Genomic DNA, 56288 nt, shown 5'->3' with positions numbered 1-56288 from the left:
CATCCCCGGTGACGGGGATGCGGCCCTTCTGTATGGCTGATCAGCTACGCGATCAGAACAGCATGCTGTAGATGTTCCAGCCGGAAGCGCCGATCTTGACGCGGCCCGAGAACGGGGCAGCGGCGTTGCCGGTCCCGTTGTAGCGCCACAGGGCGCCGGCGCCGTCGCGGGCGATCAGGTCGGTGCGGCCGTCCGCGTTCAGGTCACCCGTGGACACCAGGTAGTTGAAGGTGTTCCAGCCGGAGCCGACCTTGGTGCGGGCGGTGAACGGGGCGGCGGCGTTGCCGGTGCCCTTGTACAGCCACAGCACACCGGAGCCGTCGCGGGCGACGATGTCGGCCTTGCCGTCGCCGGACAGGTCGCCCTGGCCCACGATCTGGTTGTAGATGTTCCAGCCGGAGCCGACCTTCACCCGGGACTGCAGGGTGCCGTTGGCGTTGCCAGGGGGACAAACAGGCCCGCATCCGGAGGATCCGAATGCGGGCCTGCGTGGTGATGTGACGAACTCGTAACGTCAGGAGAGCAGCTCGACCTCCGCGAGTGTCGCCGAACCCGTCGCCACCAGCCGGTACTTCGCGTACGTGCCCGGCGCGCCCACCGTGAAGACGCGGGTCTGTCTGTCCCAGGCGAACGACTGGCCGGACCGCTTGTCGAGGTCCTTCCAGACCGTCCCGTCCTGCGAACCCTGCAGCACCCATCCCGCAGGGGCCTTTGCCCGTGCCGACGAGGTGAGGGTGTACTGCACGGCCCGGGTCTTCGACGCCACCGGCAGCTCCGCCGTCTCGAACACGGCCTCCGTGGCGGAGGCGTTGTCGAAGAGCGGACCGCTCGCCGTGATCACATCGTGGCGTGGCGAGGGCACCTTGTCGTCCTGGGTGATGGAGACCGGGGCGGCGTTCTTGCCCGTACCCCACGAGGACGGCTTCGGGCCCATCGAGAACTCCAGCGTGCCGCCCCGCGCGATCAGCTGATGCGGCAGAGCAGTGGAGTTCCAGGTATTGCCGTTCACCTTCAGACCCTGGACGTAGACGTTCTTCGCGCTGTTCTTCGGGGCCTTGACCACCAGGTCGCGCCCGTTCTCCAGATGCACGGTCGCCTTGGTGAAGAGCGGCGAACCGATCGCGTACTCGCCACTGCCCATCACCAGCGGGTAGAAGCCGAGCGCGGAGAAGAGATACCAGGCCGACTGCTCGCCGTTGTCCTCGTCGCCGTGGTAGCCCTGTCCGATCTCGCTGCCGGTGTAGAGGCGGGAGAGCACCTCGCGCACCTTCTCCTGGGTCTTCCAGGGCTGTGAGGCGGCGTTGTACATGTACGTGACGTGGTGGGCGACCTGGTTGGAGTGGCCGTACATGCCCATCCGGACATCACGGGCCTCCGTCATCTCATGGATGACGCTGCCGTACGAGCCGACGAACTCGGGCGAGGCCGTCTCCGGGGTGGAGAAGTAGCTGTCGAGCTTCTCGCCGAGCGCGGAGCGTCCGCCGTAGAGATTGGCGAGGCCGCGGCTGTCCTGGGGGGCCGTGAAGGCATAGCCCCAGCCGTTGGTCTCGGTGTAGTCGTAGCCCCACACCCGCGGATCGTACTTCTCGCTCTCGACCCGCCAGTCGCCCTTGAGATCGCGGCCCTGGAAGAAGCCGGCCTTGGAGTCGAAGAGCGTGATGTAGTTGCGGGCCCGGTTGAGGAAGTACTGGGACTCCTCCTGATAGCGGGCCTTCTTGGTCTTCTTGAAGAGGGCCTGGCCCATCTTGGCGAGGCCGTAGTCGTTGAGGTAGCCCTCCAGCGACCAGGACAGCCCCTCATGGGTCTCGGTGGAGGCGTAGCCGAGGAACGGCGAGGTCTCCATGCCCTTGCGGCCGACGCCCGAACTCGGCGGGACCACCGTCGCGTTCTTCAGCGCCGCCTCGTACGCCGCCTCGGCGTCGAAGTCCACGCCCTTGACGTACGCGTCTGCGAAGGCCACGTCCGAACTGGTGCCTGTCATCAGGTCGGCATAGCCGGGCGAGGACCAGCGGGAGATCCAGCCGCCGTCCTTGTACTGCTGGACGAAGCCGTCCACCAGCTCGCCCGCCTTCTCCGGGGTGAGGAAGGAGTACGCCGGCCAGGTCGTCCGGTAGGTGTCCCAGAAGCCGTTGTTGACGTACACCTTGCCGTCGACGATCTTCGCGCCGGTGTGGGTCGGGGTGTCCGGTCCGGGCATCGGCGAGAACGGGCTCGCGTACTGGTGCTTGGGACGGGACGTGGTGCCGGTGTTCTCGAAACCGGAGTTGGGATAGAGGTACAGCCGGTACAGGCTGGAGTAGAGCGTGGTGAGCTGGTCGTGGTTCGCGCCCTCGACCTCCACCTTGCCGAGCAGCTCGTCCCAGGCGTCCTGCGCCCGGTCCTTGACCCGCTCGAAGCCCGTGCCGGCCGGGATCTCGTCGGCGAGGTTCTTCTTCGCCTGGTCGACGCTGATCAGCGAGGTGGCCAGCCGGAGAGAGACGGTGCGGTCCTTGCCCGCGTCGAAACGGAGGTGGCCGCTCACTCCGTCGGCGCCCGATGCGGTGACCGGCGCGTCGAAGACGCCGTACACGAAGAGCCGGGTGGCGCCGGTGGACAGTCCGCTCTTGACGTCGGAGAAACCGGTGAAGGAGTGGGTGGCCGGATCGAGGGTCAGCCCACCCTCCTTGGTGACGTTGTCGAAGATGATGCTCGCGTCGTCACCGGGATAGGTGAACCGCATCATCGCCGCGTGGTCGGCCGGGGTGATCTCGGCCTTGAGACCGTTCTCGAAGGTGACCCCGTAGTAGTGCGGGCGGGCGGTCTCCTTCTCGTGCCGGAAGGGCAGAGCGCGCTTGGCGCGGTCGGTGTCCGGTGTGCCTGCCGCCGCGGACGGCATCAGCTGGAAGGTCTGCCGGTCGCCCATCCAGGGGCTCGGCTCATGGCTGGCGCTGAAGGCCTGCACGGTCGGCAGATTGTCCGCGTTGTTGCCGCGCGCGTACTCGTACAGCCAGCTCCTGGACGCGGCGTTGGTCACCGGTGTCCAGAAGTTGAAGCCGTGCGGGACGGCGGTCGCGGGGAAGTTGTTGCCGCGCGAGAAGGAGCCGCTGGAATTGGTGCCGCGGGTGGTCGACGCATAGTCCGAGAGATGGGCGAGCCGCTTCTCGGAAGCCTTGGGGGCCAGCGAGATGTCGTCGATCCAGCCCTGGAACTTCGCCGGGCCCTTGGGGGAGTCGTACGCCACCAGGATCCGGTCGACCGTCTTGCCGGCCGCGACCGAGCCGATCCTGGACGCGACATGGTTCCACTGGTTGACGTAGAGCCGCTTGGCCGCGCCTTGGCCCTGCGGGGTCAGCAGCCCGCCGTGCGAGTCGAGCGCCCGAAGATCACTCAGATGGGTGCCGTCGGTGAAGGCGAGGTCCACCGACACATTCGTGGCCGGATAGTTGAGATCCGTCTCCGGCAGGGACGGGAAGACCCGGTACGACAGCTGGGTGTCGCGGCCCACGGCCGTATTGACGTCGAAGACCTTGTTGTACGAGTAGGCCCGGCCGTCCGGCTTGTGGGTGCCGGCGTACTTCAGCGCCCGCTTGCCGGTGAATCCGACGTTGGACTTGGCGGTGGGGGAGCCGCCGGGACCGCGGTCGACCTGGCTGCGCATGTCGTCGGGGGTGGGCGTGCTGGTGTCGCCGTTGGAGAACTGCACATCGGCGAGCTGGGTGGCGTCGCCGGCGCCGTTGTTCTTGGTGATCTCCAGCCGGTAGTGGGCGTACGCCGTCGCATTCGTGCCGTCGCCGACGTTGTACGTCTTCGTCTCGAAGCGCTTCTCGAAGGTCTGGCCCTCGCGGGAATCCAGGACCTTCCACTCCTTGCCGTCGGCCGAGCCCTTGAGGGTCCAGTCCTTCGGGTCGCGCTCGGCGTGGTCGTTCGCCGAAGTGAGCGCATACGTGACGACCTTGACCGGCGCGTCCGTGTCGAACTCGATCCAAGCGGTGGGCTCGAAACCCAGCCATTTGGTGCCCGGCTGCAAATCGACCAGGTTCTCCTTGGTCTCACCGGCGCCGGTGTTCTCGTCGCTGGCGCGCAGCTCTATCACCTTATCGGTGATATTGCCCGGTATTCCGCTAGAAAATCCGCCATCGATACCGGATGACCGCTTCTGTCCATCGGCTCCGACGTCAACGGTATTGCGCCAGTCCGGCTGGGGCTCGTCCGCCTCGAAGGACGAGGTGAATTCCCGGTCCGCCGAGGGGGATTGGGCGGACGGCGCGGGCAGCGCGACGGCGGCGGACTGGGCCGTCATCACGAGCATGGAAGCGGCAGCCACCAAGGCCGCCGCGTGGATTTGTCTCTGCCGAGGTCTGGGGGTGGGCTGCATCCCGGGGCCTTTCCTCCAGTGGAAGCGCGTTGGACAACGTTGTCAGGCGCGATGCGCAGGCTCCAGTAGGGAGGTAAGTGCCATACGGTGTCAAGGGTGTTGACGGGGTGAGGCGGCCGGATTCAGTCGTTCGGCGAAGAGCGCTGTGATCGTATGGGCGCGCACGGGACTTGGGCGCGCACGGGATTCAGGTGTCCGCGAGGTCTCAACTCGGGAAAGACTGCTGCCCAACCTTGCTCTCGATCTTGCTCACCCGATGTGAAGTGGACTATACCTGTCGGCACCCGCATAGCTGTTCCACATATGGCAGCGGGCCAGGGGGGACGGGGGACAGCGGACCGGCATCTGCGACAGCGACTGCCGTCCGCGGAAGATCCGTTCCCGCTGCCGACCGTGCACGACCCAAGCTTCACTGAGTTTCCCCCCGGGAAGACACAGCAACTGACTGCGGTGGCGGGGCCCTTCGCCTCAGGCGAGAAGGACGGGCGACCGGTACACCGCCTGAGTCCTGGAGAAGGCGAGGACTTGAGCATGGGATCCACCTCCGCCCACAATAATGAGGGCCTTGGCCGTCGCGATCTGATCAAGCGTTCCGCAGCAATCGGCTTGATCACCGTTCCGACGATGAGCTTCCTGTCCGCGTGTGCGAGCAGCGACGGCGGCAGCGAGAACAAGGTCGAAAAGGGCAAGAAGACCGCCAAGAACCCGCTCGGCGTCAATGAGACGGCGCAGCTCGAGGTCGTCATCTTCGACGGTGGTTTCGGCCAGCAGTACGCGCTGGACGCCGAGAAGAAGTACCAGGAGGCCTTCCCGAAGGCTCCGAAGGTCAAGCACCGCGCGACGCAGAAGATCCAGTCGGAGCTTCAGCCGCGCTTCAACGGCGGCACCCCGCCGGACCTGATCGACAACTCGGGTGCCCAGCAGATGGACATGGGCGTCCTGGTCGGCAAGAAGCAGCTCGCCGACCTCACCCCGCTGCTGGACGCGCCGTCCATCGACGACCCGAACAAGAAGGTGCGCGACACGCTGCGCCCGGGCATCGTCGAGATGGGCCAGTTCGACGGTGACCCGGTCTGGATCCTCTACTACGCGTACACCGTGTACGGCGTGTGGTACTCCCAGACCGCCCTGGAGAAGCTCGACTCCGCGTACCCGGAGACCTGGGACGAGATGCTCGCCCTGTGCGAGAAGGCGAAGAAGAAGGGCATCGCCGGCTGGACGTACGCGGGCAAGCACCCGTACTACCTGCCGTTCTCGCTGTACCCCTTCATCGCCAAGATCGGCGGCCGTGAGGTCCTCGACGCCATCGACAACCTCGAGCCCAAGGCCTGGGAGCACCCGGCCGTCAAGGCTGCCTTCGAGGCGTACTACGAGCTCTTCAAGAAGGGCTACATCCTCAAGGGCACGCCCGGCATCGACCACATCCAGTCCCAGACGGCCTGGACCGAGGGCAAGGCGCTCTTCATCCCCAACGGATCCTGGGTGGAGAACGAGGCGGCGAAGACCACGCCCAAGGACTTCAAGATGATGGTGGCCGCGCCCACCGGCCTCGACAAGTCCGACAAGCTGCCGTTCGGCACCATCTGGGCATCCGGCGGTGAGCCCTTCGTCGTCCCGGCCAAGGCGAAGAACGCCGAGGGCGGCATGGAGCAACTGCGCATCATGCTCAGCGAGGCCTCGTCGAAGAGCTTCACCCAGCAGGTGAAGTCGCTGACGGCGTTCAACGGCGGTACCGACGGTCTGACCCTGTCGACGGCGATGCAGTCCGGTGTCGACGCGCTGAAGAAGGCCGGCGAGAACGTCGTCAACCCGCGCCTGCAGGACTGGTACGTGAAGCTGCAGAAGGAGCAGATCGGCGTCGCCGGTCTGGGCGAGATGATGGCGGGCCGAGCGACCCCGGCCGAGACCATCAAGAAGATCCAGGGCTTCGCGGACGCGGCGGCCAAGGACCAGTCCATCAAGCACTACAAGCACCAGTGAGCTCGCGTCACCAGCGGCGGCATTCGCCGGAAGATCGGGGTCGGTAACCATGCAACACGGCAAGTACCGGTTCATCGTGGGGTTCTTGGCGGCCCCACTGGCGTTGTACGCAGTCTTCGTCATATGGCCGTTCATCCAGTCCATTTACTACTCCTTCACGGACTGGACCGGCCTGAGCCCGGACTTCAAGATGGTCGGCTTCGACAACTACAGCCGAATGCTGGACGACGACATCTTCTGGAAGTCGCTCCAGCACAGCCTGTGGTTCGCGCTGCTGCTGCCGCTGGTGACGCTCGGCCTCGCGCTGTTCTTCGCCTTCATGCTCAATGTGGGCGGGCGGCGCCGTAAGGGCGCCGCCATCGCCGGAGTGCGCGGTTCGTCCTTCTACAAGATCGCTTACTTCTTCCCGCAGGTGCTGTCGATCGCGATCGTGGCCCTGCTGTTCCAGTTCGCGTACAACCCCAACGAGGGCGCGATCAACGGAGCGTTGCGGGCCGTGGGCCTCGACAGCATCCAGCCGGGCTGGCTCGGCGATCCCGATCTCGCCCTGTGGTGCGTCATGGCGGTCCTGGTCTGGAGCACGGTCGGCTTCTTCGTCGTGCTGTTCTCCGCGGGAATGGCGTCCATCCCCAGGGACTTCTACGAGGCGGCGCTGCTGGACGGCGCGAACCGGTTCACCACCTTCTTCCGGATCACCCTGCCCTTGCTGTGGGACACCGTGCAGTCGGGCTGGGTCTACATGGGAATCCTGGCCCTGGGCGCGGAGTCCTTCGCGGTCGTACAGATCATGACCGTGGGCCCCGGCGGACCCGACTACTCGACGACGGTGCTCACGCTGTACGTCTACCAAACGGCGTTCCGCGACGGCCAGGCGGCATACGCGACAACGATCGGTGTCGCCCTGCTCGTCGTCACGCTGGCCTTCGCGGCCGTCGTGATGCGGGTCGGCCGGCGCGAGCGGCTGGAGTTCTGACATGAAGACGACTGACACCCCGCCCGCCGGCATCTCCGAGGACCGCCCGCCGGTGGTCAAGACGACAGCACCGCCCACCAGGACGAAGAGGACCGAGGGCGGCGTCCTCAACGTCTTCTCGCACGGTGTGCTCGTCATCTGGGCGATCATGGTCGTCCTGCCGCTGCTCTGGGCGGTGATGACCTCGTTCAAGACCGACAAGGCCATCTTCACCTCGCCGTGGTCACTGCCCGACTCGCTGCACTTCGAGAACTGGTCGCGCGCCTGGAGCCAGGCGCACATGAGCGACTATTTCCTCAACACCGTTCTGGTGGTGGGCGGTTCGCTGGTCGGCACGCTGCTGTTCGGCTCGATGGCCGCGTACGTCCTCGCGCGTTTCGACTTCCCAGGGAACCGCTTCATCTACTTCCTCTTCATCGGAGGAATGAGCTTCCCCGTCATGCTGGCGCTGGTGCCGCTGTTCTTCGTGCTGAACAACGTCGCCCTGCTGAACACGCTGCACGGCCTGATCCTGGTCTACATCGCCTACTCCCTGCCGTTCACCGTCTTCTTCCTCACCGCCTTCTTCCGTACGCTGCCGACCTCGGTGGCCGAGGCGGCGCTGATCGACGGGGCCTCCCACACCCGGACGTTCTTCCAGGTGATGCTGCCGATGGCGAAGCCGGGCCTGATCAGCGTCGCCATCTTCAACTTCCTCGGGCAGTGGAACCAGTACATGCTGCCGACCGTGCTCAACACCGAGCCGGAGAAGAAGGTGCTCTCCCAGGGCCTGGTCGAACTTGCCGTCAGCCAGGGCTACAAGGGTGACTGGTCCGGTCTCTTCGCCGGTCTGGTGATGGCGATGCTGCCGGTGCTCGCGGCGTACATCATCTTCCAGCGGCAGGTGGTCGCCGGTCTGACCGCGGGTGCGCTGAAGTAGGAGCACCACTCCGGAACCCCGGCCCGTCGCGGGGGCCGGGTTCCGGCCTCATAACAGTAGCCATGTACATAGTAGCCATGTACTGTATTTGCCATGAGTGCAGCATCCGAAGGCCCCACGCCCGGCTTCCTGGTCTGGCGACTGTCGATGAAGTGGCGGGTCGCCGTCGACCGGGCCGTCGCGCCCCTGGGTCTTACCCATGCGCAGTACTCACTGGTCGCCTCGCTGCTCGGTATGGAGCGCTCCGGGCTCCGGCCCAGTCAGCGGCAGCTCGCCGACCGCACCGGCCTCGAACCTCTTTATGTGTCGAAGCTGGCCCGCGCCCTGGAGGCAGCCGGTCTCGTCGAGCGCGCCCCGGACCCCGCCGACACGCGCGCCGTCCAGCTGTCGCTCACGACTCATGGGCGTGCGGTCACCCGGCGGGCGATCACCGTCGTCCGGCGGCTCCTCGATCAGCTTCTGGAGCCGCTGGGGGGACTGCACGGTTCACGTGCCGAAGTCTTCTCCCGCGAACTGGCGCTCCTGCTCGACACACCACTCGACTTCCCGACCGAGGAGTAACGATGTCCACAGCCCCGACCCTCAACGGCCAGGTCATAGGCCAGGCCCACTATGCGACGCGGGCCCTTCTGAAGACAGCCCTGGCTCCCACCGGTACCACGTTCAATCAGTCGGTGGCGCTGAACGCCGTCGCGGACGGCGGTGAGGCCGTCGAGCACGGCGCCCTCGTCGCCCGGATGACCGGCGCCCTGAAGATCGACGAGTCGGCGGTCCTGGTGACCATCGGCGAGCTCGCCGAGTCGAAGCTGCTGGAGACCGTGCCCGGTGACACGTCCCGCCTTCGCCTCACGGAAGCGGGCCGGACGCTGAACGGGCGGATCCGGGCGGCCGTCGCCGAGATCACTGAGCGGCTCTACGGCGACCTCCCCGCCGACGATCTGGCGACCGCGGGCCGCCTGCTGACCCTGGTCACGGCCCGGGCAAACGCCGAGCTGGCGGGCGCCTAGGCGCCCGAAAAACACCCCTTCGCCGACCGCTGCCCCGGCCCCCCTCCGACCGCTGCCCCGGCTGCCGCCCTGCCTCGCTCATCCGTGGTTGCCCCCGCTCAAGGTCTTGACGGGATAAGGCCCGAGAGTTGAGCTTAGAGTTCACAAGTTGGAGAAACGTCGGGTGCCGCTTCGCGGTGGGCCCGGCCGGGGGCGGCCGTCGTGCCGCCCACCGGGGGCAGGAGTGGATGAGTCAATGGAGACTCCGGGGTCGCAGACATCTCTGCACCGGGCCAACCTAGAGCGGGTCGTACGCGCTGTGCGTATGGCGGGCTCGCTCACGCAGGCGGAGATCGCGAGGAGCACAGGCCTCTCCGCAGCAACGGTCTCCAATATCGTTCGCGAACTGAAAGACGGCGGAACCGTCGAGGTCACCCCCACCTCGGCCGGCGGTCGCAGGGCCCGCAGCGTCTCTCTCAGTGGCGACGCGGGCATCGTCATCGGCGTCGACTTCGGCCACACCCATCTGCGCGTCGCCATCGGCAACCTCGCCCACCAGGTGCTCGCCGAGGAGTCCGAACCGCTCGATGTGGACGCCTCGTCCGCGCAGGGCTTCGGCAGGGCCGAACAGCTGGTCAACCGGCTGATCGCGGCGACTGGGATCGGCCAGGACAAGGTGATCGGCGTCGGTCTCGGCGTACCGGGTCCGATCGACGTGGAGTCCGGCACCCTCGGCTCCACCTCGATCCTGCCGGGCTGGACCGGGATCAACCCCAGCGAGGAGCTCTCCGGGCGGCTCGGCGTGCCTGTGTACGTCGACAACGACGCCAACCTCGGCGCGCTGGGCGAGATGGTCTGGGGCAGTGGCCGCGGGGTCAAGGACCTCGCGTACATCAAGGTCGCCAGCGGCGTCGGCGCCGGCCTGGTGATAGACGGCCAGATCTACCGCGGCCCGGGCGGCACGGCCGGCGAGATCGGCCACATCACGCTGGACGAATCGGGCCCGGTCTGCCGCTGCGGCAACCGCGGCTGCCTGGAGACGTTCGCCGCCGCCCGCTACGTACTGCCGCTCCTCCAGTCCAGCCATGGGCCCGATCTGACCATGGAGCGCGTGGTGCAGCTGGCGCGCGAGGGCGACCCCGGCTGCCGCCGCGTGGTCGCCGATGTGGGGCGGCACATCGGCAGCGGCGTGGCCAATCTGTGCAACCTGCTCAACCCGAGTCGCGTCGTGCTCGGCGGAAATCTTGCCGAAGCGGGAGAATTGGTTCTCGGACCGATCCGGGAGTCGGTCTCGCGCTACGCGATTCCCAGCGCGGCGCGTCAGTTGTCCGTCCTTCCGGGGGCGCTCGGAGGGCGTGCCGAAGTGCTGGGTTCACTGGCCTTGGTACTCAGCGAAATGGGCGATTCGACCCTTCTCGACAGTCCGCTCCCTGCCGGAGCACCTGCCTTCACTTAGATAACGAATGGCACCGTTGTCATCTCGTTAAGGATTTACTCCTTGACGCTGGCAGCGGGGCCGAGTTGACTTCCAGCCACCTCGGCCGCAACGACGCGGCCTCGTCAGGGAGGTTTTCGAAGATGAACATGCGAATGCGTCGTGCCGCCGTTGCCGTAGCAGCCACCACGATGGCTGTTTCCCTCGCCGCGTGTGGCAGCGCCAAGGAGTCCGGCGACAAGACCAAGGAGACCGGCGCCGGCAAGGGCGACGCGATCAAGATTGGTCTGCTGCTGCCGGAGAACCAGACGGCGCGCTACGAGCAGTTCGACAAGCCGCTCATCGAGAAGAAGATCAGCGAGCTGACCAACGGCAAGGCTGAGGTTCTCTACGCCAACGCCAAGCAGGACGCAACGCTGCAGAACCAGCAGGTCGACACCATGATCACCAACAAGGTGGACGCGCTGATCGTGGACGCGGTGGACTCCAAGGCCATCGCCGGCTCGGTCAAGAAGGCCAAGGAGGCGAACATCCCGGTCGTCGCCTTCGACCGCCTGGCCGAGGGCCCGATCGACGCCTACACCTCGTTCGACAACGAAGAGGTCGGCCACGTCCAGGGCAAGGCGCTGCTCACCGCCCTCGGCGACAAGGCCAAGGACGGCCAGATCGTCATGATGAACGGCGCGATCACCGACCCGAACGCAGCGCTGTTCAAGAAGGGTGCCAAGGCCGAACTCGAGGGCAAGGTGAACATCGGCCGCGAGTACGACACCAAGGAGTGGAAGCCGGAGAACGCCAACGCCAACATGGAGGCGGCGATCACGGCCCTTGGCAAGGACAAGATCATCGGCGTGTACTCCGCCAACGACGGCATGGCGGGCGGCATCATCACCGCCCTGAAGGCCGCCGGCGTCGCCAAGCTCCCGCCGGTCACCGGCCAGGACGCCGAGCTCGCCGGTGTGCAGCGGATCGTCGCGGGTGAGCAGTACATGAGCGTCTACAAGCCGTACGCCCCGGAGGCGGCCGCCGCGGCCGAGATGGCCGTCGCGCTCGCCAAGGGCGAGAAGGTCGACTCGATCGCCAAGGAGAAGGTGGACAGCCCCACCAACAAGGGCATCCCGTCTGTGCTCGTCCCGGTCGTCTCGCTGACCAAGGACAACATCAACGACACGGTCGTCAAGGACGGCGTGTACACGGCTGCCCAGATCTGCACCGCGAAGTACAAGGCCGCCTGCGACGCACTCGGTCTGAAGTAAGTCCCCCAAGCCTTACGGGACTTACGCCCCCTGGAAGCCTGTCCGGTGCTCTGCCCCTCATTCAGCCCCCGCCATCGGGGGTGGGGCGCCGTACAGAAACGCTTCTTCCCTTCTGTTCGCTTCTGCTCAACCACCGCGCCCGTTTCTCCGGCGCGGCATCCCCGCCGGTCAGGCGGCGAAGGAGATGGTTCACGTGTCCGCTACGCCCGTGCTGGCGTTGCGCGGGGTCTCCAAGCGATTCGGTGCCGTTCAGGCGCTCACCGACGTAGAGCTTGAGGTCCACGGCGGCGAGGTGGTCGCCCTCGTAGGCGACAACGGCGCCGGAAAGTCCACGCTGGTCAAGACGATCGCCGGTGTGCATCCCATCGATGAGGGAGTCATCGAGTGGGACGGCACGTCCGTCCAGATCAACCGGCCGCACGACGCCCAGAACCTGGGCATCGCGACCGTCTACCAGGACCTCGCACTGTGCGACAACATCGACGTTGTCGGAAACCTCTACCTTGGGCGGGAGATCCGCAGGCGCGGCATCCTGAACGAGGTCGAGATGGAGCGCCGCGCCCGTGAGCTCCTCAACACGCTGTCGATCCGCATCCCCAGCGTGCGCATCCCGATCGCGTCGCTCTCCGGCGGTCAGCGGCAGACCGTGGCCATTGCCCGCTCCATGCTCGGCGAGCCCAAGCTCGTCATCCTCGACGAGCCCACCGCGGCCCTCGGCGTCGAGCAGACCGCGCAGGTCCTCGACCTCGTCGAGCGGCTGCGCGAGCGCGGTCACGCGGTGATCCTGATCAGTCACAACATGGCTGACGTCAAGGCTGTGGCCGACCGGGTGGCCGTGCTCCGGCTGGGCCGCAACAACGGCGTCTTCGACGTCAAGTCCACCTCGCAGGAAGAGATCATCTCCGCCATCACCGGTGCCACGGACAACGCCGTGACCCGTCGTGCGGCGCGCGCCTCGGAGGTCCAGAAGTGAACACCGAAAAGACCTCCACGCACACCGACGCCCCGGTCGTCAACCCGGAGGCCGCGCACGACGCGGTCACCGCGGTCGACCCGCGGCTGCTCGTGCGCGAGCAGGGCCTCGGCGGCTACGTCTCGGAGTTCAAGCGCAAGATGTCCGCCGGTGACCTGGGCTCGATGCCGGTCATCATCGGTCTGATCGTCATCTGTGTGATCTTCCAGAGCCTGAACTCCCAGTTCCTCTCCGCGAAGAACCTCAGCGACATCGCCGTCGCGATGGTGGCCACCGGCATGATGGCCGTAGGCATCATCTTTGTGCTGCTGCTCGGTGAGATCGACCTGTCGGTCGGCTCCGTCAGCGGTGTCTCCGGCGCGATCGTCGCCGTACTGAGCGTCACACACGGCATGAACGAGTGGCTGGCTGTCCTGGTTGCGATCGTCAGCGGCGCCGTAATTGGCGCCCTCCACGGTTTCTTCTTCGCCCGGATCGGCGCACCCGCGTTCGCCGTCACGCTGGCCGGTCTGCTCTTTTGGCTGGGCTTCATGCTCCAGCTACTCGGCGACCAAGGCACCATCAACCTGGATGGCGACGGTGTGGTCGGCAAGCTGACCACGTACTACTTCTCCGACGTGGCAGCCGCCTACGGCCTGGCCGCGGTTGCGGTGGCCGGATTCTTCGTCTCGGCCTTCCTCGACGCCCGCCGTCGTGAGGCCGCAGGTATCCCGTCGCGGCCGCTTGTCGACATCGTGGTGCGTACGGTTCTGCTGGCCGTGGCGGCCTTTGCCGCGGCGATCATGTTCAACCAGTACCGGGGCCTGCCGCTGGCGCTGGTCCTGTTCCTCGTTGTGCTGGTGGTCACGGACTTCGTGCTCCGTCGGACCACCTACGGCCGTAAGATCTTCGCACTCGGCGGCAGCGTCGAGGCCTCCCGTCGTGCGGGCATCAACGTCACGGCGGTCCGGATCTCGGTCTTCGCGATCGCAGGTACCTTCGCCGCCATCGGCGGTCTGTTCTGGGCTTCCAAGATCGCTGCGGCCAACCAGAGCGCGGGCGCCGGTGACCTTCTGATGAACGTCATCGCGGCCGCCGTCATCGGTGGCACCAGCCTCTTCGGCGGACGCGGCCGGACCTGGAACGCCTTGCTCGGTGTGATGGTGATCGTCTCGATCCAGTACGGCCTGGCGCTGGAAAGCATCGCTACGCCGATCCAGTACATGATTACCGGTGGCGTACTCCTGGCGACCGTGGTGATCGACTCTGTCACCCGCAAGACCCAGAAGAGCGCGGGCCGCGCCTAGCCGGCAGACGCGTGAGGGGCCGGCGCCTGCTGGCGCCGGCCCCTCACCGATTCCTCGCCGGAAGGTCAGCCCAACTTCGTTCCCAGGACGTGGGCAAACGCCCGCCACTTCGACGTGGCGAATTCCTTGTTCACTCCGTCGGGGACCGTGGGCTTGGTCACGTATGCCCACACGTTGAGCTTCAGGTACCCACTACTGTCGTTGTAAAAGCGGAAGTAGACCTTCGACCCTGCGCCGTCGAAGTGTCCCTTCTGGGCGATGAAGTACCAGGTGTACGGCCAGCCCGTGCTCTTGTAGTAGCGGACAGGGGCAGGCTTGCAGCCCCAGCTGCCAGTCGCGCACGCCTTGAGCTTGATGAGCTGCCCCTCGGCCGGAAACTTCTTCGGCGCGCCCTTGACGGGGAAGCTGCAGTTGAAGCAGCGGTGGAGCTCATTCCAGGCCTTGACCGGTTTGACCTTGAGCTTCCTTATCTGGTTGGCGCTGACTCGTTCGCCGACGAAGAAGTCAACGTCGTAGAGCTTGCGGCTGGTAGCGGCAGGCGCCGCTGCTTCCGCGCCTGCCGCGATCGTTACTCGCTGGGACTTGGGCTGCTCAGCGCTTTCCGCCGACGCCGGAGCGGCCAAGAGTGTGACCAGTAGTGCAGCAGGTGCAAACGCTGCAAAGAGTCTCTTCACGTACTTCCCTCCCGATTTTCGAGAACGGGGGGTGATGATTGGTCGTTGAGGCCCCCGCCCTCGTTGATCAACCTTGAAGCGCGTGAACCCAAGCAGATCTGTAGTGATCGCGTCAAAGGTTTACTTCTGGGCGGGTCTGGGCGTTCACCCCATCGCGTGAGGTAGATCGCACCGCCCGGCGACCGGCGCCGCAGGCGGAACATTAGACTCGACAAACCGGCAAGCTAGACCGCACAACTGCAAGGAGGCACGGGTGGCGCTGCTGACCCGCATCACGGGACCGCGCGATCTGGACCGGCTCAGCCCGGAGCAGCTGGACCAGCTGGCTGCCGAGATCCGGATCTTCCTCGTGGACGCCGTCGCCAAGACCGGCGGCCATCTCGGTCCCAACCTGGGCGTGGTCGAGCTGACCATCGCACTGCACCGTGTCTTCGACTCCCCGAAGGACAAGGTCCTCTGGGACACCGGCCACCAGAGCTACGTCCACAAGCTGCTGACCGGACGACAGGACTTCTCCAAGCTCAAGATGAAGGGCGGCCTCTCCGGCTACCCCGCGCGTGCCGAGTCCGAGCACGACATCATCGAGAACTCCCACGCCTCGACCGTGCTCGGCTGGGCCGACGGCCTCGCCAAGGCCAACGAGGTGCTGAAGAAGGACGACCACGTCGTCGCCGTCATCGGCGACGGAGCCCTCACCGGCGGCATGGCCTGGGAGGCGCTGAACAACATCGCGGCCGCCAAGGACCGCCCGCTCGTGATCGTCGTCAACGACAACGAGCGCTCCTACGCCCCCACCATCGGCGGCCTCGCCAACCACCTCGCCACACTGCGCACCACCGACGGCTACGAGCGGTTCCTGGCCCGCGGCAAGGACATCCTGGAGCGCACCCCCGTCGTCGGGAAGCCGCTCTACGAGACCCTGCACGGCGCCAAGAAGGGCCTCAAGGACTTCATCGCCCCGCAGGGCATGTTCGAGGACCTCGGCCTCAAGTACGTCGGCCCCATCGACGGCCACGACATCGAGGCCCTGGAGTCCGCGCTCGCCCGCGCCAAGCGCTTCGGCGGCCCCGTCATCGTCCACTGCCTGACCGAGAAGGGCCGTGGCTACCAGCCCGCCCTCCAGGACGAGGCGGACCGCTTCCACGCCGTCGGCAAGATCCACCCCGACACCGGCCTGCCGATCGCCAGCTCCGGCCTCGACTGGACCTCGGTCTTCGGCGAGGAGATGGTCGAGCTCGGCAAGGAGCGGGAGGACATCGTTGCGATCACCGCGGCGATGCTCCAGCCGGTCGGCCTCGACAAGTTCGCGAGGGCCTTCCCCGACCGGGTCTACGACGTCGGCATCGCCGAGCAGCACGGCGCGGTCTCCGCCGCCGGCCTCGCGACCGGCGGACTGCACCCCGTCTTCGCCGTGTACGCCACATTCCTCAACCGCGCCTTCGACCAAGTGCTGATGGACGTGGCCCTGCACAAGTGCGGCGTGACGTTCGTACTCGACCGGGCAGGCGTCACCGGCACCGACGGCGCCTCGCACAACGGCATGTGGGACATGTCGATCCTGCAGTGCGTGCCCAGCCTGCGGATCGCGGCCCCGCGCGACGCCGACCAGGTCCGCGCCCAGCTGCGCGAGGCCGTCGAGGTCGATGACGCGCCGACCGTGGTGCGCTTCTCCAAGGGCGCGGTCGGCCCCGCCGTAAAGGCCGTCGGCAAGGTCGGCGGCATGGACCTCCTGCGCACCGCCGGCACGGACCGGCCCGACGTCCTCCTCGTCTCCGTCGGCGCGCTCGCACCGATGTGCCTGGAGATCGCCGGTCTGCTCGACGCCCAGGGCATCACGACCACCGTCGTCGACCCGCGCTGGGTGAAGCCGGTCGACGAGGCCCTCGCGCCGCTCGCCGAGCAGCACCGCGTCGTCGTCACCGTCGAGGACAACAGCCGTGCGGGCGGCGTCGGTTCGGCCGTCGCCCAGGCGCTGCGCGACGCGGGCGTCGACGTACCGCTGCGCGACTTCGGCATCCCGCCGCGCTTCCTCGACCACGCCTCCCGCAAGGAGGTCATGGCGGAGATCGGCCTGACCGCGCCGGACATCGCCCGTCAGGTCACCGGTCTCGTCTCCAAGTTGGACGGCCGGTTCGACACCGAGGCGGTCGAGCCTGCCCGCGACTGACCTGTAGCGCCGAAGGGCCGGTGGGTTCACCCTGTATGGGTGGTCCGACCGGCCCATTCGCGTGAAATCCACCCGTACGGAGCCCTCTCGGACCGCCGATGTCTCAATCATGGCGTTCACGACGAGTGCGTGGAGGTACGCCGGTGAGTACGCAGCAGGACACGGGACCAGCCGGAGACGGCCTGTTCCGGACCAAGACGGTCGAACAGTCGATCCGTGATACCGAGGAGCCGGAGCACGCGCTCAAGAAATCCCTCTCCGCGCTGGACCTGACGGTCTTCGGGGTCGGGGTCATCATCGGCACCGGCATCTTCGTTCTCACGGGCAAGGTGGCCAAGGAGACGGCGGGTCCCGCGACCGCCCTCGCATTCGTGGCCGCGGGCATCGTCTGTGGCCTCGCCGCGCTCTGCTACGCCGAGTTCGCCTCCACCGTCCCGGTGGCAGGATCGGCGTACACCTTCTCGTACGCCTCGCTCGGTGAGCTGGTCGCCTGGACCATCGGCTGGGACCTGGTCCTAGAGTTCGCCCTCGGCACCGCCGTGGTGGCGGTCGGCTGGTCGGGCTATGTCCGCTCGCTGATGGACAACGTCGGCTGGCACATGCCCGAAGCGCTCTCCGGGCCCGATGTGGCGGTAGGGTTCGGCTTCGATCTCCTGGCCTTCGTACTGGTGCTGATTCTCACGGTCATCCTGGTGCTCGGCATGAAGCTGTCCGCCCGGGTCACGGCGGTCGTGGTCGCCATCAAACTGACCGTGGTCATGATCGTGATCGTCGCGGGCGCCTTCTTCATCAAGGCCGACAACTACTCGCCCTTCATCCCCAAGGCGCAGCCACAGCCCGCCGGTGCGGGTCTGGACGCCCCTCTGGTCCAGCTGATCTTCGGATACGCACCCACCAACTTCGGCGTCATGGGCATCTTCACCGCCGCCTCCGTCGTCTTCTTCGCCTTCATCGGCTTCGACGTGGTGGCCACCGCCGCCGAGGAGACCAAAGTCCCGCAGAGGGACATGCCGCGCGGCATCCTCGGTTCGCTCTTGATCTGCACCGTGCTCTATGTCGCCGTTTCGCTGGTGGTCACCGGCATGCAGCACTACACCGAAATGTCGGTGAGCGCCCCGCTCGCCGACGCCTTCAAGTCCGTCGGGCACCCGTTCTACGCCGGTGTCATCAGCTTCGGCGCCGCGGTCGGCCTCACCACGGTGTGCATGATTCTGCTGCTCGGTCAGACCCGGGTGTTCTTCGCGATGAGCCGGGACGGGCTGCTGCCGCGGTTCTTCTCCGTCACACACCCGCGCTTCCGCACGCCCTACCGGCCGACCATCCTGCTCGGCGTGATCATCGCGATCATCGCGGGCTTCACCAGCATCAACGAGCTCGCGACACTGGTGAACATCGGCACGCTCTTCGCGTTCGTCGTCGTCGCACTCGGCGTGATCGTCCTGCGCCGCACCAGGCCCGAACTGCACCGCGCGTTCCGCACCCCGTGGGTGCCGCTGGTTCCGATCCTCTCGGTGGCCGCCTCGGTGTGGCTGATGCTCAATCTGCCGGCCGAGACCTGGGTGCGGTTCGCCATCTGGATGGCGCTCGGCTTCCTGGTGTACTTCGTGTACGGGCGCCACCACAGCCGCCTCGGCAAGGTGGGTGCCGACGCCAAGTACTAGACCTGTTCTGCCCGGCCCCGTATGTCCCGCTTCGGGGGGGACTGCGGGGCCGGATACTGTGCTTTTCCGGGTGACCCCCCGGACCCGAAAGGCAGGCATGCTCGTCGAGCCGTCGTCGTCGCTACGGTACGTATCCGCAACTGCACTGCCCCGGCAGCGAGGCCGTGCTCCGTCCGCCGTCCCTCCATCCGCCGTCCCTCCGTCCGCCGTCCCCCCGCCCGGCTACTGGCGGCGGCTGCTCCCGGTGCTGGCCCTGCTCGCCCTCGTCACCCGCATCCCTTCCTTCGGACGCCGGCTGTGGAACCCGGACGAGGGCTATCTCGCCGTCCAGGCACGGATACTGGCCGACGGGGGAGCGCTGTACGACACGGTGGTCGACCGCAAACCGCCGCTGCTGCCCCTGCTGTACCAGGCGTCGTTCGCGGTGTTCGGCGACGAATCCCTGCTCTCCGTCAAAATCCTGGCGGTCATCGCCCAACTGATCACTGCCGCCCTGCTCGTGGGCATCGCCCGCCGCCGCTGGGGCGACCGGGCCGGACGCACCGCAGGCGTCCTGTATCTGCTGGTCTCCATCGGCCTCAATCCGCAGGACGCGCAGGCGGCCACCTTCGAGGTCTTCATGCTGCCGTTCACGGCGGCCGCCATCTGGTGCGCGGACCGGGGCCGCTGGGCCGCGGCGGGCCTCGCGGTGGCGGGGGCCCTCCTCACCAAACAGACCGGCGGAGCAGTCCTGGTCCCGGTCCTGTGGCTGCTCTGGCAGACGTCAGCGTCCCGAACAGCCCTGCTGCGTACGGGAGTCGGCCTCGGGCTCCCGGTGCTCTGCGCCGCCGGGCTGACCACTCCGTACGGCTTTGTGTTCTGGACGGTGACAGGCTCGGGTGCGTACGCCACCTTCACCGGCTCCGAACTCCACGTCCTGTTCCGGGCCGTGGTCAACACCGCGCTGCTCGGCGCCGCCTGCGCCGGGCTGATCCCGCCGATCGTGCGGGTGCTGCGCATCGCCAGGACCGGCGCCACCGACCTGTGGCTGTGGCTGGCGGCGTCGGCGGCCGCCGTGCTGCTCGGCTTCCACTTCTTCGGCCACTACTACCTGCAACTGATCCCGCCGCTGGCTCTGTTGGCGGCAGGCGCGCTGCAAATCCTGCCGCGCGCCCGGCTCGCGACGGCGCTGCTCACCTCGGCCTGCGGGTGCGCGCTGTTTCTCGCCTGGGGGATGCTGGCGCCGCGCCCGGAGCTGGACCATGCCGAGCGGCTTGCCGCCGCCGTACAGGCCCGTACAAGCCCGTCGGAGCCGGTTCTGGTGTGGGGGATACACCCCGAGATGTACTGGCTCGCCGACCGGGCACCCGCCAGCCGGTATCTGACCGCCGGACTGCTCACCAACTACAGCGGCGGCCGCAACGGTCCGCAGGTCGGTGAGAAGTACGCGGTGGCGGGCGCGTGGCAGGTCTTCGCCGGCGAGATGCGCCGCCGCAGACCGGCCCTGATCGTGGATGACTCCCGCGGCAAACCGTTCGCCCCGGAGCGGATCCCCACCCTGAACAGGCTGCTGTCCTGGCACTACGAGCCGCTGCCCGACGAGGTCGACGGCGCGGTGTTCTATGTACGCTCGGGCGGCTGAACCGCCCGCGGTCCCATGCACTCGGCGCCGTACGCCTCTACCCGCCGTCTGAGTTCCCGGTCGGCCGTGACCACGACGCAGGGCTGGCCCGCCGGACGCTCGGACACCAGCTCCACGATTCTGTCGTCCCCGCTGCCCGGCGCGGACTCGGCCCGCACCTGGGGCACACTCTCCACCCCGCGGGCGGCCCCCTCCACGACGAGCACCAGCTCGACGGGACCGGGATGCCCGGGGACTCCGGCCGCCGCGACATCGACCAGCCGGTCCCGCAGCCGCTCGGCTGCCCCGCGGCGGTCGCGCCACCAGCCGTCGGGCACTGAACCGACCACATTTGCTGCGTCGACGATCACAAGCGTTCGCATCAGAAATCCCCAAAAATTCGCCGACCGGCTGGGTGTTATTGTCGCAGCACTTCATGGAGCGTTGTATGCGGCCGCTCAGTGCGGTTTCTCGTCAGGAAAGGTGGCCGGTGAGCCATGGCGTTGGGGCCTGCGCGAAGATCGAAGCAGCAGGCGGGCCGGACTCGCGAGGTTCCCACCGCACAGCGGGGCCACGCACCGGTCAGCACTGCGGAGGACGGCAGTCCGACGGCCACCGGCTGGCTGCTGCGCGGCAAGGACGGCCGGCTCACGGCGTACGCACCCACCGTAGGCGGTGTGCTTCGGTGGACCGAGACCCAGCCTGCCGGGCCCGAGTGGTCGGGCCCCGAGCTGGTGGTCCCGGCCGACGGTCTGCTGCCGTACCTCTCCTTCGCCCAGGGAGCCGACGGCTATGTGCACCTCTTCGGCCTGCGGCAGACCCCGGCGGGCGGTGACGAGGTCCGGACGGACCTCGTCCATGCGATCCAGTACCAGTCGGGCCGTCCGGTGAAGGACTGGCAGCCGCTGGGCACGCCGTATCCGAACGACTGGAAGCTCGCCGGGCAGATAGGCCGTCCGGCGTCGGTCGTGGACGGCGTCGGCAACGTCCATGTCTTCGTACGCAACGTCGGCGGCGGGGTGTGCGGTCGCAGTCAGACCTCCTCCGGAGCCTGGCGGCCGTGGGCCGATCTCAAGGGCAGCGGAGCCCATGGCAGGCTCGCCGCCGCCGCGACCGGCAGCGGCCGGGCGGAGATTCTCGCGCCCGCGCGCGAGGGCATCATGCGCTGGCTGCAGGACGGCGACAAGCCCCTGTTCACCAGGGACGAGGACATCCCCGCGCAGGTCCGCGACGGCTCCGTATCGGGTGTGGCGACCGGTGAGGACCGGCTCACTTTCTTCTGGCGCGACGAGAAGTCCGCCGAGGTGCACGCCTGGCGTCAGGACAGCGTGCCCGAGCCGCTGGGCGGCGGGACGGGCACCGGGCCGGTGGCCGTGCTGCGGGCTTCCGTGGACGGCCACGACTGCACGCTCATGGCGCAGCGCCACGCCGACGGACGGCCCGCGCTCGCCGCGTATCCGACCGAGGACGAGCCCGCGGGTGCGGTCTGGACCGGCACCGGAGAAGCGTGTGTGGGCGCCCCGGCACTGGCCGTCGACGCCGATGGCCGCGTCGTGCTCGCCGCGTTCGCCGCCGACGGCGGCCTCCGGATCACCCGGCAGAAGACGACGGAGCCCGGTCTGGCGATGGAGGCCTGGACCCGGATCTGACGGCCGCGCGCCGGAACCTCGACAACGCAAACTGCCCCGGCACCGAAGGACGGTGCCGGGGCAGTTGCTCGCTCGCGTGCTGCGTGCTTGCTCGCGACAGGTGTTACGCCGGGACGCTCGCCACGCCCTGCGCCAGGAACGGCTTGCCGTTCACGCGCTCGGAGACACCCTCGCGGTCCAGGTACGGCGTGATGCCGCCCAGGTGGAAGGGCCAGCCGGCGCCCGTGATGAGGCAGAGGTCGATGTCCTGGGCCTCGGCCACGACACCCTCCTCCAGCATCAGGCCGATCTCCTGCGCCACCGCGTTCAGCACGCGCTCGCGGGTCTGCTCCTCCGTCAGGACGACATCGCCCTGCTTGAGGAGAGCGGCGACCTCCGGGTCCAGCTCCGGCTTGGCAGGATTCTCGGCGGAGTAGACGTAGAAGCCGCGCTTGCCGGCCTTGACGACCGCGGCCAGGTTCTCGGAGACCGTGAACCGGTCCGGGAAGGCCCGGTTGAGGGTCTCGGAGACATGCAGGCCGATGGCCGGGCCGACCAGCTCCAGGAGGACCAGCGGCGACATCGGCAGACCCAGCGGCTCGACGGCCTTCTCGGCCACCTCGACCGGAGTGCCCTCGTCGATGACGTTCTGGATCTCGCCCATGAAGCGGGTCAGGATGCGGTTGACCACGAAGGCCGGCGCGTCCTTGACCAGTACGGCGGTCTTCTTCAGCTTCTTCGCGACACCGAAGGCCGTCGCCAGCGCGGCGTCGTCCGTCTGCTCGCCGCGGACGATCTCCAGCAGCGGGAGGATCGCGACCGGGTTGAAGAAGTGGAAGCCGACGACCCGCTCCGGGTGCTGCAGCTTCGATGCCATCTCGGTCACCGACAGCGAGGAGGTGTTGGTGGCGAGGATCGCGTGCGCCGGGGCGACCGCCTCGACCTCGGCGAACACCTGCTGCTTGACGCCGATCTCCTCGAAGACGGCCTCGATGATGAAGTCCGCGTCGGAGAAACCCTCGGCCTTGTCGAGGACACCCGTCACCAGGGCCTTGAGGCGGTTGGCCTTGTCCTGGTTGATGCGGCCCTTGCCGAGCAGCTTCTCGATCTCGGCGTGGACGTAGCCCACACCCTTGTCGACGCGCTCCTGGTCGATGTCGGTCAGCACGACCGGCACCTCGAGGCGGCGCAGGAAGAGCAGCGCCAGCTGCGAGGCCATCAGACCCGCGCCGACGACGCCGACCTTGGTGACCGGGCGGGCCAGCGACTTGTCCGGCGCACCGGCAGGGCGCTTGCCGCGCTTCTGGACCAGGTTGAAGGCGTAGATGCCGCTGCGCAGCTCGCCGCCCATGATCAGGTCCGCGAGAGCGGTGTCCTCGGCGTCGAAGCCCTTCTGCAGGTCGCCGTCCTTGGCAGCCTCGATGATGTCGAGGGCGCGGTACGCGGCCGGAGCGGCACCGTGCACCTTGGAGTCGGCGATGAAGCGGCCGCGTGCGACGGCCTGGTCCCAGGCCTCGCCGCGGTCGATCTCCGCACGCTCGACGGCGATCTCGCCCTTGAGGACGGACGCGGTCCAGATGAGCGACTGCTCCAGGAAGTCCGCGCCCTCGAAGATCGCGTCGGCGATCCCGAGCTCGAAGACCTGCTTGCCCTTGAGCTGCTTGTTCTGGTTGAGCGAGTTCTCGATGATCACCGAGACCGCGCGGTCCGCGCCGATCAGGTTCGGCAGGATCGCGCAGCCGCCCCAGCCCGGGACGAGACCGAGGAAGACCTCGGGCAGCGAGAAGGCGGGGATCGCCTTGGAGACGGTGCGGTACGAGCAGTGCAGCCCGACCTCGACACCGCCGCCCATCGCCGCGCCGTTGTAGTACGCGAACGTCGGGACCGCGAGCCCGGACAGCCGCTTGAAGACGTCGTGGCCGCCCTTGCCGATCGCCAGCGCTTCCTCGTGGCGCTTCAGCAGCTCCACGCCCTTGAGGTCGGCGCCGACCGCGAAGATGAACGGCTTGCCGGTGATGCCGATGCCGACGATCGTGCCCTCGGCCGCCTCCTTCTCGACCTGGTCGATGGCGGCGTTGAGGTTCGCCAGCGACTGCGGCCCGAAGGTGGTCGGCTTGGTGTGGTCCAGGCCGTTGTCCAGCGTGACGAGCGCGAACTTGCCCGCCCCGCCGGGGAGTTCGAGATGGCGCACGTGCGCCTGAGTGACTACCTCGTCCGGGAACAGCTCGGCCGCGCCCTTCAGGAGTTCAGCGGTGGTGCTCACTTGTTGCCTCCGTCGAAGTGCGGGTTCTCCCAGATGACCGTCGCGCCCATGCCGAAGCCGACGCACATGGTGGTCAGGCCGTAGCGGACGTGCGGCTGCTCCTCGAACTGCCGGGCCAGCTGCGTCATCAGGCGGACACCGGAGGAGGCCAGCGGGTGGCCGTACGCGATGGCGCCGCCGTACTGGTTGACGCGCGCGTCGTCGTCCGCGATGCCGTAGTGCTCGAGGAAGGCCAGCACCTGGACGGCGAAGGCCTCGTTGATCTCGAACAGGCCGATGTCCTCGATGGACAGGCCCGCCTGGGCAAGGGCCTTCTCGGTCGCCGGGATCGGGCCGTAGCCCATGACCTCGGGCTCGACGCCGGCGAAGGAGTACGAGACCAGGCGCATCTTCACCGGGAGGTTGTTCTCACGGGCGAAGTCCTCGGAGGCGATGAGCGAGGCGGTGGCACCGTCGTTCAGGCCCGCGGCGTTACCGGCGGTGACGCGGCCGTGGACGCGGAACGGGGTCTTCAGGCCGGAGAGGTTCTCCAGCGTGGTGCCCGGCCGCATCGGCTCGTCCGCGGTGACCAGGCCCCAGCCGGTCTCGCCGGCCTCGGGGTTGGTGCGACGGACGGAGACCGGCACCAGGTCCTGCTGGATCTTGCCGTTGGCGTACGCCTTGGCGGCCTTCTCCTGCGAGCGCACGGCGTACTCGTCGGTGCGCTGCTTGGTGATCGAGGGGTAGCGGTCGTGCAGGTTCTCCGCGGTCATGCCCATGAACAGGGCCGACTCGTCGACGAGCTTCTCCGACACGAAGCGCGGGTTGGGGTCGACGCCCTCGCCCATCGGGTGGCGGCCCATGTGCTCGACACCACCCGCGATGGCGATGTCGTACGCACCAAAGGCCACGCTGCCCGCGACCGAGGTCACGGCGGTCAGGGCGCCGGCGCACATGCGGTCGATGGAGTAACCGGGCACGGACTGCGGCAGACCCGCGAGGATGCCCGCGGTCCGCCCGATGGTCAGACCCTGGTCGCCGATCTGCGTGGTCGCCGCGATCGCGACTTCGTCGATCTTGGCGGGGTCGAGGTCCGGGTTGCGGCGCAGCAGCTCCCGGATCGCCTTCACGACGAGATCGTCGGCACGGGTCTCGTGGTAAATGCCCTTCGGGCCCGCCTTGCCGAACGGGGTGCGGACGCCGTCGACGAAGACGACGTCCCTGACGGTACGAGGCACGATGGCTCTCCTCCAGGGTGCGGGGTGGCACTGCTGCGGGCACGCGCCTAAGCGCGCGCTTCCTCCGCTCATGCTACTTGCGGGTAACCACCCTGCCCACCCCCTGCGGCGGGAGCGGCGAACGTCACACGGCGGGGCTGCTCGTAGCCGGGGGCTTCGCCCCCGCCCCTTGCGCCTCAATTTCGCCCAGACTTCGTCCGGGGGACCCCACGGGGCTGACAAATTCAGTCCCGCCGCAGGTGTCAGGCCGTCGCCGTCAGCGCGCTCGCCAGCAGCGGCGCCACCTGCTCGATCTGCCAGGCGCGCGCCCCGTGCCCGGCCAGCACCTCGGCCACCGCGGCCACCGTGGGTTCGGCCGGCGGCTCCCAGCAGACCCGGCGGACCGTGTCCGGAGTGATCAGGTTCTCCTGCGGCAGATTGAGTTCCTCCGCGAGCGCGGAGACCGCCGCACGCGCCGCGGAGAGCCGGGCCGCGGCCGCAGGGTCCTTGTCCGCCCACGAACGCGGCGGGGGCGGGCCGTTCAGCGGCTGGCCAGGCTGCGGGAGCTCGGCGTCGAGCAGCGCCTTGGCCCGGTCGACGGCCGCCTGCCACTGCTCCAGCTGCCGCCGTCCCATCCGGTGGCCGAACCCGGGCAGCGCGGTCAGCGCCTGCACATTCGCCGGCACGGAGAGCGCCGCCTCGACGATCGCCGAGTCGCTCAGCACCTTGCCCGGCGACACATCACGCCGCTGCGCCACCTTGTCGCGGGCCGTCCACAGCTCCCGTACGACCGCCATCTGACGGCGGCGGCGCACCTTGTGCATCCCGGACGTACGACGCCAGGGGTCCTTGCGCGGGGGAGCGGGCGGAGCCGACGCGATCGCCTCGAACTCCTGCCAGGCCCATTCCAGCTTGCCCTGCCGGTCCAGCTCCTTCTCCAGCGCGTCGCGCAGATCGACCAGCAGCTCCACATCGAGCGCGGCATAGCGCAGCCACGGCTCGGGCAGCGGGCGGGTCGACCAGTCCACCGCGGAGTGGCCCTTCTCCAGCGCGTAGCCGAGGACGGACTCGACCATCGCGCCAAGGCCGACCCGGGGGAAGCCAGCGAGGCGCCCGGCGAGCTCCGTGTCGAAGAGCCGGGTCGGGATCATGCCTATTTCGCGCAGGCAGGGGAGATCCTGGGTGGCCGCGTGCAGAATCCACTCCGTACCGGCCAGGACCTCGCCGAGCCCGGAGAGGTCGGGGCAGCCGACCGGATCGATCAGCGCGCTGCCCGCGCCTTCGCGGCGCAGCTGTACGAGATAGGCCCGCTGGCCGTAGCGGTAGCCGGACGCGCGCTCGGCGTCGACGGCGACAGGGCCGGATCCCCTGGCGAACGCGGCGATCACTTCGGCGAGTGCCGCCTCGTCGGCGACCACGGGCGGAATGCCTTCACGGGGCTCCAGCAAGGGAATCGGCGCCGGTTCGACGTCGTCCGGGGGAGCGCCCCCGGTGGTTCGCAGTGCGGTCTCTGCTGCGGTCTCTTGGGCGTCGGTCACGTGTCAAGGGTATCTGTCAACGGAGAGCGCCCGTCGACGGAACGTTCCGTCGACGGGCGCGAAGAATATGTACAGCGGTCAGTGGATGATGCCGGTCCGCAGGGCGACGGCCACCATTCCGGCCCGGTCGCCCGTGCCCAGCTTGCGCGCGATACGGGCGAGGTGGCTCTTGACGGTCAGCGCGGACAGGCCCATCGAGACGCCGATCGCCTTGTTGGACTGGCCTTCCGCGACCAGGCGGAGCACCTCGACCTCACGGCCGGAGAGCTCGCGGTAGCCGCCCGGGTGGCTCGGGGCGCCCGGGGGGCGGCGGTGCATCCGGCCGGCCACGGCGCCGATGGGGGCGGCGCCGGGTCGGGTCGGGTGCCCGATGTTCGTACGTGTGCCGGTGACGACGTAGCCCTTGACGCCGCCCGCGAGGGCGTTGCGCACGGCGCCGATGTCGTCGGCGGCGGAAAGGGCGAGGCCGTTGGGCCAGCCCGCGGCTCGGGTCTCGGACAGGAGGGTCAGCCCGGAACCGTCGGGCAGGTGGACGTCGGCAACGCAGATGTCGCGCGGGTTGCCGACGCGGGGACGGGCCTCCGCGATGGACGACGCCTCGATGACGTCACGCACTCCGAGGGCCCACAGGTGGCGGGTGACGGTGGAGCGGACGCGCGGGTCGGCCACGACGACCATGGCCGTCGGCTTGTTCGGGCGGTAGGCGACCAGGCTTGCGGGCTGCTCGAGAAGAACGGACACCAGGCCTCCTGGGAGGGTGCGGGACGGAGCCGGCTCGGGGGGAAGAAGCCGGGGCGGGCCGTGCAGTTAGGGTCACAGACCTCTTCGGCACCGAACCCGTCCGCCTTTAGAGAATGATCACGATTTAGTGAGTAACAATTGGGGCAATTCGGACGGGTGATCGATCATCCTACGAGCTCCCGGAGGTCCCGTGCCCGATCTTCCGGCCGTGGTCCCGGCGGTCCGGTGCACGATCTCCGGCCGCGGTCCCGGTGCGTTCCTGCGGGCATGTCCCGGGCGTCAACCTCCGGGCACATCCCGGGCGTCGGCTCCCCGGCACGTCCCGCGGGTCGGCCTCCCGGCAGTCCCGGGCGTCAACCTCCCGGCACGTCCCGCGCTGAGATTCCCGGCTGCGGCTGCGAGCACCTCTCGTGCCTCAGTCTCCCGGGCGCCGCCCCGGGCGCGGAGTCACGGCTGCTGCGGGCCCCGCCGCTGTGGAAGCGAGACCACGCCCGTCGCCGCGTCCACCGGACCGGCCGGCGACGGCGGCAGCCCGGCGACCTGGCAGAGGAGATCGCACCAGGCCACGAGGTGTGCCGCCGAGTCCGGAACCCCCTCCAGACCCTCGCGTGGTGTCCACGACGCCCGGATCTCGATCTGCGTCGCCGGGCGCCGTTCGGAGAGTCCACCGAAGTAGTGAGAACTCGCGCGGGTGACGGTCCCGCTCGCCTCGCCGTACGAGAGCCCGCGCGCCTCCAGCGCGCCCGTCAGCCACGACCAGCAGACCTCGGGAAAGAGCGGATCGGCCGCCATCTCGGGCTCCAGCTCGGCGCGTACCAGCGTCACCAGCCGGAAGGTTCCCTGCCAGGCGTCATGACCGGCCGGATCGTGCAGCAGCACCAGGCGGCCGTCCGCCAGGTCGTCGTCGCCGTCGACGACCGCCGCCTCCAGCGCGTAGGCATGCGGCGCGAGGCGCTGCGGCGGGCGCGTCGGGTCCACCTCGACCTCGGGGCGCAGCCGCGCGGCCCGCAGTGCGTCGACCGCCAGCCGGAACGCGCGCGGGACGGCATTCCCCTCCGCGCTGTCCGGGTCGTCAGCGCTGTTGGAATGATCGGAAAAATGTCCCTGAGCCGCAGCCATGCGGGGAAGAGTAGGCGGAACGGGGGCTTCGCGCAGGGAGGGACACCCGGCCCGGAGCGGCCACTTCAGGTGTACGTGCGAAGATTCTCGGCGTGAGTGCCAACGACCTTCCCCTCGCTCGAGGCTCCGCCCGAGCTGGGGATACCCCATCCTCGGACCAGCCGACGAAGACACACGCTGTCGAAGAATCAGCCTTTCTGAAGGCGTGCAGGCGTGAGCCGGTGCCGCACACCCCGGTCTGGTTCATGCGTCAGGCGGGGCGCTCACTGCCCGAGTACCTCAAGGTCCGCGAGGGCATCGGGATGCTCGAGTCCTGCATGCGGCCCGAGCTCGTCACCGAGATCACGCTGCAGCCGGTGCGCCGCCACAAGGTCGACGCGGCGATCTACTTCAGCGACATCGTCGTACCGCTCAAGGCCATCGGCCTCGACCTCGACATCAAGCCGGGCGTCGGCCCGGTCGTCGCCGAGCCGATCCGCACCCGCGCCGACCTGGCACGGCTGCGCGACCTCACGCCCGAGGACGTCTGGTATGTCACCGAGGCGATCGGGCTGCTCACCGGCGAGCTCGGGGCCACCCCGCTCATCGGCTTCGCCGGCGCGCCCTTCACCCTCGCGAGCTACCTCGTCGAGGGCGGCCCCTCGCGCAACCACGAGCACACCAAGGCCCTGATGTACGGCGACCCGCAGCTGTGGGCCGACCTGCTCGACCGGCTCGCGGAGATCACCTCGGCCTTCCTCAAGGTGCAGATCGAGGCCGGTGCCTCGGCGGTGCAGCTCTTCGACTCGTGGGTGGGCGCGCTCGCCCCCGCCGAGTACCGGCGCTCGGTGATGCCGGCGTCCGCCAAGGTCCTCGACGCGGTGGCGTCGTACGACGTGCCGCGCATCCACTTCGGCGTCGGCACCGGCGAACTCCTCGGCCTGATGGGCGAGGCGGGCGCGGACGTCGTCGGCGTCGACTGGCGGGTGCCGCTGGACGAGGCCGCCCGCCGGGTCGGCCCGGGCAAGGCGCTCCAGGGCAACCTCGACCCGGCCGTCCTGTTCTCCACGCAGGAGGCCGTCGAGGCCAAGACCCGCGAGGTGCTGGGCGCCGCCGCCGGCCTGGAGGGCCATGTGTTCAACCTGGGCCACGGCGTGCTTCCGACGACCGACCCCGACGCGCTGACCCGTCTCGTGGAGTACGTGCACACGCGGACCGCGCGCTAGCCGGGCCCCGCCTCGCGGACCGCCGTCGTCGCCTTTCGCGCCGCCACCAGCACCGGGTCCCAGACCGGGGAGAACGGCGGGGCGTAGCCGAGATCCAGGGCCGTCATCTGCTCCACCGTCATCCCCGCGGTCAGGGCGACGGCCGCGATGTCGACGCGCTTGGCCGCGCCGTCGCGGCCGACGATCTGGACGCCGAGGAGTCGGCCCGTACGGCGTTCCGCGAGCATCTTCACCGTCATCAGCGCGGCGTCGGGGTAGTAGCCGGCGCTGTTCGTCGACTCGATCGTGGTCGTGACGTACTGCAGGCCGACCGCGCGGGCGTCCTTCTCGCGCAGGCCGGTGCGGGCGATCTCCAGATCGCACACCTTGCTTACCGCCGTGCCGACGACGCCGGGGAAGGTCGCGTACCCGCCGCCCGCGTTCGCGCCGATGATCTGGCCGTGCTTGTTGGCGTGCGTGCCCAGCGCGATATGGCGCTCGCGGCCCGAGACCAGGTCGAGAACCTCCACACAGTCGCCGCCGGCCCAGATGTTCTCGTAGCCGCGCACCCGCATCGCGAGATCGGTGAGCAGCCCGCCGTACGCACCGAGCGGCAGACCGGCGGCGCGGGCGAGGGTGGTCTCCGGCTCGACGCCGATGCCGAGGACCACCACGTCCGCCGGGTACTCGGCGTTCTCGGTCGCGACGGCGCGGACCCGGCCGTCTGAGCCCGTGAGGATCTTGGTGACCCCGGCGCCGTTCACCGTCGTGATGCCGATCCGGTCCATCGCCTCGTGGACCAGGCGGCCCATGTCGGGGTCGAGGGTGGCCATCGGCTGCTCGCCGCGGTTGAGGACGGTCACCTCGTAGCCGCGCTTCAGCATCGCCTCCGCCATCTCGACGCCGATGTAGCCGGCGCCCATGACGACCGCGCGCCGCCCGTCGGTGCGCGCGAGGGTGTCCAGCAGGGCCTGGCCGTCGTCGAGGGTCTGCACGCCGTGCACGCCCGGCGCGTCCATGCCCGGCAGCGCCGGGCGGACCGGGCGCGCGCCGGTCGCGATCACCAGCTTGTCGAAGCCCGTCCACGACTCGGCGCCGGTCTCCAGATCACGGGAGCGCACCCGCCCGCCCGGGGCGTCGATCTCCGTCACCTCCGTACGCATCCGCAGCTCGATGCCGCGCTCGCGGTGCTCGGCCGGCGTACGGGCGATCAGGTCGTCGCGCTCGGGCACATCACCGCCGACCCAGTACGGAATCCCGCACGCCGAGAACGAGCTGAAGTGGCCGCGCTCGAACGCGAGGATCTCCAGCTCGTCCGGGCCCTTGAGCCTGCGTGCCTGCGATGCGGCGGACATGCCCGCTGCATCGCCCCCGATGACCACCAGTCGCTCCATTGCCATGGGGAACACGCTACGGCGCGACGGCCGTTCAGTCCTGACCTGGGGCGGGGCCGGATCCGGGGCCGGGCGCGGGCGCGGGCACCGCGGGCTCAGCGACAGGCCGCGCAGCGACAGGCCGCTTGGCGAGCCGCGGCCGCAGCACCCAGCGCCACAGCGCGTACAGCACCCCGAAGACCACGGCGAACGGGGCCACCGCTCCCACCGCCAACGCGATCCATACGCCCACCGCCACGAGCGCGTACCAGCCGCCGCCGAGCGCGTCCAGGAAGCCCGGGTCGTCGTCCTCCTTCTGCTCCTTGTCCTCCTTCTCGGAGAGGACCAAGGTGATGGTCGCCAGCGTCGTACGGTCCTTGAGCGCGGCCTGCTGCGCGAGCAGCGACTCCAACTCGGCCTGACGGCTGCTCAGTTGACCCTCCAGCGTGACCACGTCGCTGAGCTTCTCGGCCCGGTCCATCAGCGCCCGTACGCGTGCGACGCTCGCCCGCTGCGTCGCGATGCGGCTCTCCACGTCGACGACCTGGTCGGTGACGTCCTTGGCGTCGGCCTTGCGGGAGAGCAGCTTTCCTGCGCCCGCCAGCTCGGCCAGGACCGCGTCGTACTTCTCCTGCGGGACGCGCAGCACGACGCGCGAGGTCACATGGGTGTCGTCGATCCGCTCAGTGGTCTCGTTGGAGACATGCCCGCCGGCACTCTCAGCGGACCCGCGGGCCGCGGCGAGGGCCTTCTGGGCGTCCTTGACCTCCACGGCGAGCTCCGCGGTGCGGATGATGTGGGTCGGCGCCAGGGCGACCGGGTCCTTCGGCTTCGTCTGCTCCGCGCCGGACGACTGCCGGTCGGAGTCGTAGCCCGAGCCGGCCCCGCCGTCCTGCAACGCGGGTTTCGCGGCGCTCTGCGCCTTGTCGTCCGCGCCGGACTCGGAATCGGCCGCGCTGCATCCGGCAAGCGCGAGTGAAGCGGTGAGAAACAGTGCCGCGACCGTACGACGTGCACGCATGTCGTCCCCCCAGGGACAGATGGTGAGTGTTGCCGGTTTGACGGACGGGCCCGTGGTGAGGGTTGCCGTTTTCCGGTTCCGAAGCGGTCACGGTCAGGACTCGGTAAGGGGTTTGAGAGAGTGGGGGGCATGGACACACGTACGGGTCATGTCGTCGTCATCGGAGGCGGCATCGCCGGTCTCGCCGCCGCGCACCGGCTGCTCGACTCCGGGGTGCGCGTCACGCTCCTGGAGGCCACCGACCGGCTCGGCGGCAAGCTCCAGGCGGGCGAGATCGAGGGCGCCCCCGTCGATCTCGGCGCCGAGTCGATGCTCGCCCGCCGCCCCGAAGCGGTCGAACTGGCCCGTGCCGTCGGCCTCGCCGACCGGCTCCAGCCGCCCGCCACCGCCTCCGCCTCGGTGTGGACGCGCGATGCGCTGCGCCCGATGCCCAAGGGCCATGTGATGGGCGTGCCGGGCGACCCGGCGGCGCTCGCGGGCCTGCTCTCGGCGGAGGGCATCGCCCGTATCGAGCGGGAGCGGGACCTCGCGCCCGCAGAGCTCGGCGACGATGTCGCGGTCGGCGCGTACGTCGCCGAGCGCCTCGGCCGCGAGGTCGTGGACCGGCTGGTGGAGCCGCTGCTCGGCGGGGTGTACGCGGGCGACGCGTACCGCATCTCGATGCGCGCCGCCGTCCCTCAGCTCTTCGAGGCGGCGAAGACGCATGACTCGCTGCTCGCCGCCGTACGCGACATCCAGGCGAAGGCCGCCGCCGGGCAGCAGGCAGCCGGGCCGGTCTTCGTGGGCATCGAGGGCGGCGTGGGGCAGCTGCCGGGCGCTGTCGCCGACGCCGTACGCGCCCGGGGCGGCGAGATCCTCATGGAGACGCCCGTCCTCGGGCTGACCCGTAGCGCCGAAGGCTGGCAGATCCGCACCGACCAGCGGGTCATCGCCGCCGACGGCGTGGTGCTCGCGGCCCCCGCCTGGTCCGCGTCCGCGCTGCTCGCCGCCGAATCCCCGGCCGCCGCCGCGGAGCTCGGACAGGTCGAGTACGCCTCGATGGCGCTGGTCACCATGGCCTTCCGGCGCACGGACCTGGCCGGCATACCGGAAGGCAGCGGCTTCCTGGTGCCGCCCGTGGACGGCCGCACCATCAAGGCGTCCACCTTCTCCACCCGCAAGTGGAGCTGGGTCGACAAGGGCTCCTCCGGCCTCTTCGTGCTGCGCACCTCGATCGGACGCTACGGCGAGGAGGAACACCTGCACCGCGAGGACGCCGAGCTCGTCGCCGTATCCCTGCGCGACATCGGGGAGGCCACCGGACTCGCGGCCAGGCCCGTAGCCACCGAGGTGACCCGGTGGATCGGCGGACTGCCGCAGTACCCCGTCGGGCATCTCGCGCGCGTCGCCCGGATCCGCGACGAGGTCGCCAAACTGCCGGGCCTCAGGGTCTGCGGGGCGGCGTACGACGGCGTCGGCATCCCCGCCTGCATCGCCAGCGCCCAGCGCGCCGCCGACGAGATCCTCGCCACGCCCACCCTGGCGCGGGGCACTGATCGCGGCGCGGGAGAATAGCTTTATGAGTGCGCCCGAAAAGATTCCGAACGCAGGCAAGAAGGCCAAGGACCTCAACGAGGTCATCAGGTACACGCTGTGGTCCGTCTTCAAGCTGCGCGATGTGCTGCCCGAGGACCGTTCCGGCTACGCCGACGAGGTCCAGGAGCTGTTCGACCAGCTCGCCGCCAAGGACGTCACCGTGCGCGGCACGTACGACGTGTCCGGGCTCCGCGCCGACGCCGACGTCATGATCTGGTGGCACGCCGAGACCGCGGACGAGCTGCAGGAGGCGTACAACCTCTTCCGCCGCACCAGGCTCGGCCGCGCGCTCGAGCCGGTCTGGTCGAACATGGCGCTGCACCGCCCCGCCGAGTTCAACAAGTCGCACATCCCGGCCTTCCTGGCCGACGAGACGCCGCGCAACTATGTCTCGGTCTACCCCTTCGTGCGCTCCTACGACTGGTACCTGCTGCCCGACGAGGACCGCCGCCGGATGCTCGCCGACCACGGCAAGATGGCCCGCGGCTACCCGGACGTGCGCGCCAACACGGTGGCGTCGTTCTCGCTCGGCGACTACGAGTGGCTGCTCGCCTTCGAGGCCGACGAGCTGTACCGCATCGTCGACCTGATGCGTCATCTGCGCGGCTCCGAGGCGCGTATGTACGTCCGCGAAGAGGTCCCGTTCTACACGGGCCGCCGCAAGTCGGTCGCGGAGCTGGTGGCGGGGCTCGCGTAAAGCGGGCTCGCCCCAGAAGCCCGATGGCCGGGTCCGCGCGATGCGGACCCGGCCGTCCCCCGACCCGGAAGATCAGACGACGTGCGGCAGTTTCGGCTCTGCCGCCGCCCGTTCCAGCGACACCGGGTCCGGCTCCGGGTGCGGCGCGCACGATGCGCGCCGCACCGGCGTCACGCCGTACAGCAGGTATTTCTCCAGGTAGGCGTTGACGCACTGGTTGTTGCCGCCGCCGATGCCGTGCGTGCCGGCGTCCTTCTCCGTGATCAGCGCGGAGCCTTTCAGCCGCCGCGCCAGTTCAAGCGCCCCTTCGTACGGCGTCGCCGCGTCCCGCTCGGCGGCCAGGATGAGCGTCGGCGGCAGCGCACCGAGCTTGGTACGCACGTCCAGCGGCTGCTGCCGGGGCGCGGGCCAGTAGGCGCACGGCAGATTCATCCAGGCGTTGTCCCAGGTCTCGAAGGGCGCGACGCGTGCGAGAGCGCTGTTGTCGCGGTCCCACACCTCCCATTCGGTCGGCCAGGGCGCGTCGTTGCACTCGACGGCGGTGTACACGGCGTTGCCGTTCTCCGCCTCATACGCTTCCTCCGGCCGCGGCGCGGCCTGCTTGACCAGCGGCTCCTCGTTGCCCTTCAGATACTCGGCCAGCGCGCCGGCGCGCAGTGGCCAGTAGTCGTCGTGGTAAGCGGCCCGCAGGAATGCCGCGTGCAACTGGCCGGGGCCGACCGTGCCGCCCGCAGGCTCGAGGGCGAGCCGGGCGCGTGCCTGCTCGTAGCTCATGGCCACATCCTCCGGCGTGGCGCCCAGATGGTACGTCTGGTCGTGCTTGGCGACCCAGGCGCGGAAGTCCGCCCAGCGGCTCTCGAAGGCGAGCGACTGGTTGAGGTTGCTGCGGTACCAGATCCGGCCCGGCTCCGGGTTGACCGCCGAGTCGAAGACCATGCGGCGCACGTGGGAGGGGAAGAGGGTCGCGTACAGCGCGCCGAAATACGTGCCGTACGAGGCGCCCATGAAGGTCAGCCGCGGCTGGCGGAGCGCTGCCCGCAGCACATCCAGGTCGCGGGCGTTGTTCAGCGAGGTGTAGTGCCGAAGCGCCGGGCCCGCGTTGCTCGCGCAGCCCTGGGCGTACGCCTTCGCCTGCGCAATCCGCTCCATCTTGTACGAGGGGGAAGGGTGTACCGGCGACAGGGTGGGCGCCTTGGTGAAGTCGGCCGGGTCCTGGCAGGACAGCGGGGCGGAGCGGCCGACACCGCGCGGGGAGTAACCGACGATGTCGTACGCCTGGGCGATCCGCTTCCACTCGGGGAGTTGGGCGGCCATCGGGAAGTACATGCTGGAGGCGCCGGGGCCGCCGGGGTTGTAGACGAACGCGCCCTGGTGCTCGGCTGGCTTGCCGCTCGCCTTCACACGGCTGACGGTCAGGGAGATCTGCGGGCCCGAGGGGCTGGCGTAGTCGAGGGGGACCTTGACCGTGCCGCACTGGACGGGGGCGGGCAGCATCTCGGCCTTGGGGCAGCGTCCGAAGGAGATCCCGGCGGCGGCCGCGCGCTCGGCGGCGACGGTCGTGCCGTACGACTCGGCATCGACAGTGGTGGTGCCGCCGGCCGGGGCGACGGCCAGCGCAGAGACGACCAAGGCACTGAGGCTCGTCGCGGCCCCGTACATCGCAACTGCTCTCATCGAGTTCCCTTCATGCGGACAGCGGCCGTGAGGCCACGGGACGAAAGGGATCCTTGGTGGGCTTATTAGCGATGTAAAGGACCAATGTCCGGTGTCGGGGTCAATGACTCCGATGCGCCATGCGGCGGCTCGCCAGCGCCGCCCGCAGGTCCGGATCGTCGAGCGCGCCGACGCCGCGCACGGCGACGGCGGTGAGCGTGTCCCCCGGGGAGAGCGTGCCGAGGAGACGCTGGCCGTCGGGCGAGGCCCAACGGGTGTACGGATGTACCTCGATCCGTGCGATGGCCAGACAGCCCAGGGTGAGCAGGAGGGGGAGGGCGAACCAGGCGAGGATCGGGGCTCTCGCGCCCTGCTCCTGAGGGAGCATCAGCAGTGCGGCGGCCGCCAGCGCGACGGTGAGCGCGGTCGCGCCCTGGACGGCGCGCACGGCGGCGGCGACGCCCGACCTGGCCGCGTCCGGGACGGCGAGGCCGGCGCTGACGAGCGGGTCGGCCAGGGCCCGAACCGCGTCGGCGGCGGATGCGGCGGCCCGCACCGCGGCTATCCGCGCCTGGCCCGCGGGTCCTATCGCGCCGATGACCGAGCGCTCCAAGTCGTCCTCGCCCTCCGGGTCGACGACCGTGGCCCAGCCGGTGCGCGCGAGCAGCAGCCTGCGGCCGCGGTGCATCGAGACGAGCGTGAGCTCTGCGACCCGTTGCGGGCCGCCGGCCAGGAAGGCGGCCTCGTACAGGCTCAACTGCCCTTTCCGGCTTGCTCCTTCGGGGGCGGGGCGAGCGGCTTCGACGGCGGCGATGCAGAGCCGGGCGCAGCTGATGCCCGCCGCGGCCCAGGCCACCAGCAGGAATAGGACCCAGAACATGGCCGAGTTCTACGCGAGATGTCCGCGGTTGCGCCATGGGGTGTTCACCATACGGACCGTGGCTTTATCGGTCCGTGACGTCGGATCGGGGGCGGGAGGCCGCGGGCGGCAGCGGGAACGACCGGGCCGGGGTGGGGGTGACGGGGTCTGCTGGCGGCGGTGTAGCGCCCGGGGCGGGCGGCGGCGGTCCTGTGGGACTTGCCGTCGCGGTGGCGGCGGAGCCGTCGGCGATGGCGTCGAAGTCGACCAGGCCGGTCGCCTCCAGGACCTTGATGTGGTCCAGGACGGTGGTGTTGGCGTCGTTGGCGAGTTCGCGCACCAGGGTGTTGCGGGTGCTGTTGCGGATGTCGGCGACGAGGGAGAAGACCTTGCCGTGGGCACGGCGCAGGATATTGGCGAACTTGGTCTCGTACTCCTGGCCGCGTGCCTCGGTGAACTCCTTGAGCCAGCCCTGCTGTTGGGCGGTCGGCTGGTTCGGCAGCTCCATGTTGAGCCGGGCCGCGACCTCGCGGACGCGGGCGTCGAGATAGGTGTGGCCCTCGACGAGATGCTCGCCGGCCACCTTCACCGCGACGGTGGGGGCGCGGCCGACGGCCTGCTGGCCGGCGGGGAGCTCCCACAGACCGGCGAGTCTGACGCGGACGACGAAGTCCCGGTCGGCGGCGGAGAGCGGGCCCCAGGGTGTGCTGACGGAACCGGCTCTGAGGTTGGCCCGGCCGGTGCCTGAGCGGTCGTCGTACGACCAGATGGGGAAGAGGATCGCGGCGATGGTCGCCGTCAGGGCGACGACGACCAGGCCGGTGCCGGTGAGGGAACGCATGGAGCCTCCTGCGTGCGGTCCAGCACGCTAGTCGGCTCCGGGGTGATCCTGTGGGGTGTTGCGGGAAGTGTGAGGTGGGCGGTCCTGCGGGGGCTAGGGCGGGTTTTAGAAGTCCCTCCCCCCAGAGCTTCGCCTGGGAGGTGCCCCCATTCGTACGAGGGCGATCTCCCCCAGACTTCGTCCGGGGGTGCCCCCACCGCCTTGCCATTGAACGCACCAGACGCCGCGGGGCCCGCCCTGCGGGCGGACGGCGCTACTTCTAAAACACGCCCTGTGGCGGTGCCGCGCCGGACTTGCGCGGTCAGGAGCTGCTGCCCCCTCCGCAACTGGACCCGCCCGAGGATCCGCCGCAGCTGGAACCTCCTGACGAGCCGCCGCAGCTGGAGCCGCCGGACGAACCACCGCAGCTCGATCCCCCGCTCGCGCCGCAGCTGGAGCTGCCACAACCGGATCCCGGGCTCGACCCGGCGCACCACACGGCCGCGGAGTCCGTGTACGACGGCGAGTAGCCGTCCGTGCGGCCCGCCGGGATCCGTGCCGCCGTGGTCAGCTGCGCCTGGAGCGCGGGATCCGGCACTCCGCGCAGACCGTGCACCGCGACGAGATGGGCCGCCGAGTACACCTGGGCGTACTGCACCAGGTATGAGCGCAGGGCGTGCCGCCCGGCCGTCGTGATCCGCCGCCGGGCGCGGCCCCCCATCATGAACCCGATCACGATGCCCGTGATCAGGGCCGGCAGAACCATCAGGATGAACGGCGGGCCGAAATCCACCGGTCCGTCGTTCTGGATGAAGCTGAAGATGGTCAGGCCGAAGGAGAGGGGCAGCCCCATGACGCAGAGGAAGCCCTGGGTGTAGCCCCACACCGTCAGCCCCCGGTTCTGTCCGGGCGGCGTCATCAGCCCGCGGGCGGCGAGGCCGTCGCCGATCTCCTGCACGGCGGGGTGGCGCATCACCGCGAGGCGCAAAGTGTGCAGCGCGCCGGTCGGGGCGGCGGCCAGCTGCTCGAACACCGCGCGCTCCACGGGGTCATGGGCGAGGGCCTGCCGTACGGAGACGATGCCCGGGCCGCCGATGACCAGCCGGCCGTCCGCGTGCATGGCGGCGAGTGCCGCGTCGGCGACACGGGCGGGGCCGCCGCTGAGGAAGGCAGCCTCGTAGACGTGCTGGATCTGTCCGCCGCCGACCGGGTGGCGGGTCCGGGACGCGGAGGCCCGGACGATCAGCGCGGCGGACGATGCGCCGATGGCGAGATACACGAACACGGCGAGAAGGACCATGCCGCTCACCGCCTGACGAGCGCGGCGCGGGCCGCACGGACGAGCCGGGTGCCCCGGCGCGGCGGATGGGCTCCGGCGCGCTCCTCCCACCAACGGGTGAGCAGGCGGCGGGCGTTCTCGTCATCGGGACGTCCGGAGACGAGCAGCTGCTCGGCGAAGTGGAGTGCGTCGCGGCGGTAACCGTCGCACATGGGGCGGCCCTTGGCGTACGCGAGAAACGCGGCGCGGTATCCCTCGCCGAGGATCTCGGGCAGCTCTGGGGCGACCTTGGCGACGACGTCGGCACGCTTGGCGGCGAGGGCGCGGCTCTGGACCCGGAGGCGCTGTGAGTCGAAGCCTTCGGGGGCGGGGGTGCCGGCGACGAGAGCGGAGAGAAGGGCGGCCTGTGAGAGCGCGACGCGCTCGCGGGCGTCGGGTGAGCTGCTCTCCACAACCTTCGGGCGGGCCCCCAGACCCCCTCGCGCTCGGGCTTCGCCGCGCGGCGCGGCGGGCTGCCCCGCTACCCTCCCGCGGATCGTCGTCAACTCCGCCGCCAGCTCCTCCTTGGGCGGGAAGTCGTCGTCGCGCTCCAGCAGCACCCCGGGCGGGGACACTCGTGCCCGCAGGTCCGACAGGATGTCCAGGATCGGCTCGGTGACCGGGTGCGAGTGGGTGTCGTGCCAGATGCCGTCGCGTTCGGTGCCGCCCGCCACGTGGACGTAGGCGATCGCCTCGACCGGGAGTCCGTCGAGCGCAGTCGCCGGGTTCTCGCCGCGGTTGACGTGGTTCGTGTGGAGGTTGGCCACGTCGATCAGCAGGCCCACGCCCGTCCGCTCGACCAGCTCCGCCAGGAACTGGCCCTCCGTGAGCTCCTCACCGGGCCAGGAGATCAGCGCCGCGATGTTCTCCAGTGCCAGCGGCACCGGCAGGGAGTCCTGTGCGATGCGGACGTTCTCGCAGAGCACCTTGAGCGCGTCCCAGGTGCGCGGCACGGGCAGCAAGTGGCCCGCCTCCAGCTGCGGGGACGCGGTGAGCACGCCTCCGGCCCGTACGAACGCGATGTGTTCGGTGACCAGGGGCGCGCCCAGTGCCGTCGCCCGCTCGGCCAGGTCCGCGAGCCGGTGTGCGGAGGGGCGGTCCGCGCCGCCCAGGCCCAGTGAGACGCCGTGCGGGACGATCCGCGTGCCGCGCGAGCGCAGCCGGGTCAGCGCGGCGGGCAGATGGCCCGGGCAGATGTTCTCCGCGACGACCTCGACCCAGTCGACGCCTGGCAGCTCCTCCACCGCGTCGGCGATCTCCGGGCGCCAGCCGATGCCGATACCGAGTTCCATTGGGTCCCCCTCCTCTGCGCCGTGTGACGGTGCGTGCAGAGCTCATGGCCCCGCCGGACAGCGGTGAACCCAGAGGAGGGGACGTTCAGAGCTTCATTTGAGGTTCCGGCGGGTTCCAGCCGGTTCCGGCCGGAACCCGGCGCGCCGATGTTACGGACGGTTGGTGTTGATCGCTGTCGGTGGCCCCGGCTGCGTGGACGGCCGCGAGGTGAAGGACTGGTCGTTCCCGGACGGCGACGCCGGCGCCGGCTGCGGCGGCAGGTTGCCGTTCGGCGGCGGCGGACCGGTCGGGCTGGCCGTCGCCCCGCCCGCGGCTTCGTTCGCGATGGAGTCGAAGTCGACCATCCCGGTCGACTCCAGCATGGTGATGTGGTCGAGCACCGTCTGGTTCGCGTCCGTCGCCAGCTGGCGTATCAGCGTGTTCCTGGTGGTGTGCCGGACCTGGGCGACCAGCGAGAAGACCTTGCCGTGCGCATTGCGCAGCAGGTTCGCGAACTTCCTCTCGTAGTCCTGGCCGCTCGCCGCCGACAGCTCCCGCAGCCATGCCTGCTGCTGCTCCGTCGGCTGGTTCGGCAGCTCGACGCCCAGCTTGGCGGCCACATCGCGCGCCCGCTTGTCCAGATCGGTGTGCCCGACGACGAGATGGTCGCCCGCGTCCTTGATCGCCTTCGTGGGCGCGCGCTCGATCGCCTGCTGTCCCGCGGGCAGCTCCCAGAGCCCGGCCAGCCGGACCTTCACCAGAAAGTCGCGGTCCGTTGCGGACAGCGGTCCCCACTGCGTCGCCACGCTCGAGGCGTTGAGATTGTCCGGACCCGTGCCGGAACGGTCCGCGTACGACCACACGGGGAACGCGAGCGCGCCTACCGTGGCGACCAGAGCCGCGATGATGAGAGCCGTCCCGTTGATGCGCCGCAACACAGTGCCTCCTGAACCGATGAGTCTCTCGGCAATCAACCGCCGAGCAAATCAGCGCTCAACCTACTTGGCGGTATTGAGAGGTACGTACGGCGGGCCCGCTGTGTTCAGCCGCGCAGCGAGGGATGATCCGCGACCACCGTGCACGACCCCGGAGCGATCTCCGTGAAGCCGGCGTCCCGCACCACCGGCAAGCCGCTGACCGTGAGTTTTCGCCAGCGCGCCGGATCCGCGGTGCGCACGGAGAGCGGAAAACCGGCCTCGCGCCACGCCTTGCGGTCCGCCTCCGACAGCTCCCACCAGGCCAGTTGGGCACCGTGTCCGGCCTGCGCCATCGCCTTGCCCGCCGACATGCCGACATCCGGGCTCAGCCACAGCACCGGGCCCGCGAGGTCGGGCGCGGCGGGAGGCTCGGGGTCGTCCAGATCCGTGCCCGAGACTTGGAGCTTGGCCAGCTCCTTGGGCCAGCCGTCCAGAGGTACGGGCGGAAAGACCCGTACCTCGGCGGTCCCGCCCGTCACCGTGATGCCCGGCAGCGCCCCGGCCTTGCGCCACTCCGCGCCGCGCGCCCGCCGCACCACCTTGCGGATCCGGGCGTCCTGCCAGTCCCGCATCGACTGCGCCCACTCTCCGTCGCCCACCGACCGCTCGTCGCTCAGGATGTCGAGCACGGCCCGAGCCGCGGTCTCCAGCGCGTCGGTACGGGACGGGGGTTCGGCCTTCTCGATGCGCACCACCAGAGGAAGCACGAACTGCGGGGCTTCGTCGCGTGCGGTGCTCTCGTGCCGGAAGGGGCTGTCGGCGGGACTGGCGACGGGACTGGCGGGGCGGGTTTCTTCGCTGCTCACACCGGCAAGTCTGCCAGCCGCTGCTGTTCCGACCGGTCGGGGCTGTTGGCGGAACGGGTGCCTCCGGGACACGATGCACACCATGAAAAGTGATCTCTTCGCTTCCGAGAACATGGCGCAGCCGGCCACCGCGCCCGGCATGACCCTGCAGAACGCCAAGTCGATCAAGTACGCCGTCAACGGCGAGATGCACGCGCGACAGGGATCGATGATCGCCTTCCGCGGCAATCTCCAGTTCGAGCGCAAGGGCCAGGGCATAGGCGGCATGCTCAAGCGCGCCGTCACCGGTGAGGGCCTGGCGCTGATGGCGGTGCGCGGCCAGGGCGAGGCATGGTTCGCGCACGAGGCCGCCAACTGTTTCATCGTCGACATCGACCAGGGCGACGCGCTCACCATCAACGGCCGCAACGTCCTGTGTTTCGACGCCACCCTCTCGTACGAGATCAAGACGGTGAAGGGCGCCGGCATGACCGGCGGCGGGCTCTTCAACAGCCTCTTCACCGGCTACGGAAAGCTCGCCGTCATCTGCGAGGGCAACCCCATCGTGATACCCGTCACCGGCGCGCAGCCGGTGTACGTTGACACGGACGCGGTCGTCGGCTGGAGCGCCCAGCTGCAAACCTCCCTGCACCGCTCGCAGTCCGTGGGCTCGATGATCCGCGGCGGCTCGGGCGAGGCCGTTCAGCTGATGCTCCAGGGCGAAGGATTCGTGATCGTACGGCCCAGCGAGCTCACCCCCCAGAAGGCGTCGGCCAGCTAGCCTCGTACGCATGGACGAGTCGTACTGCGAGGCCCCGGACCGCGCGCCCACCGCGGCCGGCGGCCCGCCGTTTGCCGACTGCGTGCTGTGCCGGAAGCCGACGGAGTATCCGGAGTCGGTCAAGGGTGTGACGCTCTGCCCCGTATGCGAATGGCAGGAGGCCCAGCGGACGGCGTGTTCGGGCTGACGGGCTGACCCCTCCGGCTAGCGGCGCATGAGGTCGGAGACCTTCACAAAGTGGTACCCGCGCCCGCGCAGCTCGGGGACGATCCTCCGGACCGCCTGCTCGGTGACAGGAGCCGCGCTGCGCGTGCAGTGCATGACCACCAGGGATCCCGGCCGCACGCCCGCGAGCACCTGCTCGGCGACCGCGTCGGCGTTCGTGGCGAAGGCGTCGCCGCTGACGACGTCCCACTGGACCGCGGTCACCTTCGCCGGGGCGATGGCGCGCAGGGCCGCGTCGTTGTAACAGCCGCCGGGGAAGCGGAAGTACGGCACCACATTGCGCACCCCGGCCTTCTTGAACGCGGCGAAGGCCCGGTCCACGTCGGCCCGCATGTCGTTCTTGTCGACCACCGGCAGGCCGTAGCAGGGGGACTTGAAGGCGTAGTGGCTGTACGAGTGATTCGCGACCTCGAAGAGCGGGTCGCTGCCGATCGACTTCGCCTGGTCGGGGTACTCCTCGGCCCAGCGGCCCGTCATGAAGACCGTCGACGGTACGTTCAGCTTCCGCAGCGAGGCGATCAGGGCGGGGTTGTCGAATCGCTCCCCGCGGGCGGCCCGCGGCCCCTGATCGGCCGTCATGTCGGCGTCGAAGGTGAGCGCGACAGTTTTGGATGCCGCTTTGGGCGCGCGCTCGAATACGGGCGTCAGGCCGTTGGGAGCCTTCTTTTCGACCTTGTCGACCGGCTTTCCGGGCTGGGGTGATTTCCCGGGCTGGGGTGAGACGGCCGCGGTCGTCCTGCTGGGGGAGGTGGGGGAGGCCTTCTCGGAACCGCTGTCGCAGCCGACGAGCATGGTGCCCATAACGGCCACGGCCATAAGTCTTCGTACGAAAGTCGTCACTGGCGCAAGCTATCCGATTGAGCGCATGTCGCCCTCGGTAACAGGCCGTCAGAAAACTTGTCCAGCACCGTGGATGAGTACAACTCCCGCCCCATCCGTATCAACGGTCGGACGCGTCCCCCGGTTTCCGTCGGCAACCGGACTCCGTACCCCCCTACAGGAGGCGACGAGTTGAGTCACAGGCGAATACCCAAGCGGAAGGCCATTCTGGCGGGAGCTGGGGCGGTGGGAATCGCCGCAGCGGCCATCCTGCTGCCCCACGCCAACGCTTCGCAGTCGGAATCCGACTCCGAGGCACGGTCGGCCCCCAGGACGATGAGCGCCGCATCGGCGGCGGATCTCGTCTCGAAGCTCGGCGAGAAGCTGGGCGAGGCCTACGGCGGGGCGTACTACGACGCCGAGAAGCAGCAGGTCGTCGTCAACGTGGTGGGCAACAACAACAACGTCATCGTCGAGGTCAAAAAGGCCGGCGCCGTGGCGCGGAGTGTCGAGAACAGCGCGGGCGAACTGAAGTCCGCCGCGAGCACCTTGGCCGAGAAGGCCACCATCCCGGGAACGGCGTGGTCCGTCGACCCGAAGACCAACCAGATCCTCGTCACGGCGGACCGCACGGTGTCGGGCGAGCGGTGGGACAGAATCGAATCGGCCGTGAAGTCCCTGGGCTCGGGCATGGCCCGGATCCAGAAGTCCTCAGGCGAGTTCAAGCCCTTCGTGGAGGGCGGCGACGCCATCTTCGGCGGCGGCGCGCGCTGCTCGCTCGGCTTCAATGTCACCACTCAGGACGGCAGCCCCGGCTTCCTGACCGCGGGCCACTGCGGTGTCGCCGCCGAGCAGTGGTCGGAGGAGGCGAACGGCGAGCCCATCGGCACTGTCCAGGCGGCGACGTTCCCCGGCGACGGTGACTTCGCGCTCGTCACGTACGACGACCCGGCGACGCAAGCCGCGAGCACGGTCGACCTGGGCAACGGACAGACCGTGTCGATCACGGAGGCGGCCGACGCCGCAGTCGGCCAGGAGGTGTTCCGTATGGGAAGCACCACCGGGCTGAAGGACGGCGCGGTCACCGGCCTCGACGCCACCGTGAACTACCCGGAGGGCACGGTCACCGGGCTCATCCAGACCGATGTCTGCGCGGAGCCGGGCGACAGCGGCGGTTCGCTGTTCACCCAGGAGGGTAGCGCGATCGGCCTCACCTCGGGCGGCAGCGGAGACTGCACCGCGGGTGGCGAGACGTTCTTCCAGCCCGTGACGACGGCCCTGGCAGCGGTCGGCGCTCAGATCGGCGACGGCGGTGCGGGTGACGGCGGCGCTGAGGACAACGGCGGTGCGGGTGACGGCGGCGCTGAGGACAACGGCGGCGCTGAGGACAACGGCGGCGCTGAGGACGGCGGCGCTGAGGACAACGGCGGTGCGGGTGACGGCGGCGCTGAGGACAACGGTGGCGCTGAGGACAACGGTGGCGCTGAGGACAACGGTGGCGCGGCGAACGGCGGCGCTGAGGACAACGGTGGCGCGGCGAACGGTGGCGCGACGGAAGACCCCGGCGCTCAGGACGACGGCGGCGCGGCTGCGGACGGCGGCGCTGCGGGTGACGGCGGCGCGACGGCCGACCCCGGTGCTCAGGACGACGGCGGCGCTGCGGGTGACGGCGGCGCGGCCGACGACGGTGGCGGCGCGCACGACGGCCTCGGCCAGAGCGGCTGACGCCTCCAAGTAACGGCCCCGGGTGTCGGCGGATGCCCGGGGCCGTACATCGCCCAGCCATGAGCGACCCGGACCTCAGTCGTCGGCCGCCGCGCAGCCGGCCGCGTCCGGGTCGGCGGTGTCCAGCCTCGCGGTGAGCGCATTGAGATCGGCGCGCAGCTCGCGGATGTGCTCCAGGGGCATCCCGGTGGCCACCGCGATCCGGCGCGGCACGTCCAGCGCCCGCTCGCGGAGCGCGGCACCCTCGGCCGTGGGGCGGGCGGTGACCGAGCGCTCGTCCTCCGGGCTGCGCCTGCGCTCCACGTAACCCGCCGCCTCCAGGCGCTTGAGCAGCGGTGACAGGGTGCCCGAGTCCAGCCGCAGATGCTCGCCGATCCGCTTCACCGGCAGCTCGCCGTGCTCCCAGAGCACCAGCATTACCAGGTACTGCGGATAAGTGAGGTTCAGATCCTTCAGCGCGGTCCGGTAGACGCCGTTGAAGGCGCGGGACGCGGCGTGCAGCGAGAAGCAGATCTGGTTGTCGAGGCGCAGGAAGTCCTCGTCCGGCACGGTCGTCAACGTCGTCTTCTCCATGGAGACAGCATACCCGGTCGTCACTCGTACGCCACTTAGTTGTACGCAACTAAATTGTGTGTCACTATAGTGGTTAACGGTTCCCCCACGGACGAAGAGGGATGCAACTCATGGACGCGCTCTACACCGCTGTCGCCACCGCCAACGGCCGCGAAGGCCGTGCCGTCAGCTCCGACGGTCACGTCGACCTGCCGCTCGCCCACCCCAAGGCCCTCGGCGGCAACGGCCAGGGGACCAACCCCGAGCAGCTCTTCGCCGCCGGTTACGCCGCCTGTTTCGCCAGCGCGATGGGTGCCATCGGCCGCATGGAGAAGATCGACGTCAAGGACGCCTCGGTGACCGCCGAGGTCAGCATCGGCAAGGACACCGACGGCGGCTTCGCCCTCTCCGTGGTCATGCGCGTCGAGCTGCCCGACCACCTCCAGGGCGAGGCGGGCCGCGAACTCCTGGAGAAGACCCACGCCTACTGCCCCTACTCCAAGGCCACTCGCGGCAACCTGCCGGTCGAGCTCGTCATCGAGTAGTCAGACGGCGCGCGGGGCAGACCCGCGGGCGAATCCGGGCGGCTGCCCGCAGGTCAGTCCTGCGGCAGCCGCTTCCGGTGTTCCGCCACGTCGAAGTCGTCCTGCGGAACAGCTGCTCCCCCGAACGTGGTGACCTCCGGCAGCAGGCCAACGCCCAGCGAGACCGACGCGATGGTCAGGTCGTGGCCGTTGCTGAGGTCGACCCGGCGCAGCGTATTGATCCCGACCATCGTGACAGTGGCGAACAGCACGAGCACCGCCGCGCCGACGACCGGCCCCGGCAGCTTTGCTGAGCGCGGCGATCGCGTTACGCGCGTGTATCAGCGCCAGGGGCCGGTCACCGCGAACGTCGTGCCGGGCGCATAGCAGTTGACGTACATCGTCTCCCCGTCCGGCGAGAAGGTGACTCCCGCGAACTCGCCCCACTCCGGGGCCTCGGGCGTGCCGATGTTCTGCCGCCCCCGCGCCATCGGATAGACCTCGCCGCGCTTGGTCAGTCCGTACACATGCTGCGCACCGCCGCCGTCCTCGCACACCATCAGCCCGCCGCCGGACGCGAGGCAGATGTTGTCGGGGGACTCGCCGGGCAGCTGGATGTCCGTACTCGGCCCGAAGACGATCACCAGCGTGAGCCGGCGCCGGTGCGGCTCGTACTTCCACACCTGCCCGAAGTGGTCGGCCGCCGAGCCCTCAGCGCTGTGCGCGAAGCTGGAGACGAAGTACACCGAACTCCCGCCCCAGTAGCAGCCCTCCAGCTTCTGGGCGTGGGTGATGCCCTTCGGGCCGAAGTCCTGCAGCCTGATGGGCGTCTGCTTCGCCTGGCTGTCCGGTACGGGCGCCCACTCGATCCGGTCGAAGCACGCGCCCGGCTCCTGGATGGCGGACAGGTCGGGCACGCCCGGCACCCGCATCGCCTCCAGCGTCCCGCCCGCGCGCAGCGAGCCCGTACCGCCGAGCGGCTTGCAGGGCAGGAAGCGGTAGAAGAGCCCGAAGGGCCGCTCGAAGGCGTCCTCCGTCTCGTACACGATCCCGCTGTGCGGATCGACGGCGATCGCCTCGTGCTGGAAGCGGCCCATCGCGGTGAGCGGCACGGCTCCGGTACGGCGCGGATCGGCGCCGTCGACCTCGAATATGAAGCCGTGGTCCTTGGTGTAACCGTTGGTGCCGGCCCTGTCCTCGGTCTCCTCGCAGGTGAGCCAGGTGCCCCACGGAGTGGGCCCGCCGGCGCAGTTGACGGCGGTGCCGGCGATGGCTACCCGCTCGGACAGGACATTGCCCCGGCCGTCCAGCTCCAGCGCCGTGCAGCCGCCCTTGCCCATCGGGTCGTAGGTGAGGCCCTCGACCGTGGGGACGCCGATCGCGGCGGAGACGCGGTTCTCGTGGTTGCGGACGAGATGGACGCGGCCGCGGCGGCCCGCGAAGGCCCCCATGCCGTCATGGTTGCTGGGAACCCGGCCTTCGCCGGAGCGCAGCGGCTCGCCCTCCCGGGAGAGGACCCGGTAGCGAAAACCCTTCGGCAGATCGAGCAGTCCCGCGGGGTCGGGGACGAGCGGGCCGTACCCGCTGTGCCCGCGGGCGGCGGCGGTGCCGGCGAAGAGTTCGGAGAAGGCGCCGGTGAAGGCGATCCCGGCGCTCAACGCACCGGTGCGGGCCAGGACCTGACGGCGTGTTGTGGACATGAGGCAACTCCCTGTGGGGGTACCCCCATGCCGAAGGCTGGGGGGAAGGACAGGAGATGTGACCCGCACGTGTGTATCACCGAATTGGTTACTCGTGAACCGTGCGGGCCACTGTGCCTCGTGGTGCGACCGGGTCAGCTCAGCTTGGCGGTGAGCGTGATGCTCGTACCCGTAAGGGCCTGGCTGACGGGGCAGTTCGCCTTCGCGTCCTCGGCCGCCTTGACGAAGCCGGCCTCGTCAAGACCGGGGACCTCGCCCTGCACGGTGAGGTGGATGCCGGTGATGCCCGTGCCCGGCTGGAAGGTCACTTCGGCCTGGGTGTTCAGCTTGGTCGGCGGGTTGCCGGCCTGGGCGAGTCCGTGCGAGAGAGCCATGGAGAAGCAGCTGGAATGAGCGGCGGCGATCAGCTCTTCCGGGCTGGTCTTGCCGTTCGCCTGCTCGGCACGCGACGGCCAGGAGACCGGGTACTCGCCAATGCCGGAGGAGTCGAGGGTCACAACCCCCTTGCCCTCGAGCAGGTTGCCCTCCCAGACGGTGTGCGCCTGACGCGTGGTGGCCATGATTGGGTCCCTTCAGATGGATTGGTACCAACCAGCCCCAACCTACTGGGACACCAGGCCCTTCGCGTCCCGAGCCAGCGCGGTGAGGCGGGAGATCGCCCGGAAGTACTTCTTGCGGTAACCGCCGTTCAGCATTTCTTCGCTGAACAGTCGGTCGAAGGGCATGCCGGAGGCGAGCACCGGAACCTCGCGGTCGTACAGCCGGTCGGCGAGCACGACCAGCCGCAGCGCCGTCGACTGGTCCGCAATGGGCTGCACATCGGTGAGGCAGACGGCGCGCAGACCGTCGGTGAGCGCCCCGTACCGGCTCGGGTGCACCTTCGCGAGGTGCTCCAGCAGATGCGGGAAGTCGTCGAGGGAGGCGCCGTCGGTCGCGTACGCGGTCTTGGCGACCTGTTCCTCGGAGTACGGGGGAGGGGCCTCGGGCAGCCCGCGGTGGCGGTAGTCCTCGCCGTCGATGCGCAGCGGGTGGAAGCGCGCGGAGAGCCCCTGGATCTCGCGGAGGAAGTCGGCGGCGGCGAACCGGCCCTCGCCGAGCTTGCCGGGCAGCGTGTTCGAGGTGGCCGCCAGTGCGACGCCGGCGTCGACCAGCTTGCCGAGCAGCGTCGAGACGAGGACGGTGTCGCCCGGGTCGTCCAGCTCGAACTCGTCGATGCAGAGCAGCCGGTGCCCGCTCAGGGTCTGCACGGTCTGCTGGAAGCCGAGCGCGCCGACGAGGTTCGTCAGCTCCACGAAGGTGCCGAAGGCCTTCAGCGACGGGTCGGCCGGGGTGGCGTGCCACAGAGAGGCGAGCAGATGCGTCTTGCCGACGCCCGTAGCCGCCGTCGAGGTAGACGCCGCGCGGTCCGGTGGGCGCCGCGGGCTTCCTGGCGAACCACCTGCGCCGGCCGGAGCCGCTCGCGTGCGCCCCGCCGAGGCCCGCCGCGAACGAGCCGAGGACCGTGACCGCCTCGCTCTGGCTCGGCTGGTTCGGGTCGGGGACATACGTATCGAAGCGCACCGAGTCGAAGCGCGGCGGCGGCACCATCTCGGCGACCAGCCGGTCGGCGGGGACATGCGGCTCGCGGGCGCACAGGGACAGCGGGGCCGCTTCGGTTATGGCACTGGTCGACACAGTTCCCAACTGTAAGGGCCGTGCCAGACTGCACGGCATGCGACGTCTGCTCCCTGTGACCGACCAGACAGCCGCCGTGGACCGGGAGTGGTCCCTGGACGAGCTGGCCGAGGCCTATGCGTATCCGGCCGCGGCCTACGCGTATACGGCCGACGGGACCGGATCCGGGGGAGGGTCCGGGGGAGGATCCGGGGGAGGGACGGGTGCCGGTGCCGGAGGAGGGGCCGGTGCCGCGGGCCGGGCCTGGCTGCGGGCGAACATGGTCTCCTCGCTGGACGGGGCCGCCCAGCACGAGGGCCGCTCGCAGCCCATCTCGTCCGACACCGACATGCGGATCTTCGGCACGCTGCGGGGGCTCGCCGATGCGGTGGTGGTGGGCGCGGAAACGGTACGCCTGGAGGGGTACCGCCCGGCCCGCGCCCGGGAGGCATTCGCGGAGCGGCGGGCCGCGGCCGGCCAGGGCCCCGCGCCCGCGATCGCCGTGGTCAGCGCCTCGCTCGACCTCGACTACTCGCTCCCGCTGTTCGCCGAGCCGCTCGTCCCGACGCTGGTGCTGACGGGGGCCGCGGCGCCCCCGGACCGTATCCGCGCAGCGGAGAAGGCGGGCGCGGAGGTGGTGATCGCCGGGGACGGGCCCGGGGTGGAGCCGGGCAGAGCGGTACAAGCGCTGGCGCAGCGCGGTCTGGTGCGGCTGCTCACCGAGGGCGGGCCGCGGCTGCTGGGTCAATTCGTGGCGGCCGGGGTACTGGACGAGTTGTGCCTGACCCTGTCGCCGATGCTGACGGCGGGGGGCGCGCAGCGGATCGCGGGCGGCCCGGCGCTGGCCGTTCCGGAGAGGTTCGCCCTGGCTTCGGTGCTGGAAGAGGCGGGGTTCCTTTTCACCCGCTACCGTCACATCTGACAATCGGCGGATTTTGTCGTTCCGGTTAGCTTCGGCCGGTGCTCCGGCTGGGCACAATTGGTCTCGCAGACCCCGTGCGGGCACGGGGAAGGATGGTTCCGCAGAAGGGTCCGAACGTGTTCACAAGCGTATTGATGATCGAGAAGCCCCTGACCTCCGAAGACGTGGAATTCGTCACCACCCTGCACGGTGCCGAGGCTGTCTCGTTCGTCGTGCTGATGCAGCCCCGCGGCGACCAGGCCGACCTGCTGCTGCGGGCCATCGACGACGTGGCGATCGGCGAACTGAGGGAAGCGGTCCGCGAGGGCGAGGAGCCCGAGGGCCAGGACGCCAAGGCCCCCGCCGAGCGCGCCCTGGACCACTCGCTCGCCGCGCTGCGGGCCGCCGGCTGCGAAGCCGTGGGCCAGGTCGTCGAGGACCATCCGCTGGACAAGCTGAAGGCCGCCGTCGACGAGTCGGGCGCGGACGAAGTGATCGTGCTGACCGCGCCGCACTATGTGGAGGAGTTCTTCCACCGGGACTGGGCCTCCAGGGCCCGCCACAAGGTCGGCGTACCGGTGCTCAAGCTCTTCGCACACAGCGAATAGGCTGGACCCTCGCACGTACTCGTGTACCTCGCTCGCTGATCTTGCTCGCTGATCTTGCTCGTACATCTTGGGGAGACACACGCATGGCACCCGCCGTCCCTAGCGCCATGGAACGCCCGCACTTCATCGGCATCGGCGGCGCCGGAATGTCGGGCATCGCGAAGATCCTCGCCCAGCGCGGAGCGAAGGTCGCGGGCAGCGACGCCAAGGAGTCTGCGACGGCCGAGGCCCTGCGGGCGCTGGGTGCCACGGTCCACATCGGGCACGCGGCCTCGCATCTCGCGGACGACGCGACCTGCGTGGTCGTCTCCAGCGCCATCCGCCCCGACAACCCGGAGCTGGCACGCGCCGCCGAGCTGTCCGTCCCGGTCGTGCACCGTTCCGACGCGCTGGCCTCGCTGATGACGGGCCTGCGCTCGATCGCCGTCGCCGGCACGCACGGCAAGACGACCACCACCTCCATGCTGGCCGTGGCCCTGACCGAGCTGGGCCTCGACCCCGCGTACGCCATCGGCGGCGACCTGGCCGGACCGGGGACGAACGCCCGCCACGGCGAGGGCGACATCTTCGTCGCCGAGGCCGACGAGAGCGACCGCAGCTTCCAGAAGTACGACCCCGAGGTCGCGATCGTCCTCAATGTGGAGCTCGACCACCACGCCAACTACGCCTCGATGGACGAGATCTACGACTCCTTCGAGACGTTCGTCGGCAAGGTCGTCCCGGGCGGCACGCTGGTGATCACCGCCGACCAGCCCGGCGCCGTCGAGCTCACCTCCCGCATCCGCGACCTGTCCACGCTGAAGGTCGTCACGTATGGCGAGGCAGAGTCCGCGGACGTCCGCGTCCACAAGGTCACCCCGCGCGGCCTGACCAGCGAGGTCACGGTCCTGCTGGACGGCAAGTTCCTCACCTTCACGGTCTCGGTTCCCGGCCGCCACTACGCGCACAACGCCGTGGCCGCACTCGCCGCCGGCGTCGCCCTCGGCATCCCGGCGCACAACCTCGCATCGGCCATCGGCAAGTACACCGGCGTCAAGCGCCGCCTCCAGCTCAAGGGCGAGGCCGCGGGCGTCCAGGTCATCGACTCGTACGCGCACCACCCCACCGAGATGACCGCCGACCTCGAGGCCATGCGCGGCGCGGCGGCGGACGCCCGGCTGCTGGTCGTCTTCCAGCCGCACCTCTTCTCCCGTACGCAGGAACTGGGCACGGAGATGGGCCAGGCGCTCGCGCTGGCGGACGCCTCGGTGGTCCTCGACATCTACCCGGCCCGCGAGGACCCGATCCCGGGCATCACCAGCACCCTGATCATCGACGCGGCCCGCACGGCGGGCGCGGACGTGACGGCCGTCCACGACAAGGCGACCGTGCCCGAGGTGGTCGCGGGAATGGCGAAGCCCGGTGATCTGGTTCTCACCATGGGCGCGGGCGACGTCACGGACCTCGGTCCGGACATCCTGGCCCGCCTGGCCGGCCGATAGACCCAAGGGAGCCGTTCTCATGTCGTACGACATCGAAAAGCCGGACGAGCAGTGGCGCGCGGAGCTGTCCCCCGCGGAATACCAGGTCCTGCGGAAGGCCGGCACGGAGCCCGCCTTCGTCGGTGAGTACACCGACACCAAGACGACGGGCGTCTACTCCTGCCGGGCATGCGGCGCCGAGCTCTTCCGCTCGGACACGAAGTTCGAGTCGCACTGCGGCTGGCCGAGCTTCTACGACCCGAAGGACACGGACGCGGTCGAGCTGATCGAGGACCGCTCGCACGGGATGTCGCGCACGGAGGTGCGGTGCGCGAGGTGCGGGTCGCATCTGGGCCACGTCTTCGAGGGCGAGGGCTATCCGACCCCGACCGACCAGCGGTACTGCATCAACAGCATCTCGCTGCGGCTCAGCCCGGACGAGGGCTGATCCCGCGGACGGAAAATCGGCTGCGAGGGACCATCGGGCCCGCCCACACTGGGCGGGCCCGATCTTCTTCTCCGAGTTCGCCGAAGGAACACCACCGCGTGCAGGCTGCCGTCACCGTCACTCCCGCCCAGATACCCGAACTGCTGCTGGGGCTCGCCACCGTGCGGCCGGGACGGGTGCGGGTCCGCGGGCGCGGCGGGACCGTACTGCAGCCCGGGATCGACCTGTTGCAGCGGGCCGGTGACTTCCCGCCCGCCGCCCCAGTGCTTGTGATCACCGACGGCTGGTGCGACCCCCTGCGGATCCGGCGCGAGCACGCCTTCCTGATCCCGCAGGGCGGCTCCCTTCCGTTCACGCCCCGCGGCCCGGTCTTCCGGCTGACCTGAGCGAAGGTGCCCGGTGAGTAGCGCGCGTCTGAGCCGCGTCAGCCCCGGGCTTCGGCGGCGTAGGTGACGAAGCTGGTCCAGGAGGCGGGGGCGAGGGCGAGTTGGGGGCCCTCGGTGTCCTTGGAGTCGCGGACGTGGACGGTGGTGGGGCAGGTGGCGATCTCGACGCAGGAGTCGCCGGAGCTGCCGCTGTAGCTGGACTTGTGCCAGGAGAGCGCGACTTCGACGCAGTCGTCACCGGAGCTGCCGCTGTAGCTGCTCTTGAACCAGGCCAGTTCTGTGGTGCTCATGCTGCTCCTCGCATCTGCCGCAACAGGCTCACGGAGTCTTCCAGGGTAAGAGCCTGTGACCGCATCCTGGCATACCGCATCTGGAGCATGCTGACCACTTTCGGGTCGGAGATGAACTGCCCGCTCTCCTGCCCCTCGCAGTAGCCGAGCCACTTGTTGTCCGAGGTCTCCAGCAGCCGCATGGGGCCGTCCGTCCCCGCGTGACTCTCCCGCACCAGCGGCATGATCTGTAGCTCGATGTTGCGGAGCTCGGCGAGCCCGAGGATGTGGTCGATGAGTTCCCGCGTGACCTGAGCCCCGCCCAACCGCCGCAGCAGCAGATGCTCTTCGAAGATGAAGCTGTACGCGGTGTTCGGGCGCTCCCTTAGCAACCGCTGTCGATCCGCACGCGCGCTGAGCCGAGTATCGATCTGCTCGTCGCCCAGCGGTGGCAGCCGGTCGGCGAACAGCGTCCGCGCGTACGCCTCCGTCTGCAACAGGCCCGGAATCAACCGGCATTCGTATGTGTAGAGACTGACCGCCTCCGCCTCCAGACTCGCCCACTGCCGGAACCAGCTCGCCAGCCCCGGCCGCCGCGACAGATGCCGTGCCGCGCCTTTCAGCGTGCCGAACGCGTCCAGCACCTCCTCCGCCCGGTCGACGAAATCCGCCGGCGGGAAGCGGCGGCCCTGCTCGATCGACGCCACCGTCGGCAGCGAGTACCGCACCCTCGGCGCGAACTCCTCCTGTGTCAGCCTCGCCCGCCTCCGGAAGGCCTTGACCACCTCCCCGAACGCCTTCAGGCTGTCCGATACCTCCGGCTCCCCGCCCGAACCGCCCGGTGCGCCCGCCGTCTCCGTCATCTACGGCCACCTCCCACGTGCCTGCGCTGAGCAACCCCGCAACTCACCCATGGTCACGGTCAGTTACCCGTACTGTCCACTGTGGGTACCCGTACGCTGACTCGGCGTACGGGTTCCTGATCTGGGGGAACGCGGCTCCCAGCCGCCACCGTGGTCGCATGCACGCACCCACTCCCCAACAGCCCCTCACCGTACGTGTGTTCACCCAGCGCTTCAGCGCCACCCGACGCGGTGCCCGGTGCGCCCGCCACCTCGCCCTCCACCAGCTGCACGCCTGGGGCATCCCGTACGACTCCGAGCCGTCCGACACCGCCGCCGTGCTCGTCGCGGAGCTCGCCGCGAACGCGGTGACCCACGGGCGCGTACCCGGCCGGGACTTCGAGCTGACGCTCACCTTGAGCGCGGACACACTCCGTATCGAGGTCTCCGACACCCGTACCGAGCAGCGACCGCCCCACCCGGGAGGCGTACCGCGGCCACCGGCCCTGGCCGAATCCGGCCGCGGCCTCCTCCTCGTCGAGGCGCTCGCCTGCCGGTGGGAGGTCCTGGAGCGCGGAGGGCTCGGGAAGACCGTTCGCGCGGAGCTCGATCTCCCCGGCTGACTACTTGGGCTGCAGCAGGTCCCAGCGGTTGCCGTACAGATCCTCGAAGACCGCGACCGAGCCGTACGCCTCGTGCCGCGGCTCCTCCAGGAAGCGCACGCCGGCCGCCGTCATCCTCGCGTGGTCGGCCGCGAAATCCTCGGTGTGCAGGAAGAAGCCGACCCGGCCACCCGTCTGCGCGCCCACGCTCGCGCGCTGGACCTCCCCCTTGGCGCGGGCCAGCAGCAGCGCGGTGCCGCCGCCCGACCCGCGCGGGCGGACCACCACCCAGCGGCTGCCGTCTCCGCGGTCGGTGTCCTCGACCAGCTCGAAGCCGAGCGCGTCGGTGTAGAAGGCGATGGCCTCGTCGTAGTCGCGGACGACGAGGGTGACCAGGGCGATGTAGGACATGCGCTCCACGTTATACGTATGACGAAGATCGATCAACGCGATGGAACAATGCGCAGCATGCATGCGCCACCTCCGCCGCAGTACCCACCGCACGTCCTG

At 69.6% G+C, this 56288-nt stretch carries 52 protein-coding genes and 2 pseudogenes (1 of these 54 cut by a window edge); 27 read left to right on the top strand and 27 right to left on the bottom strand.

Annotation, left to right across the window (positions count from 1 at the left end; genetic code table 11):
• Positions 1–52: 52 nt before the first annotated feature.
• Together QFZ67_RS08805 and QFZ67_RS08800 are read right to left on the bottom strand one after the other, a co-directional pair.
• The gene (locus QFZ67_RS08805; RefSeq protein ID WP_307660543.1) at positions 53–412 is read right to left on the bottom strand and encodes a VCBS repeat-containing protein; all 360 of its coding nucleotides are present in this window, start codon (positions 410–412) and stop codon (positions 53–55) included.
• 102 nt (positions 413–514) lie between these two features.
• Entirely contained in the window at positions 515–4354 is a 3840-nt protein-coding gene (locus tag QFZ67_RS08800; RefSeq protein ID WP_307660542.1) for a GH92 family glycosyl hydrolase, read from the bottom strand.
• 531 nt (positions 4355–4885) lie between these two features.
• Between QFZ67_RS08800 and ngcE the strand changes: the two genes are divergently transcribed.
• From ngcE to QFZ67_RS08755, 9 genes are all read left to right on the top strand, one after another.
• On the top strand, positions 4886–6334 hold the full coding sequence (gene ngcE / locus QFZ67_RS08795; protein WP_307660541.1) for an N-acetylglucosamine/diacetylchitobiose ABC transporter substrate-binding protein: 1449 nt from the start codon (positions 4886–4888) through the stop codon (positions 6332–6334).
• A 49-nt stretch (positions 6335–6383) separates the two neighbouring features.
• Entirely contained in the window at positions 6384–7307 is a 924-nt protein-coding gene (locus QFZ67_RS08790; protein ID WP_307660540.1) for a carbohydrate ABC transporter permease, read from the top strand.
• A gap of 1 nt (position 7308) precedes the next feature.
• Positions 7309–8226 (top strand): carbohydrate ABC transporter permease, encoded by a 918-nt coding sequence (locus QFZ67_RS08785; RefSeq protein WP_307660538.1) that lies wholly within the window; start codon positions 7309–7311, stop codon positions 8224–8226.
• A gap of 93 nt (positions 8227–8319) precedes the next feature.
• The gene (locus QFZ67_RS08780) at positions 8320–8787 is read left to right on the top strand and encodes a MarR family winged helix-turn-helix transcriptional regulator (protein WP_307660537.1); all 468 of its coding nucleotides are present in this window, start codon (positions 8320–8322) and stop codon (positions 8785–8787) included.
• A gap of 2 nt (positions 8788–8789) precedes the next feature.
• Positions 8790–9233, top strand: a complete 444-nt coding sequence (locus QFZ67_RS08775; RefSeq protein ID WP_307660536.1) for a MarR family winged helix-turn-helix transcriptional regulator — start codon at positions 8790–8792, stop codon at positions 9231–9233.
• A gap of 235 nt (positions 9234–9468) precedes the next feature.
• A complete protein-coding gene (locus tag QFZ67_RS08770; RefSeq protein ID WP_307660535.1) occupies positions 9469–10668 on the top strand; it encodes an ROK family transcriptional regulator in 1200 nt (399 codons plus the stop codon).
• A gap of 122 nt (positions 10669–10790) precedes the next feature.
• Positions 10791–11903 carry a substrate-binding domain-containing protein gene (locus tag QFZ67_RS08765; protein ID WP_307660534.1) on the top strand — a complete coding sequence of 371 codons (1113 nt, stop codon included), beginning with the start codon at positions 10791–10793 and terminating at the stop codon, positions 11901–11903.
• A 184-nt stretch (positions 11904–12087) separates the two neighbouring features.
• Positions 12088–12876 (top strand): ATP-binding cassette domain-containing protein, encoded by a 789-nt coding sequence (locus QFZ67_RS08760; RefSeq protein ID WP_307660533.1) that lies wholly within the window; start codon positions 12088–12090, stop codon positions 12874–12876.
• A complete protein-coding gene (locus QFZ67_RS08755; RefSeq protein ID WP_307660532.1) occupies positions 12873–14162 on the top strand; it encodes a sugar ABC transporter permease in 1290 nt (429 codons plus the stop codon). The genes QFZ67_RS08760 and QFZ67_RS08755 overlap by 4 nt, the downstream gene beginning before the upstream one ends.
• A gap of 65 nt (positions 14163–14227) precedes the next feature.
• Here QFZ67_RS08755 and QFZ67_RS08750 read toward each other — a convergent pair whose 3' ends face one another.
• Positions 14228–14836, bottom strand: coding sequence for a hypothetical protein (locus tag QFZ67_RS08750; protein ID WP_307660531.1), 609 nt, complete (start codon positions 14834–14836; stop codon positions 14228–14230).
• A gap of 253 nt (positions 14837–15089) precedes the next feature.
• On the opposite strand from QFZ67_RS08750, the gene dxs reads away from it, so the two are divergent.
• From dxs to QFZ67_RS08735, 3 genes are all read left to right on the top strand, one after another.
• Complete coding sequence (gene dxs / locus QFZ67_RS08745; RefSeq protein ID WP_307660530.1) at positions 15090–17003, top strand: 1-deoxy-D-xylulose-5-phosphate synthase; 1914 nt, start codon at positions 15090–15092, stop codon at positions 17001–17003.
• A gap of 143 nt (positions 17004–17146) precedes the next feature.
• The gene (locus tag QFZ67_RS08740) at positions 17147–18664 is read left to right on the top strand and encodes an amino acid permease (RefSeq protein WP_307660529.1); all 1518 of its coding nucleotides are present in this window, start codon (positions 17147–17149) and stop codon (positions 18662–18664) included.
• Between the two features lie 97 nt (positions 18665–18761).
• Positions 18762–20285, top strand: a complete 1524-nt coding sequence (locus QFZ67_RS08735) for a glycosyltransferase family 39 protein (protein ID WP_307665775.1) — start codon at positions 18762–18764, stop codon at positions 20283–20285.
• Here the strand turns inward: QFZ67_RS08735 and QFZ67_RS08730 are convergent.
• Complete coding sequence (locus QFZ67_RS08730; protein ID WP_307660528.1) at positions 20264–20647, bottom strand: NTP pyrophosphohydrolase; 384 nt, start codon at positions 20645–20647, stop codon at positions 20264–20266. The two genes, QFZ67_RS08735 and QFZ67_RS08730, sit on opposite strands and share 22 nt — an antisense overlap.
• A 114-nt stretch (positions 20648–20761) precedes the next feature.
• On the opposite strand from QFZ67_RS08730, the gene QFZ67_RS08725 reads away from it, so the two are divergent.
• Positions 20762–21913: a hypothetical protein gene (locus QFZ67_RS08725; RefSeq protein ID WP_307660527.1), complete on the top strand. Its 1152-nt coding sequence runs from the start codon at positions 20762–20764 to the stop codon at positions 21911–21913.
• A 103-nt stretch (positions 21914–22016) separates the two neighbouring features.
• Here the strand turns inward: QFZ67_RS08725 and QFZ67_RS08720 are convergent, their stop codons facing one another.
• The 5 genes from QFZ67_RS08720 to QFZ67_RS08700 all read right to left on the bottom strand — a co-directional run bounded on the left by QFZ67_RS08720 (position 22017) and on the right by QFZ67_RS08700 (position 28749).
• The gene (locus tag QFZ67_RS08720; RefSeq protein WP_307660526.1) at positions 22017–24155 is read right to left on the bottom strand and encodes a 3-hydroxyacyl-CoA dehydrogenase NAD-binding domain-containing protein; all 2139 of its coding nucleotides are present in this window, start codon (positions 24153–24155) and stop codon (positions 22017–22019) included.
• Positions 24152–25372, bottom strand: coding sequence for an acetyl-CoA C-acyltransferase (locus QFZ67_RS08715; protein WP_307660525.1), 1221 nt, complete (start codon positions 25370–25372; stop codon positions 24152–24154). Before QFZ67_RS08715 ends, QFZ67_RS08720 begins: the two co-directional genes overlap by 4 nt.
• A 242-nt stretch (positions 25373–25614) precedes the next feature.
• Positions 25615–26889: a ribonuclease D gene (locus QFZ67_RS08710; RefSeq protein ID WP_307660524.1), complete on the bottom strand. Its 1275-nt coding sequence runs from the start codon at positions 26887–26889 to the stop codon at positions 25615–25617.
• Between the two features lie 78 nt (positions 26890–26967).
• Complete coding sequence (locus QFZ67_RS08705) at positions 26968–27630, bottom strand: response regulator transcription factor (RefSeq protein WP_215090828.1); 663 nt, start codon at positions 27628–27630, stop codon at positions 26968–26970.
• 447 nt (positions 27631–28077) lie between these two features.
• Positions 28078–28749, bottom strand: a complete 672-nt coding sequence (locus QFZ67_RS08700; RefSeq protein ID WP_307660523.1) for a DUF3000 domain-containing protein — start codon at positions 28747–28749, stop codon at positions 28078–28080.
• Positions 28750–28946: 197 nt separating this feature from the next.
• Here QFZ67_RS08700 and hemE point away from each other — a divergent pair, with 197 nt between their 5' ends.
• A complete protein-coding gene (hemE, locus tag QFZ67_RS08695) occupies positions 28947–29954 on the top strand; it encodes a uroporphyrinogen decarboxylase (protein ID WP_307665774.1) in 1008 nt (335 codons plus the stop codon).
• On the opposite strand, the gene QFZ67_RS08690 is transcribed toward hemE, so the two are convergent.
• A complete protein-coding gene (locus QFZ67_RS08690; RefSeq protein ID WP_307660522.1) occupies positions 29951–31333 on the bottom strand; it encodes an FAD-dependent oxidoreductase in 1383 nt (460 codons plus the stop codon). The genes hemE and QFZ67_RS08690 overlap by 4 nt on opposite strands.
• Before the next feature lie 28 nt (positions 31334–31361).
• Positions 31362–32327, bottom strand: a complete 966-nt coding sequence (locus QFZ67_RS08685) for a DUF4349 domain-containing protein (RefSeq protein ID WP_307660521.1) — start codon at positions 32325–32327, stop codon at positions 31362–31364.
• Positions 32328–32456: 129 nt separating this feature from the next.
• On the opposite strand from QFZ67_RS08685, the gene hemG reads away from it, so the two are divergent.
• Positions 32457–33881 carry a protoporphyrinogen oxidase gene (gene hemG, locus QFZ67_RS08680; RefSeq protein ID WP_307660520.1) on the top strand — a complete coding sequence of 475 codons (1425 nt, stop codon included), beginning with the start codon at positions 32457–32459 and terminating at the stop codon, positions 33879–33881.
• A gap of 4 nt (positions 33882–33885) precedes the next feature.
• Entirely contained in the window at positions 33886–34599 is a 714-nt protein-coding gene (gene hemQ, locus QFZ67_RS08675; protein WP_307660519.1) for a hydrogen peroxide-dependent heme synthase, read from the top strand.
• 72 nt (positions 34600–34671) lie between these two features.
• Here hemQ and QFZ67_RS08670 read toward each other — a convergent pair whose 3' ends face one another.
• The 7 genes from QFZ67_RS08670 to QFZ67_RS08640 all read right to left on the bottom strand — a co-directional run bounded on the left by QFZ67_RS08670 (position 34672) and on the right by QFZ67_RS08640 (position 42304).
• Positions 34672–36273 (bottom strand): alpha/beta hydrolase, encoded by a 1602-nt coding sequence (locus QFZ67_RS08670; protein ID WP_307660518.1) that lies wholly within the window; start codon positions 36271–36273, stop codon positions 34672–34674.
• 100 nt (positions 36274–36373) lie between these two features.
• The gene (locus tag QFZ67_RS08665; RefSeq protein ID WP_307660517.1) at positions 36374–37132 is read right to left on the bottom strand and encodes a TIGR04222 domain-containing membrane protein; all 759 of its coding nucleotides are present in this window, start codon (positions 37130–37132) and stop codon (positions 36374–36376) included.
• A gap of 64 nt (positions 37133–37196) precedes the next feature.
• Positions 37197–37952 (bottom strand): DUF4142 domain-containing protein, encoded by a 756-nt coding sequence (locus QFZ67_RS08660; protein ID WP_307660516.1) that lies wholly within the window; start codon positions 37950–37952, stop codon positions 37197–37199.
• 301 nt (positions 37953–38253) lie between these two features.
• The gene (locus QFZ67_RS08655; protein WP_307660515.1) at positions 38254–39231 is read right to left on the bottom strand and encodes a TIGR04222 domain-containing membrane protein; all 978 of its coding nucleotides are present in this window, start codon (positions 39229–39231) and stop codon (positions 38254–38256) included.
• 5 nt (positions 39232–39236) lie between these two features.
• Entirely contained in the window at positions 39237–40541 is a 1305-nt protein-coding gene (locus QFZ67_RS08650) for a DUF692 domain-containing protein (RefSeq protein WP_307660514.1), read from the bottom strand.
• Positions 40542–40691: 150 nt separating this feature from the next.
• Entirely contained in the window at positions 40692–41456 is a 765-nt protein-coding gene (locus tag QFZ67_RS08645; protein ID WP_307660513.1) for a DUF4142 domain-containing protein, read from the bottom strand.
• A gap of 107 nt (positions 41457–41563) precedes the next feature.
• Complete coding sequence (locus QFZ67_RS08640) at positions 41564–42304, bottom strand: aminoacyl-tRNA hydrolase (RefSeq protein WP_307660512.1); 741 nt, start codon at positions 42302–42304, stop codon at positions 41564–41566.
• An 82-nt stretch (positions 42305–42386) separates the two neighbouring features.
• Here QFZ67_RS08640 and QFZ67_RS08635 point away from each other — a divergent pair, with 82 nt between their 5' ends.
• On the top strand, positions 42387–43064 hold the full coding sequence (locus QFZ67_RS08635; protein ID WP_307660511.1) for an AIM24 family protein: 678 nt from the start codon (positions 42387–42389) through the stop codon (positions 43062–43064).
• A gap of 10 nt (positions 43065–43074) precedes the next feature.
• Positions 43075–43251: a hypothetical protein gene (locus QFZ67_RS08630; RefSeq protein WP_307660510.1), complete on the top strand. Its 177-nt coding sequence runs from the start codon at positions 43075–43077 to the stop codon at positions 43249–43251.
• A 17-nt stretch (positions 43252–43268) separates the two neighbouring features.
• Here the strand turns inward: QFZ67_RS08630 and QFZ67_RS08625 are convergent, their stop codons facing one another.
• A complete protein-coding gene (locus QFZ67_RS08625) occupies positions 43269–44090 on the bottom strand; it encodes a polysaccharide deacetylase family protein (protein ID WP_373430214.1) in 822 nt (273 codons plus the stop codon).
• Between the two features lie 210 nt (positions 44091–44300).
• Between QFZ67_RS08625 and QFZ67_RS08620 the strand changes: the two genes are divergently transcribed.
• A complete protein-coding gene (locus tag QFZ67_RS08620) occupies positions 44301–45833 on the top strand; it encodes a S1 family peptidase (protein ID WP_307660509.1) in 1533 nt (510 codons plus the stop codon).
• 75 nt (positions 45834–45908) lie between these two features.
• On the opposite strand, the gene QFZ67_RS08615 is transcribed toward QFZ67_RS08620, so the two are convergent.
• The gene (locus QFZ67_RS08615) at positions 45909–46406 is read right to left on the bottom strand and encodes a MarR family winged helix-turn-helix transcriptional regulator (RefSeq protein WP_307660508.1); all 498 of its coding nucleotides are present in this window, start codon (positions 46404–46406) and stop codon (positions 45909–45911) included.
• Between the two features lie 110 nt (positions 46407–46516).
• Here QFZ67_RS08615 and QFZ67_RS08610 point away from each other — a divergent pair, with 110 nt between their 5' ends.
• A complete protein-coding gene (locus QFZ67_RS08610; protein ID WP_307660507.1) occupies positions 46517–46930 on the top strand; it encodes an organic hydroperoxide resistance protein in 414 nt (137 codons plus the stop codon).
• 53 nt (positions 46931–46983) lie between these two features.
• Here the strand turns inward: QFZ67_RS08610 and QFZ67_RS08605 are convergent, their stop codons facing one another.
• The 4 genes and pseudogenes from QFZ67_RS08605 to zapE all read right to left on the bottom strand — a co-directional run bounded on the left by QFZ67_RS08605 (position 46984) and on the right by zapE (position 50322).
• On the bottom strand, positions 46984–47214 hold the full coding sequence (locus QFZ67_RS08605; protein WP_307665772.1) for a solute carrier family 23 protein: 231 nt from the start codon (positions 47212–47214) through the stop codon (positions 46984–46986).
• 36 nt (positions 47215–47250) lie between these two features.
• The gene (locus QFZ67_RS08600) at positions 47251–48609 is read right to left on the bottom strand and encodes an alkaline phosphatase PhoX (protein WP_307660506.1); all 1359 of its coding nucleotides are present in this window, start codon (positions 48607–48609) and stop codon (positions 47251–47253) included.
• Positions 48610–48743: 134 nt separating this feature from the next.
• Complete coding sequence (locus QFZ67_RS08595; protein WP_307660505.1) at positions 48744–49169, bottom strand: OsmC family protein; 426 nt, start codon at positions 49167–49169, stop codon at positions 48744–48746.
• 42 nt (positions 49170–49211) lie between these two features.
• Positions 49212–50322 (bottom strand): annotated as a pseudogene (zapE, locus tag QFZ67_RS08590) (cell division protein ZapE).
• Here zapE and QFZ67_RS08585 point away from each other — a divergent pair.
• The 5 genes and pseudogenes from QFZ67_RS08585 to QFZ67_RS08565 form a co-directional block, all read left to right on the top strand.
• Positions 50321–51184, top strand: coding sequence for a pyrimidine reductase family protein (locus tag QFZ67_RS08585; RefSeq protein ID WP_307660504.1), 864 nt, complete (start codon positions 50321–50323; stop codon positions 51182–51184). The pseudogene zapE and the gene QFZ67_RS08585 sit on opposite strands and share 2 nt — an antisense overlap.
• A 116-nt stretch (positions 51185–51300) precedes the next feature.
• Positions 51301–51771 (top strand): indole-3-glycerol phosphate synthase, encoded by a 471-nt coding sequence (locus QFZ67_RS08580; RefSeq protein WP_307660503.1) that lies wholly within the window; start codon positions 51301–51303, stop codon positions 51769–51771.
• Between the two features lie 83 nt (positions 51772–51854).
• Positions 51855–53252 carry a UDP-N-acetylmuramate--L-alanine ligase gene (gene murC / locus QFZ67_RS08575; RefSeq protein WP_307660502.1) on the top strand — a complete coding sequence of 466 codons (1398 nt, stop codon included), beginning with the start codon at positions 51855–51857 and terminating at the stop codon, positions 53250–53252.
• 19 nt (positions 53253–53271) lie between these two features.
• The gene (gene msrB, locus QFZ67_RS08570) at positions 53272–53679 is read left to right on the top strand and encodes a peptide-methionine (R)-S-oxide reductase MsrB (RefSeq protein ID WP_307660501.1); all 408 of its coding nucleotides are present in this window, start codon (positions 53272–53274) and stop codon (positions 53677–53679) included.
• 170 nt (positions 53680–53849) lie between these two features.
• A pseudogene (locus QFZ67_RS08565) lies at positions 53850–54065 on the top strand (hypothetical protein); the annotation flags it as partial.
• Between the two features lie 38 nt (positions 54066–54103).
• Here the strand turns inward: QFZ67_RS08565 and QFZ67_RS08560 are convergent.
• Together QFZ67_RS08560 and QFZ67_RS08555 are read right to left on the bottom strand one after the other, a co-directional pair.
• Positions 54104–54355, bottom strand: a complete 252-nt coding sequence (locus QFZ67_RS08560; protein WP_307660500.1) for a DUF397 domain-containing protein — start codon at positions 54353–54355, stop codon at positions 54104–54106.
• Complete coding sequence (locus tag QFZ67_RS08555; RefSeq protein ID WP_307660499.1) at positions 54352–55197, bottom strand: helix-turn-helix transcriptional regulator; 846 nt, start codon at positions 55195–55197, stop codon at positions 54352–54354. The genes QFZ67_RS08560 and QFZ67_RS08555 overlap by 4 nt, the downstream gene beginning before the upstream one ends.
• A 158-nt stretch (positions 55198–55355) precedes the next feature.
• Here QFZ67_RS08555 and QFZ67_RS08550 point away from each other — a divergent pair, with 158 nt between their 5' ends.
• Complete coding sequence (locus QFZ67_RS08550) at positions 55356–55799, top strand: ATP-binding protein (protein ID WP_307660498.1); 444 nt, start codon at positions 55356–55358, stop codon at positions 55797–55799.
• On the opposite strand, the gene QFZ67_RS08545 is transcribed toward QFZ67_RS08550, so the two are convergent.
• Complete coding sequence (locus tag QFZ67_RS08545) at positions 55800–56189, bottom strand: VOC family protein (RefSeq protein ID WP_307660497.1); 390 nt, start codon at positions 56187–56189, stop codon at positions 55800–55802. It lies immediately after the preceding gene.
• Positions 56190–56246: 57 nt separating this feature from the next.
• On the opposite strand from QFZ67_RS08545, the gene QFZ67_RS08540 reads away from it, so the two are divergent.
• A protein-coding gene (locus tag QFZ67_RS08540; RefSeq protein ID WP_307660496.1) for a nucleoside/nucleotide kinase family protein crosses the window boundary here: on the top strand, positions 56247–56288 show its beginning. The gene runs 600 nt beyond the window's last position; 42 of the gene's 642 nt are visible here — the first part of the coding sequence; it begins with the start codon at positions 56247–56249; the stop codon falls past the right edge of the window.

Origin of the sequence: Streptomyces sp. V1I1, assembly GCF_030817355.1 — a bacterium.
Taxonomy (GTDB): domain Bacteria; phylum Actinomycetota; class Actinomycetes; order Streptomycetales; family Streptomycetaceae; genus Streptomyces.
Note: the sequence above shows the minus strand (reverse complement) of the source record. Positions and strands in the feature narration are given on the sequence as shown.

What these genes read in the sequence shown, in the direction of transcription:
- QFZ67_RS08700 (WP_307660523.1), bottom strand. Translation starts at nt 28,749, where the DNA reads ATGGCTGCGGCTCAGGGACATTTTTCCGATCATTCCAACAGCGCTGAC.
- QFZ67_RS08655 (WP_307660515.1), bottom strand. Translation starts at nt 39,231, where the DNA reads ATGGTCCTTCTCGCCGTGTTCGTGTATCTCGCCATCGGCGCATCGTCC.
- QFZ67_RS08765 (WP_307660534.1), top strand. Translation starts at nt 10,791, where the DNA reads ATGAACATGCGAATGCGTCGTGCCGCCGTTGCCGTAGCAGCCACCACG.
- QFZ67_RS08725 (WP_307660527.1), top strand. Translation starts at nt 20,762, where the DNA reads ATGGCGTTGGGGCCTGCGCGAAGATCGAAGCAGCAGGCGGGCCGGACT.
- QFZ67_RS08800 (WP_307660542.1), bottom strand. Translation starts at nt 4,354, where the DNA reads ATGCAGCCCACCCCCAGACCTCGGCAGAGACAAATCCACGCGGCGGCC.
- murC (WP_307660502.1), top strand. Translation starts at nt 51,855, where the DNA reads ATGGCACCCGCCGTCCCTAGCGCCATGGAACGCCCGCACTTCATCGGC.
- QFZ67_RS08770 (WP_307660535.1), top strand. Translation starts at nt 9,469, where the DNA reads ATGGAGACTCCGGGGTCGCAGACATCTCTGCACCGGGCCAACCTAGAG.
- QFZ67_RS08650 (WP_307660514.1), bottom strand. Translation starts at nt 40,541, where the DNA reads ATGGAACTCGGTATCGGCATCGGCTGGCGCCCGGAGATCGCCGACGCG.
- QFZ67_RS08595 (WP_307660505.1), bottom strand. Translation starts at nt 49,169, where the DNA reads ATGGCCACCACGCGTCAGGCGCACACCGTCTGGGAGGGCAACCTGCTC.
- QFZ67_RS08615 (WP_307660508.1), bottom strand. Translation starts at nt 46,406, where the DNA reads ATGGAGAAGACGACGTTGACGACCGTGCCGGACGAGGACTTCCTGCGC.
- QFZ67_RS08625 (WP_373430214.1), bottom strand. Translation starts at nt 44,090, where the DNA reads ATGGGCACCATGCTCGTCGGCTGCGACAGCGGTTCCGAGAAGGCCTCC.
- QFZ67_RS08550 (WP_307660498.1), top strand. Translation starts at nt 55,356, where the DNA reads ATGCACGCACCCACTCCCCAACAGCCCCTCACCGTACGTGTGTTCACC.
- QFZ67_RS08630 (WP_307660510.1), top strand. Translation starts at nt 43,075, where the DNA reads ATGGACGAGTCGTACTGCGAGGCCCCGGACCGCGCGCCCACCGCGGCC.
- QFZ67_RS08660 (WP_307660516.1), bottom strand. Translation starts at nt 37,952, where the DNA reads ATGCGTTCCCTCACCGGCACCGGCCTGGTCGTCGTCGCCCTGACGGCG.
- QFZ67_RS08785 (WP_307660538.1), top strand. Translation starts at nt 7,309, where the DNA reads ATGAAGACGACTGACACCCCGCCCGCCGGCATCTCCGAGGACCGCCCG.
- QFZ67_RS08730 (WP_307660528.1), bottom strand. Translation starts at nt 20,647, where the DNA reads ATGCGAACGCTTGTGATCGTCGACGCAGCAAATGTGGTCGGTTCAGTG.
- QFZ67_RS08760 (WP_307660533.1), top strand. Translation starts at nt 12,088, where the DNA reads ATGGTTCACGTGTCCGCTACGCCCGTGCTGGCGTTGCGCGGGGTCTCC.
- hemG (WP_307660520.1), top strand. Translation starts at nt 32,457, where the DNA reads ATGGACACACGTACGGGTCATGTCGTCGTCATCGGAGGCGGCATCGCC.
- QFZ67_RS08610 (WP_307660507.1), top strand. Translation starts at nt 46,517, where the DNA reads ATGGACGCGCTCTACACCGCTGTCGCCACCGCCAACGGCCGCGAAGGC.
- QFZ67_RS08560 (WP_307660500.1), bottom strand. Translation starts at nt 54,355, where the DNA reads ATGAGCACCACAGAACTGGCCTGGTTCAAGAGCAGCTACAGCGGCAGC.
- QFZ67_RS08555 (WP_307660499.1), bottom strand. Translation starts at nt 55,197, where the DNA reads ATGACGGAGACGGCGGGCGCACCGGGCGGTTCGGGCGGGGAGCCGGAG.
- QFZ67_RS08685 (WP_307660521.1), bottom strand. Translation starts at nt 32,327, where the DNA reads ATGCGTGCACGTCGTACGGTCGCGGCACTGTTTCTCACCGCTTCACTC.
- QFZ67_RS08670 (WP_307660518.1), bottom strand. Translation starts at nt 36,273, where the DNA reads ATGAGAGCAGTTGCGATGTACGGGGCCGCGACGAGCCTCAGTGCCTTG.
- QFZ67_RS08635 (WP_307660511.1), top strand. Translation starts at nt 42,387, where the DNA reads ATGAAAAGTGATCTCTTCGCTTCCGAGAACATGGCGCAGCCGGCCACC.
- QFZ67_RS08545 (WP_307660497.1), bottom strand. Translation starts at nt 56,189, where the DNA reads ATGTCCTACATCGCCCTGGTCACCCTCGTCGTCCGCGACTACGACGAG.
- QFZ67_RS08600 (WP_307660506.1), bottom strand. Translation starts at nt 48,609, where the DNA reads ATGTCCACAACACGCCGTCAGGTCCTGGCCCGCACCGGTGCGTTGAGC.
- QFZ67_RS08585 (WP_307660504.1), top strand. Translation starts at nt 50,321, where the DNA reads ATGCGACGTCTGCTCCCTGTGACCGACCAGACAGCCGCCGTGGACCGG.
- hemQ (WP_307660519.1), top strand. Translation starts at nt 33,886, where the DNA reads ATGAGTGCGCCCGAAAAGATTCCGAACGCAGGCAAGAAGGCCAAGGAC.
- QFZ67_RS08780 (WP_307660537.1), top strand. Translation starts at nt 8,320, where the DNA reads ATGAGTGCAGCATCCGAAGGCCCCACGCCCGGCTTCCTGGTCTGGCGA.
- QFZ67_RS08735 (WP_307665775.1), top strand. Translation starts at nt 18,762, where the DNA reads ATGCTCGTCGAGCCGTCGTCGTCGCTACGGTACGTATCCGCAACTGCA.
- QFZ67_RS08665 (WP_307660517.1), bottom strand. Translation starts at nt 37,132, where the DNA reads ATGTTCTGGGTCCTATTCCTGCTGGTGGCCTGGGCCGCGGCGGGCATC.
- msrB (WP_307660501.1), top strand. Translation starts at nt 53,272, where the DNA reads ATGTCGTACGACATCGAAAAGCCGGACGAGCAGTGGCGCGCGGAGCTG.
- QFZ67_RS08790 (WP_307660540.1), top strand. Translation starts at nt 6,384, where the DNA reads ATGCAACACGGCAAGTACCGGTTCATCGTGGGGTTCTTGGCGGCCCCA.
- QFZ67_RS08775 (WP_307660536.1), top strand. Translation starts at nt 8,790, where the DNA reads ATGTCCACAGCCCCGACCCTCAACGGCCAGGTCATAGGCCAGGCCCAC.
- ngcE (WP_307660541.1), top strand. Translation starts at nt 4,886, where the DNA reads ATGGGATCCACCTCCGCCCACAATAATGAGGGCCTTGGCCGTCGCGAT.
- QFZ67_RS08690 (WP_307660522.1), bottom strand. Translation starts at nt 31,333, where the DNA reads ATGGCAATGGAGCGACTGGTGGTCATCGGGGGCGATGCAGCGGGCATG.